Source organism: Nonomuraea sp. MTCD27 (genome assembly GCF_041950495.1).
In the GTDB taxonomy this organism is placed as follows: domain Bacteria; phylum Actinomycetota; class Actinomycetes; order Streptosporangiales; family Streptosporangiaceae; genus Nonomuraea.
The window spans coordinates 453,354-508,141 of record NZ_JBGNUW010000006.1; the positions used below are offsets into that span (position 1 = coordinate 453,354).

At 71.7% G+C, this 54,788-nt stretch carries 57 protein-coding genes (1 of these 57 only partly in view); 32 read left to right on the forward strand and 25 right to left on the reverse strand.

The window, feature by feature from the left end:
- Both ACBJ59_RS20955 and recO read right to left on the reverse strand, forming a co-directional pair.
- On the reverse strand, positions 1-718 hold the 5' portion of the coding sequence (locus ACBJ59_RS20955) for an isoprenyl transferase (RefSeq protein WP_364123567.1). It extends 56 nt beyond the left edge of the window; only the first 718 of its 774 coding nucleotides appear in the window; the start codon lies at positions 716-718; its stop codon lies off the left edge, out of view.
- Positions 715-1,449, reverse strand: a complete 735-nt coding sequence (recO, locus tag ACBJ59_RS20960; RefSeq protein ID WP_375111889.1) for a DNA repair protein RecO — start codon at positions 1,447-1,449, stop codon at positions 715-717. Before recO ends, ACBJ59_RS20955 begins: the two co-directional genes overlap by 4 nt.
- 150 nt (positions 1,450-1,599) lie before the next feature.
- Between recO and ACBJ59_RS20965 the strand changes: the two genes are divergently transcribed.
- The 6 genes from ACBJ59_RS20965 (at position 1,600) to ACBJ59_RS20990 (ending at position 7,867) form a co-directional block, all read left to right on the forward strand.
- Positions 1,600-3,135, forward strand: a complete 1,536-nt coding sequence (locus ACBJ59_RS20965) for a CDP-alcohol phosphatidyltransferase family protein (RefSeq protein WP_375111890.1) — start codon at positions 1,600-1,602, stop codon at positions 3,133-3,135.
- A complete protein-coding gene (locus tag ACBJ59_RS20970; RefSeq protein ID WP_375111891.1) occupies positions 3,132-3,851 on the forward strand; it encodes a DUF5941 domain-containing protein in 720 nt (239 codons plus the stop codon). The genes ACBJ59_RS20965 and ACBJ59_RS20970 overlap by 4 nt, the downstream gene beginning before the upstream one ends.
- Before the next feature lie 121 nt (positions 3,852-3,972).
- Entirely contained in the window at positions 3,973-4,461 is a 489-nt protein-coding gene (locus ACBJ59_RS20975; RefSeq protein WP_375111892.1) for a hypothetical protein, read from the forward strand.
- Positions 4,462-4,551: 90 nt separating this feature from the next.
- A complete protein-coding gene (locus tag ACBJ59_RS20980) occupies positions 4,552-5,604 on the forward strand; it encodes a hypothetical protein (protein ID WP_375111893.1) in 1,053 nt (350 codons plus the stop codon).
- Positions 5,604-6,329, forward strand: a complete 726-nt coding sequence (locus ACBJ59_RS20985) for a hypothetical protein (RefSeq protein ID WP_375111894.1) — start codon at positions 5,604-5,606, stop codon at positions 6,327-6,329. The genes ACBJ59_RS20980 and ACBJ59_RS20985 overlap by 1 nt, the downstream gene beginning before the upstream one ends.
- A 149-nt stretch (positions 6,330-6,478) precedes the next feature.
- Positions 6,479-7,867 carry a glycoside hydrolase family 16 protein gene (locus tag ACBJ59_RS20990; protein ID WP_375111895.1) on the forward strand — a complete coding sequence of 463 codons (1,389 nt, stop codon included), beginning with the start codon at positions 6,479-6,481 and terminating at the stop codon, positions 7,865-7,867.
- A gap of 22 nt (positions 7,868-7,889) precedes the next feature.
- Here the strand turns inward: ACBJ59_RS20990 and ACBJ59_RS20995 are convergent, their stop codons facing one another.
- Positions 7,890-9,095 carry a hypothetical protein gene (locus ACBJ59_RS20995; RefSeq protein WP_375111896.1) on the reverse strand — a complete coding sequence of 402 codons (1,206 nt, stop codon included), beginning with the start codon at positions 9,093-9,095 and terminating at the stop codon, positions 7,890-7,892.
- Positions 9,096-9,186: 91 nt separating this feature from the next.
- Here ACBJ59_RS20995 and ACBJ59_RS21000 point away from each other — a divergent pair, with 91 nt between their 5' ends.
- Complete coding sequence (locus ACBJ59_RS21000) at positions 9,187-10,134, forward strand: isopenicillin N synthase family dioxygenase (RefSeq protein WP_375111897.1); 948 nt, start codon at positions 9,187-9,189, stop codon at positions 10,132-10,134.
- Here ACBJ59_RS21000 and ACBJ59_RS21005 read toward each other — a convergent pair.
- Positions 10,131-12,479, reverse strand: coding sequence for a GH1 family beta-glucosidase (locus tag ACBJ59_RS21005; protein WP_375111898.1), 2,349 nt, complete (start codon positions 12,477-12,479; stop codon positions 10,131-10,133). The genes ACBJ59_RS21000 and ACBJ59_RS21005 overlap by 4 nt on opposite strands.
- A gap of 93 nt (positions 12,480-12,572) precedes the next feature.
- Here ACBJ59_RS21005 and ACBJ59_RS21010 point away from each other — a divergent pair, with 93 nt between their 5' ends.
- The 3 genes from ACBJ59_RS21010 (at position 12,573) to rocD (ending at position 15,198) form a co-directional block, all read left to right on the forward strand.
- Entirely contained in the window at positions 12,573-13,058 is a 486-nt protein-coding gene (locus ACBJ59_RS21010) for an Lrp/AsnC family transcriptional regulator (RefSeq protein WP_375111899.1), read from the forward strand.
- Between the two features lie 126 nt (positions 13,059-13,184).
- Positions 13,185-13,982 (forward strand): dimethylargininase, encoded by a 798-nt coding sequence (gene ddaH / locus ACBJ59_RS21015; protein ID WP_375111900.1) that lies wholly within the window; start codon positions 13,185-13,187, stop codon positions 13,980-13,982.
- A 1-nt stretch (position 13,983) separates the two neighbouring features.
- Complete coding sequence (gene rocD / locus ACBJ59_RS21020; RefSeq protein ID WP_375111901.1) at positions 13,984-15,198, forward strand: ornithine--oxo-acid transaminase; 1,215 nt, start codon at positions 13,984-13,986, stop codon at positions 15,196-15,198.
- A gap of 118 nt (positions 15,199-15,316) precedes the next feature.
- Here rocD and ACBJ59_RS21025 read toward each other — a convergent pair whose 3' ends face one another.
- Complete coding sequence (locus ACBJ59_RS21025; RefSeq protein WP_375111902.1) at positions 15,317-16,033, reverse strand: class I SAM-dependent methyltransferase; 717 nt, start codon at positions 16,031-16,033, stop codon at positions 15,317-15,319.
- 6 nt (positions 16,034-16,039) lie between these two features.
- The gene (locus ACBJ59_RS21030) at positions 16,040-17,587 is read right to left on the reverse strand and encodes an alkaline phosphatase D family protein (RefSeq protein ID WP_375111903.1); all 1,548 of its coding nucleotides are present in this window, start codon (positions 17,585-17,587) and stop codon (positions 16,040-16,042) included.
- Positions 17,588-17,801: 214 nt separating this feature from the next.
- Here ACBJ59_RS21030 and ACBJ59_RS21035 point away from each other — a divergent pair, with 214 nt between their 5' ends.
- Entirely contained in the window at positions 17,802-19,079 is a 1,278-nt protein-coding gene (locus ACBJ59_RS21035; RefSeq protein WP_375111904.1) for a Glu/Leu/Phe/Val dehydrogenase, read from the forward strand.
- Positions 19,080-19,153: 74 nt separating this feature from the next.
- Positions 19,154-19,357: a hypothetical protein gene (locus ACBJ59_RS21040; RefSeq protein ID WP_375111905.1), complete on the forward strand. Its 204-nt coding sequence runs from the start codon at positions 19,154-19,156 to the stop codon at positions 19,355-19,357.
- Positions 19,358-19,409: 52 nt separating this feature from the next.
- Here the strand turns inward: ACBJ59_RS21040 and ACBJ59_RS21045 are convergent, their stop codons facing one another.
- Complete coding sequence (locus ACBJ59_RS21045; RefSeq protein ID WP_364123531.1) at positions 19,410-19,856, reverse strand: MarR family transcriptional regulator; 447 nt, start codon at positions 19,854-19,856, stop codon at positions 19,410-19,412.
- A gap of 48 nt (positions 19,857-19,904) precedes the next feature.
- Here ACBJ59_RS21045 and ACBJ59_RS21050 point away from each other — a divergent pair, with 48 nt between their 5' ends.
- Genes ACBJ59_RS21050 through ACBJ59_RS21065 form a run of 4 tightly spaced genes read left to right on the forward strand, consistent with a single transcriptional unit; the run spans position 19,905 to position 24,287 of the window.
- The gene (locus tag ACBJ59_RS21050; RefSeq protein ID WP_375111906.1) at positions 19,905-20,984 is read left to right on the forward strand and encodes a substrate-binding domain-containing protein; all 1,080 of its coding nucleotides are present in this window, start codon (positions 19,905-19,907) and stop codon (positions 20,982-20,984) included.
- A gap of 52 nt (positions 20,985-21,036) precedes the next feature.
- Positions 21,037-22,404, forward strand: a complete 1,368-nt coding sequence (locus tag ACBJ59_RS21055; protein WP_375111907.1) for an APC family permease — start codon at positions 21,037-21,039, stop codon at positions 22,402-22,404.
- On the forward strand, positions 22,401-23,405 hold the full coding sequence (locus ACBJ59_RS21060) for an acetamidase/formamidase family protein (RefSeq protein ID WP_375111908.1): 1,005 nt from the start codon (positions 22,401-22,403) through the stop codon (positions 23,403-23,405). The genes ACBJ59_RS21055 and ACBJ59_RS21060 overlap by 4 nt, the downstream gene beginning before the upstream one ends.
- Before the next feature lie 57 nt (positions 23,406-23,462).
- Positions 23,463-24,287 carry a trypsin-like serine peptidase gene (locus tag ACBJ59_RS21065; RefSeq protein WP_375111909.1) on the forward strand — a complete coding sequence of 275 codons (825 nt, stop codon included), beginning with the start codon at positions 23,463-23,465 and terminating at the stop codon, positions 24,285-24,287.
- Here ACBJ59_RS21065 and ACBJ59_RS21070 read toward each other — a convergent pair.
- Genes ACBJ59_RS21070 through ACBJ59_RS21080 form a run of 3 tightly spaced genes read right to left on the reverse strand, consistent with a single transcriptional unit; the run spans position 24,271 to position 26,422 of the window.
- Positions 24,271-25,158, reverse strand: a complete 888-nt coding sequence (locus ACBJ59_RS21070; protein ID WP_375111910.1) for a Gfo/Idh/MocA family protein — start codon at positions 25,156-25,158, stop codon at positions 24,271-24,273. The genes ACBJ59_RS21065 and ACBJ59_RS21070 overlap by 17 nt on opposite strands.
- Positions 25,155-26,066 carry an NAD-dependent epimerase/dehydratase family protein gene (locus ACBJ59_RS21075; RefSeq protein WP_375111911.1) on the reverse strand — a complete coding sequence of 304 codons (912 nt, stop codon included), beginning with the start codon at positions 26,064-26,066 and terminating at the stop codon, positions 25,155-25,157. Before ACBJ59_RS21075 ends, ACBJ59_RS21070 begins: the two co-directional genes overlap by 4 nt.
- A 2-nt stretch (positions 26,067-26,068) precedes the next feature.
- Positions 26,069-26,422 (reverse strand): YrdB family protein, encoded by a 354-nt coding sequence (locus ACBJ59_RS21080; RefSeq protein ID WP_375111912.1) that lies wholly within the window; start codon positions 26,420-26,422, stop codon positions 26,069-26,071.
- A gap of 113 nt (positions 26,423-26,535) precedes the next feature.
- On the opposite strand from ACBJ59_RS21080, the gene ACBJ59_RS21085 reads away from it, so the two are divergent.
- Genes ACBJ59_RS21085 through ACBJ59_RS21095 form a run of 3 tightly spaced genes read left to right on the forward strand, consistent with a single transcriptional unit; the run spans position 26,536 to position 28,454 of the window.
- Complete coding sequence (locus ACBJ59_RS21085) at positions 26,536-27,228, forward strand: TetR/AcrR family transcriptional regulator (RefSeq protein WP_375111913.1); 693 nt, start codon at positions 26,536-26,538, stop codon at positions 27,226-27,228.
- 24 nt (positions 27,229-27,252) lie between these two features.
- Positions 27,253-27,576 (forward strand): PadR family transcriptional regulator, encoded by a 324-nt coding sequence (locus ACBJ59_RS21090; RefSeq protein WP_375111914.1) that lies wholly within the window; start codon positions 27,253-27,255, stop codon positions 27,574-27,576.
- Positions 27,573-28,454, forward strand: coding sequence for a hypothetical protein (locus ACBJ59_RS21095; protein ID WP_375111915.1), 882 nt, complete (start codon positions 27,573-27,575; stop codon positions 28,452-28,454). The genes ACBJ59_RS21090 and ACBJ59_RS21095 overlap by 4 nt, the downstream gene beginning before the upstream one ends.
- A 47-nt stretch (positions 28,455-28,501) precedes the next feature.
- On the opposite strand, the gene ACBJ59_RS21100 is transcribed toward ACBJ59_RS21095, so the two are convergent.
- The 5 genes from ACBJ59_RS21100 to ddaH (ACBJ59_RS21120) all read right to left on the reverse strand — a co-directional run bounded on the left by ACBJ59_RS21100 (position 28,502) and on the right by ddaH (ACBJ59_RS21120) (position 36,090).
- A complete protein-coding gene (locus tag ACBJ59_RS21100) occupies positions 28,502-29,098 on the reverse strand; it encodes a TetR/AcrR family transcriptional regulator (RefSeq protein ID WP_375111916.1) in 597 nt (198 codons plus the stop codon).
- A 10-nt stretch (positions 29,099-29,108) separates the two neighbouring features.
- A complete protein-coding gene (locus ACBJ59_RS21105) occupies positions 29,109-31,508 on the reverse strand; it encodes a PEP/pyruvate-binding domain-containing protein (protein ID WP_375111917.1) in 2,400 nt (799 codons plus the stop codon).
- Positions 31,505-32,881 carry an MDR family MFS transporter gene (locus tag ACBJ59_RS21110; protein WP_375111918.1) on the reverse strand — a complete coding sequence of 459 codons (1,377 nt, stop codon included), beginning with the start codon at positions 32,879-32,881 and terminating at the stop codon, positions 31,505-31,507. The genes ACBJ59_RS21105 and ACBJ59_RS21110 overlap by 4 nt, the downstream gene beginning before the upstream one ends.
- 574 nt (positions 32,882-33,455) lie before the next feature.
- Positions 33,456-35,162, reverse strand: a complete 1,707-nt coding sequence (gene leuA / locus ACBJ59_RS21115; protein ID WP_375111919.1) for a 2-isopropylmalate synthase — start codon at positions 35,160-35,162, stop codon at positions 33,456-33,458.
- Between the two features lie 181 nt (positions 35,163-35,343).
- A complete protein-coding gene (gene ddaH / locus ACBJ59_RS21120) occupies positions 35,344-36,090 on the reverse strand; it encodes a dimethylargininase (protein WP_375111920.1) in 747 nt (248 codons plus the stop codon).
- Positions 36,091-36,128: 38 nt separating this feature from the next.
- Between ddaH (ACBJ59_RS21120) and ACBJ59_RS21125 the strand changes: the two genes are divergently transcribed.
- The 5 genes from ACBJ59_RS21125 (at position 36,129) to ACBJ59_RS21145 (ending at position 40,955) form a co-directional block, all read left to right on the forward strand.
- Positions 36,129-36,374: a DUF2630 family protein gene (locus tag ACBJ59_RS21125; RefSeq protein WP_375111921.1), complete on the forward strand. Its 246-nt coding sequence runs from the start codon at positions 36,129-36,131 to the stop codon at positions 36,372-36,374.
- Between the two features lie 54 nt (positions 36,375-36,428).
- Positions 36,429-37,403, forward strand: a complete 975-nt coding sequence (locus ACBJ59_RS21130; RefSeq protein ID WP_375111922.1) for a GNAT family N-acetyltransferase — start codon at positions 36,429-36,431, stop codon at positions 37,401-37,403.
- Between the two features lie 241 nt (positions 37,404-37,644).
- The gene (locus ACBJ59_RS21135; protein ID WP_375111923.1) at positions 37,645-38,958 is read left to right on the forward strand and encodes an MFS transporter; all 1,314 of its coding nucleotides are present in this window, start codon (positions 37,645-37,647) and stop codon (positions 38,956-38,958) included.
- 9 nt (positions 38,959-38,967) lie between these two features.
- Positions 38,968-39,633 carry a response regulator transcription factor gene (locus tag ACBJ59_RS21140; RefSeq protein WP_375111924.1) on the forward strand — a complete coding sequence of 222 codons (666 nt, stop codon included), beginning with the start codon at positions 38,968-38,970 and terminating at the stop codon, positions 39,631-39,633.
- Positions 39,630-40,955, forward strand: coding sequence for an ATP-binding protein (locus tag ACBJ59_RS21145; protein ID WP_375111925.1), 1,326 nt, complete (start codon positions 39,630-39,632; stop codon positions 40,953-40,955). The genes ACBJ59_RS21140 and ACBJ59_RS21145 overlap by 4 nt, the downstream gene beginning before the upstream one ends.
- Here the strand turns inward: ACBJ59_RS21145 and ACBJ59_RS21150 are convergent.
- The gene (locus ACBJ59_RS21150) at positions 40,946-41,851 is read right to left on the reverse strand and encodes a TAXI family TRAP transporter solute-binding subunit (RefSeq protein WP_375111926.1); all 906 of its coding nucleotides are present in this window, start codon (positions 41,849-41,851) and stop codon (positions 40,946-40,948) included. The genes ACBJ59_RS21145 and ACBJ59_RS21150 overlap by 10 nt on opposite strands.
- Before the next feature lie 26 nt (positions 41,852-41,877).
- Between ACBJ59_RS21150 and ACBJ59_RS21155 the strand changes: the two genes are divergently transcribed.
- A complete protein-coding gene (locus ACBJ59_RS21155) occupies positions 41,878-42,600 on the forward strand; it encodes a Mut7-C RNAse domain-containing protein (protein WP_375111927.1) in 723 nt (240 codons plus the stop codon).
- Here the strand turns inward: ACBJ59_RS21155 and urtE are convergent.
- The 5 genes from urtE to urtA are packed head-to-tail and all read right to left on the reverse strand — an operon-like array spanning position 42,597 to position 47,081.
- The gene (gene urtE, locus ACBJ59_RS21160; RefSeq protein WP_375111928.1) at positions 42,597-43,286 is read right to left on the reverse strand and encodes an urea ABC transporter ATP-binding subunit UrtE; all 690 of its coding nucleotides are present in this window, start codon (positions 43,284-43,286) and stop codon (positions 42,597-42,599) included. The genes ACBJ59_RS21155 and urtE overlap by 4 nt on opposite strands.
- Entirely contained in the window at positions 43,264-44,013 is a 750-nt protein-coding gene (gene urtD / locus ACBJ59_RS21165) for an urea ABC transporter ATP-binding protein UrtD (RefSeq protein ID WP_375111929.1), read from the reverse strand. The genes urtE and urtD overlap by 23 nt, the downstream gene beginning before the upstream one ends.
- Positions 43,997-45,028, reverse strand: a complete 1,032-nt coding sequence (urtC, locus tag ACBJ59_RS21170) for an urea ABC transporter permease subunit UrtC (protein WP_375111930.1) — start codon at positions 45,026-45,028, stop codon at positions 43,997-43,999. Before urtC ends, urtD begins: the two co-directional genes overlap by 17 nt.
- Positions 45,025-45,873: an urea ABC transporter permease subunit UrtB gene (urtB, locus tag ACBJ59_RS21175; protein ID WP_375111931.1), complete on the reverse strand. Its 849-nt coding sequence runs from the start codon at positions 45,871-45,873 to the stop codon at positions 45,025-45,027. The genes urtC and urtB overlap by 4 nt, the downstream gene beginning before the upstream one ends.
- Entirely contained in the window at positions 45,873-47,081 is a 1,209-nt protein-coding gene (gene urtA / locus ACBJ59_RS21180; protein WP_375111932.1) for an urea ABC transporter substrate-binding protein, read from the reverse strand. The genes urtB and urtA overlap by 1 nt, the downstream gene beginning before the upstream one ends.
- A gap of 198 nt (positions 47,082-47,279) precedes the next feature.
- On the opposite strand from urtA, the gene ACBJ59_RS21185 reads away from it, so the two are divergent.
- From ACBJ59_RS21185 to ACBJ59_RS21215, 7 genes are read left to right on the forward strand one after another with little or no spacing between them, the layout of a single operon-like run.
- The gene (locus ACBJ59_RS21185; protein WP_364123473.1) at positions 47,280-47,582 is read left to right on the forward strand and encodes an urease subunit gamma; all 303 of its coding nucleotides are present in this window, start codon (positions 47,280-47,282) and stop codon (positions 47,580-47,582) included.
- On the forward strand, positions 47,579-47,890 hold the full coding sequence (locus ACBJ59_RS21190) for an urease subunit beta (protein ID WP_375111933.1): 312 nt from the start codon (positions 47,579-47,581) through the stop codon (positions 47,888-47,890). The genes ACBJ59_RS21185 and ACBJ59_RS21190 overlap by 4 nt, the downstream gene beginning before the upstream one ends.
- Entirely contained in the window at positions 47,883-49,610 is a 1,728-nt protein-coding gene (locus tag ACBJ59_RS21195) for an urease subunit alpha (protein WP_364123469.1), read from the forward strand. The genes ACBJ59_RS21190 and ACBJ59_RS21195 overlap by 8 nt, the downstream gene beginning before the upstream one ends.
- Positions 49,610-50,296 (forward strand): urease accessory protein UreF, encoded by a 687-nt coding sequence (locus ACBJ59_RS21200; protein ID WP_375111934.1) that lies wholly within the window; start codon positions 49,610-49,612, stop codon positions 50,294-50,296. The genes ACBJ59_RS21195 and ACBJ59_RS21200 overlap by 1 nt, the downstream gene beginning before the upstream one ends.
- Positions 50,297-50,310: 14 nt before the next feature.
- Positions 50,311-50,985 carry an urease accessory protein UreG gene (ureG, locus tag ACBJ59_RS21205; RefSeq protein ID WP_375111935.1) on the forward strand — a complete coding sequence of 225 codons (675 nt, stop codon included), beginning with the start codon at positions 50,311-50,313 and terminating at the stop codon, positions 50,983-50,985.
- A gap of 11 nt (positions 50,986-50,996) precedes the next feature.
- The gene (locus ACBJ59_RS21210; RefSeq protein ID WP_375111936.1) at positions 50,997-51,731 is read left to right on the forward strand and encodes an urease accessory protein UreD; all 735 of its coding nucleotides are present in this window, start codon (positions 50,997-50,999) and stop codon (positions 51,729-51,731) included.
- Between the two features lie 53 nt (positions 51,732-51,784).
- A complete protein-coding gene (locus ACBJ59_RS21215; protein ID WP_364123461.1) occupies positions 51,785-52,255 on the forward strand; it encodes a hypothetical protein in 471 nt (156 codons plus the stop codon).
- 6 nt (positions 52,256-52,261) lie between these two features.
- On the opposite strand, the gene era is transcribed toward ACBJ59_RS21215, so the two are convergent.
- The 4 genes from era to ACBJ59_RS21235 are packed head-to-tail and all read right to left on the reverse strand — an operon-like array spanning position 52,262 to position 54,633.
- Positions 52,262-53,170: a GTPase Era gene (era, locus tag ACBJ59_RS21220; RefSeq protein ID WP_375111937.1), complete on the reverse strand. Its 909-nt coding sequence runs from the start codon at positions 53,168-53,170 to the stop codon at positions 52,262-52,264.
- An 18-nt stretch (positions 53,171-53,188) separates the two neighbouring features.
- A complete protein-coding gene (locus ACBJ59_RS21225; protein WP_375111990.1) occupies positions 53,189-53,665 on the reverse strand; it encodes an NUDIX domain-containing protein in 477 nt (158 codons plus the stop codon).
- Between the two features lie 7 nt (positions 53,666-53,672).
- Positions 53,673-53,990, reverse strand: coding sequence for a cytidine deaminase (locus tag ACBJ59_RS21230; protein ID WP_375111938.1), 318 nt, complete (start codon positions 53,988-53,990; stop codon positions 53,673-53,675).
- Positions 53,991-54,000: 10 nt separating this feature from the next.
- Complete coding sequence (locus ACBJ59_RS21235) at positions 54,001-54,633, reverse strand: hypothetical protein (RefSeq protein ID WP_375111939.1); 633 nt, start codon at positions 54,631-54,633, stop codon at positions 54,001-54,003.
- Positions 54,634-54,788 lie beyond the last annotated feature (155 nt).

Sequence of the window (54,788 nt, forward strand, 5' to 3'; positions counted from 1 at the left end):
CGCACGCCTCCCACAGGTCCCGGCGGTCGAAGTCGGGCCACAGCCGGTCGAGGAACACCATCTCGGCGTAGGCGGACTGCCACAGCAGGAAGTTCGAGAAGCGCTGCTCCCCCGACGAGCGCAGGAACAGGTCGACCGGCGGGATCTCCGGCTCGTCCAGGTAGCGGGCGAACACCTTCTCGTTGACCTTGGACGACTTGACCCGCCCGGCCGCGATGTCCGCCGCCAGCCGGACCGCCGCGTCGACGATCTCGGCCTGACCGCCGTAATTGACACAGAATTGCAACGTGAGTTTCCGGTTGGACACCGTCATCTCCTCGGCCGTCTGCAGCTCGGAGATGACGCTCTTCCACAGCCGCCCGGGCCGGCCCGCCCAGCGCACGCGCACGCCCATGGCGTTGAGCTCGTCGCGCCGCCGCCGGATGACGTCGCGGTTGAACCCCATCAGGAAGCGCACCTCGTCAGGCGAGCGCTTCCAGTTCTCCGTCGAGAACGCGTACGCGCTCAGGTAGGGAACGCCCAGCTCGAGAGCGCCCTCGATGACGTCGAACAGCGAGGACTCACCCGCCTTGTGCCCCTCGGTGCGGGGCAGGCCGCGGGCCTTGGCCCAGCGGCCGTTGCCGTCCATGACGATAGCGACGTGCCGCGGCACCAGGTCGCGCGGGATCGGCGGCGGGGTCGCCCCGGACGGGTGCGGGGACGGGGGTCGTACGTTCACGCGGGCTCCCTTTCGACGTGTCGAAGAGAGCGTATTCCGTGTTCGAGGTGCCATTGCAGATAGGCGGCCACCAGGCCGCTGCACTCGCTGCGATGGCGTGACTCCGAGGCGTCAGCGGTGACCCAGTCGCCGCGCAGCAACGCCGTCATGAGCCCGATGGTCTCCCCCGCGGGCACGGCCGAGCCGGCCGGCTTGCACGCCCCGCACACCACGCCCCCGGCGACGATCGCGAACGCCCTGATCGCCGGGGCCTGGCACTTGGCGCACGCCTCCAGCGCGGGGGCGTAGCCGGCCACGGCCAGGGAGCGCAGGAAGTAGGCGTCCAGGACCAGCCGGGCCTCGTGACCCCGGTCGGCGAGCGTGCGCAGCCCGCCCACCAGCAGCAGGAACTGCCGCAGCGCCGGCTCCTTCTCCCCGTGCGTCAGCCGGTCGGCGGTCTCCAGCATCGCGCTGCCCGCGGTGTAGCGGGGATAGTCGGCGGCCAGCGCCTCCCCGTACGGTCTGATCGTCTCCGCCTGGGTGACGACGTCGAGCGTGCGGCCGGTGTGGAGCTGCACGTCGACGTGCGTGAACGGCTCCAGCCTGGCCCCGAAGCGGGAGGTCGTGCGGCGGACGCCCTTCGCCACCGCCCGGACCTTGCCGGTGCGCTTGGCCAGGATGGTGACGATGCGATCTGCCTCACCGAGCTTCTGGGTGCGCAGGACCACGCCTTCGTCACGGTAGAGACTCACTCGCACATCTTACGGCCGTCTCTATACCGACGGACGGGACGTTACGGGCATGCTCTGATGACGCGACTTTGCGTCACTCTCACTAGACTTTGACGTCTGTCCCCGCATTACCCGTTGTTCAACCCCCCGATACCGCCTCGAAAGGGAGTCATGACCCGCGTGGTCCTGCTGGGCGCCTCGCCCGGCCCCGACACCTCTCCGACCGGCCTGAGGCTGGCCGCGCTGCCCGGCAACCCCACCGTGGCCGAACGCCTACGCAGCCAGCTCACCTCGATGGATCCGCGTTTCGCCACGGTCCAGTCAGGCGATGTGGCAGCCGCTCTCCGCGCTCTGGCCGACGTCGCCGAGTCAGCAACGGAGAGCCTGTTCATCATCCCGGAGAACTCGGTCGTCCACGACGAGCTGATCTACCAGATCACCAAGTCCAAGCGCGGTGCGCTGGCGCTCGTCGCGAAAGAGCCACGGCCGGAGGTGACGGAGGAGCAGGAGGACAACGGCCAGGAGGATAACGGCGCCGAGGACCGGATCCCGATCGACGAGGCCGACCCCGAGATCGGCCAGAACCGCGTCGAGGGGCTGCCGGTGCGCGCCCGCGTCGGCAAGTCGCGCGTGGTGTCGGTGGGCACCGCGAGCCACGCCGTGACCCGGCCCAACGCGGTGCTTCTCGGCCCGCTCCACGTGAGCGCGCGCAACGCGCCGGTGCTGGCCCAGACCTGCCGCGAGCTGGCCGACATCGCCGACCGGTTCGGCGCCGACGACGACCTGGTGCAGCTCATCGTGTTCGGCCTGGTGCGCAACGGCGTGTCGGTCGGCATCCGGGGCCGCCGCGACCTGTTCTACCGCCGGGTCACCACCCAGGAGGAGATCAACGAGGCCGGCGCCGAGATGGCCGGCATGGACGAGGACCGCGCCCGGCTCAACAACGCGGTCAAGGGCGCCGACGGCTTCTTCACCACCTTCTTCGTCTCCACCTACTCCCGCTTCATCGCCCGCTGGGCCGCCCGGCGCGGGCTGACGCCCAACCAGGTGACGCTGATCTCGATCGTCCTCGGCGTCGCCGCGGCCGCCTGCTTCGCCACCGGCGACCGCCCCTGGATGGTGCTGGGCGGCGTGCTGATCTACTTCGCCTTCGTCTTCGACTGCGTCGACGGGCAGGTCGCCCGCTACGCCCGCAAGTTCGGCGTGCTGGGGGCGTGGCTGGACGCCACGTTCGACCGGTTCAAGGAATATGTGGTCTTCGCCGGGCTGGCCGTCGGCTGGGTGGTCTCCGGCAACGGCGACGAGATCTGGATCCTGGCGCTGGCCGCGCTGGGCCTGCAGTCCGTTCGTCACCTGCTCGACTTCTCCTTCGGCATCTCCAACCGCCGCAAGCCCCCGTCCTCGCTGCCCACGACCCCGCTGGACGCCCCCGACGACCGGGAGCTGCGCCAGGCTCTCGTGCGCCGCAAGGTGGAGCGCAGCCAGGGCCTTCGCGGCGTGCTCAAGATGTGGACGAAGGCCGGAAAGTACCGCGCTGTCCACTGGGCGCGTAAGATGATCGTCTTCCCCATCGGCGAGCGCTTCGCGGCCATCGCGATCACCGCCGCCCTCTTCGACGCCCGGATCACCTTCCTCACCCTGGTGATCTGGGGCTCCGTCGCCGCCGCCTACACGCTCACCGGACGCCTCATGAGGTCGCTCGTATGATCACCCAACCGCAGGCCATGGCCACCCCCACGCCGGACCCCGACGAGGAACGCCGCCGCATCCAGACCGCCCGCCTCCTCGCCTACCGGGACGACGGCCCTCTCGCCCATGCCCTGGCCGGCAGGATCGGCGCCGGCGTGCCCCCCGTGCCCGCCACGCTCGTGGCCCTGCTCGCCGTGGTCGGCATCTCGGTCGCGGGGCTGCTGAAGCCGGGCCCCATCCTCCTCCTGCCCGTGGCGATCATGCTGCTGCTCGTGCTGCCCACGACGCCGCGCAACCACCTGGGCCGCTTCGACTGGCTCACCCCGCCGCTGCTGCGCGGCGCGGAGTTCTTCACGGTGATCGCGGTCGGTCTGGCGGCGGACGCGCCGAAGTGGCTGCTGTTCGTGCTGGTGTACGTCGTGGGTTACCACACCTACGACACCGTCTACCGGACGCGGCAGAGCATCTGGCCGCCCGCCTGGGTGTTCCACGCGGGCCTCGGGTGGGAGCTGCGGCTCCTGATCATCGGTGCCGGGGCGGCGTTCGGCGTGCTGACGCCGGTGCTGGCGGTGCTGACGGCGTACCTGTTCGTGCTGTTCGCGGTGGAGAGCGTGACGAGCTGGGTGCGCCTGGACAAGGCCTCCGCCCAGGCTGGCGCGGACGCCGAGCAGGACCTGGAGGCCTCCCCCGAGGACGCGCTCGAACAGGCCACCGGCGAGGCCGAGAAGGGGTAGCTCCCTCCCGCTCCCGGGTCATCGCGGCGCCGCACCTCCGTGCGGCGCCGTACGACTTCCTGGAGCTCCTGTTTTCGCAGATCAAGCGGGGTCCAAGTGATCTCCGGCATCGTTGCGAGCCATGTGGAACGATCGGGAGACCCCCGCGAACGATCAGTCCGGGCACCGGCGAGAGCTGGCCTACCGGCAGCCGTCCCCCACCCGTGCGGCACGGGAGCGCCGGCCGGTCCTGGCCGCGATCGGCCTCCTGGTCTTCCTCTCCGGGGTCATCGCCGCCGGCCTGATCATGGTGTACGCCGACAAGCGGACCGAGGTGGTCGGCGTCTCGCGGCTCGTCGAGGCTGGGCGGCCGATCCCCGTCACCGCCATGGAGCGGAGAGAGGTGCTCCCGCCGATCGGCGCGTTCGTCCCGTGGGCCGAGCGCGAGCGCCTCGGCGGGATGGTCACCACGGTCACCCTCCTCCCCGGCACGCTGCTCACCCAGGCCATGACCGCGTCGGCCGCGAGCCGGCGCGGTCCCGGCGGGGTCGCCGGCCCGCCGGTGGTCGGGCTGGACCGCGGGCCCGGCCGACTCCCGGACGGCCGGGGGCTCGTGCCCGACATCAGGTGACATCACCGCCATCGCGGGAACTGACCGCTTAGTCTGGGTGCAGGGTCACTCGGGCCGGGGTGCCGGTCCGGACGGAGCCAGGAGACGCGGATGGCGTTCTTGTCGCGGCTGTTCAGGCGGGACGACCCGCTGGCCGAGCGGGAGGAGGCGCATCGGCAGGGGATGCGGGACGCCCGCCGGCATCCCCTGGGCGAGTTCACGGATCCGCAGTTCCAGCCCGCGTACGTGACGGAGATCCGGGCGCGGGCGCGCGAGGAGATCACGGAGGTCGACCGGCGGCTGGCGGCCACGCGTACGGCACTGCTGGAGCGGGCGCTCGGGGAGCGGGAGGCCATCCTGCGGGAGCTGGGCAGGAGCGACACGCGGCCGGAGCCGCCCGCGTACGCGAACGGGCACACCGCCGCGACGGGCCCGGACGCCTCCGCGGACCCGTTCATCACGATCGCGGAGTCCAGGGCGCGGCGGGCGGAGGCGCGGCGGCGGGCGGTGGTCGAGGAGTCGAACGCCGGCGTGCAGCGGGCCAGGGCCCGCATCGAGCACCTCACCCAGGAGTGGGAGAGCGCGCTGATCGAGCGCGACCACGAGGTGGAGGCCGTGTACGCCCGGGCCGAGCGGCTCATCGCCGCGTACAAGAGCGGGGTGCTGCGCAACCATCCGCGCAAGGAGGAGATCCCGTCCCTGTGGAAGGGTGAGGTCATCGCGATGGACGCCACGTCGGGGTCGGCGGCGGCGGTCTCGGGGCGGGAGGAGATCGGGCGGATCCTGCGGGAAGTGGAGGCCCGGATCGAGGTGTGGCACGCCGAGGTCCTGCCCAGGGAGCTCCCTCCCGACCACCCCCGCCCCCAGCTCTCCCCAGCCCCCGCCCCCGACCCGTCGGCGGACCCGCCCGACCCCCGGCCTGATCCCCCATCCGACCATTCCGCCGACCCCCCGCCCGACCAGGACCGTCCAGCGGGCGGCGGCGCCACAGGGGGCGGCACGACAGGCGACAGTCTGGCGGGGGAAAGCCGGGCGGAGGGAAGCCGGGCGAGGCACAGCCCGACGCCCGGCAGCCCGGCGCCGGGCAGCCAGGAAGGGGACGCCCACGCGGGCGGCGGGCAGGCGCGGGACGGCAGGCGTACCGGCTCCGGGGACGACGTCTGATGGGCCGCTCGCGGACGGCGCGCCGCCGGCTCCCGGCCCTGGCGGCGTTAGTACTGGTCGCGACCCCCCTGACGGCGTGCGGCACCGAGTCGAAGGCGATCTGCGGCGTGATCGTCGACTCCACCAGCTACGCCGACCCCGCCACCTCCAGGAACGACGTCACCTCCAAGCTCCCTTCCTTCGCCCAGGAGTGCGACTGGATCGGCTTCGCGGCGGTCACCGGCAGCTCGGAGAGCAGCGCCTGCCGCCAGGACCCGGTCCCCATCGCCGCCACCCGGGCGGAGAACCCCAACGAGAACCCCGTCGTCGAGGAGCGCGTCAGGGAGCACCGCATCACGGAGGTGCTGCCCAGGGCGGTCCAGCTGTTCGACTGCCCGGGCGAGGGCGAGGGGTCGGACGTGCTCGGTGCCCTGCGCTACCTGGTCAAGCAGCTCAGCGCGCAGCGGCAGCCCGACAAGGCGCACCGGATCATCGTGTTCAGCGACCTGATCAACAACCGGGGCGACCTGAACATCAACCGGCTCGACCTGAACGAGGACGCGCGCCGGCAGAAGGTGAAGGAGCTCCGGGAGGCGCGGCTGCTGCCGGACCTGACCGGGTACGCGGTGGTCGTCCATGGCTTCCTGCGGGAGAAGACGTCCAGCCCGGACCGGTTCCCCCTGCTCGAGGGCTTCTGGCGGGAGGCGTTCGAGGCGGCGGGCGCGACCACGGTGGACCTGCTCTGAGCGACCGTTGAGAGCGCTCTCCCACCTGGGCGATCGCCGGATCACACCCATGTCAAGCGCGTTGTGCGGAATATTGACAGGAAGTCACGGCTGTGTTCACATCTCTGAGAGAGCGCTCTCTCTCACGCCTCCGCACCCCCCATGGAGCGATGATGACAACAGCAAACAGGCTCCGACGACGCCTCGCGGCGGTGTCCGTGGCGCTCGCGGCACTGTGCGGACTGCTCGTCCAGGTGGCCGTCGGCGCCTCGGCCTCCGTCCCGCCCACCCCGTCGGGCTGGTCGCTGGTCTGGTCCGACGACTTCAACGGCGCCGCGAACACCCTCCCCTCGTCGTCCAACTGGATCATCGACACCGGCCACTCGTACCCTGGCGGCCCGGCCAACTGGGGCACCGGCGAGGTCCAGAACTACACCTCCAGCACCTCCAACCTCAGCCTCGACGGCTCCGGCAACCTGCGCATCACGCCCCTGCGCAGCGCGTCCGGCGAGTGGACCTCGGCGCGCATCGAGACCAGGCGGGCCGACTTCAAGCCGGCTGACGGACGCATCCTGCGCATCGAGAGCCGGCTCCAGATGCCGAACGTGACCGGCAGCGCCGCCCTGGGCTACTGGCCGGCGTTCTGGGCGCTCGGGGCTCCGTACCGGGGGAACTACTGGAACTGGCCGGCGATCGGCGAGTTCGACATCATGGAGAACGTCAACGGGATCAACTCCGTGTGGGGCGTGCTGCACTGCGGGGTGAACCCGGGCGGGCCGTGCAACGAGACCACCGGCCTGGGCGCCAGCCGGGCGTGCCCGGGGTCGACGTGCCAGGCGGCCTACCACACCTACCGGTTCGAGTGGGACCGGAGCGTGAGCCCGAACCAGCTGCGGTGGTACGTGGACGGGCAGCAGTTCCACGGCGTCAACCAGTCGCAGTTCGACGCGACGACCTGGGCCAACATGACCGGTCACGCGGGCTACTTCCTGCTGCTCAACGTGGCGATGGGCGGGGCGTTCCCCAACGCGCTGGGCGGCCAGACGCCGACCGCGGCCACCGTGCCGGGGCGGCCGATGACGGTCGACTACGTGGCGGTGTGGCAGAGCGGCTCCGGTCCCGGCCCGACCGATCCTCCCGGCGGCGTCGACGCCCGCTCCACCATCCAGGCCGAGGCGTACCAGGGGCAGTCCGGCACCTTCGTCGAGCCGACCACGGACACCGGCGGCGGCCAGAACGTCGGCGCCATCGCCAACGGCGACTGGCTGCGCTTCGACGGGGTCGACTTCGGCTCGACGGCCGCCACGCAGTTCAGGGCGCGGGTGGCCTCCGGGGCGGCCGCGGGGGTGAGCGGGCTGGTGCAGGTCAGGCTGGACAGCCCCACGGCCACGCCCATCGGTGACTTCGCCCTGGGCAACACGGGCGGCTGGCAGAGCTGGCGTACGGTGCCGGCGAACATCTCGGGGGTGACGGGCACGCACACGGTGTACCTGACCTTCTCCTCCGGTCAGCCCGCCGACTTCGTCAACGTCAACTGGTTCACCTTCGCCACGTCCTGACCGGTGCTCCCCGCACCACCCGTCACGAGCGGGTGGTGCGGCGGCGGAGCACGATGCGTTCGGCCCAGCTAGCCGCCTCCGGGTCCCGCAGGCCCTCCACCACGCCCCCGAGGTAGGCGGTCGCCAGGCTGTCGAACCCGCTGTCGAGCTGCCGAACCCGGCCGGCCCGGCGCCGCTCCACCCCCTGCAGGTACTGGGCGATGCTCTCCGCGTAGCCCGCGTCCCGCTGGTAGGCCGCCTGGGCGGTGGCGGACGTGCGGGCCTCGGCGTCGCGCTTGGCGCGCAGCTCCCAGAGGCGTCGGTCGTTCGGGTTGTGCATGCGGCGGCCGAGGTCGGCGGCGATGAGGGCGGTGGCCACGAGGAGGGCGAGCAGGAGGATCATGGTGGGGAGCTGCCCGACGCCGTCCGAGGTGGGCCCGATCTCCTCCCCGTCCACGATCAGGGGTCGCACCAGGGCGTCGCGGCGCAGGACGGCCACGGCGACGATCAGGCCGAGCCACACGACCGCCACGCCGACCAGCAGCCAGCGGCCCTTGGCCGAGCTCCCGTGCTCCTGCCAGGAGCGGAACGCCCGCCCGTACATGTGCGGCGCCACCAGCATGATCAGCGCGGCGCCCGCGGCGAGGAGCGCGGTCATCGCGACGCTGTCGCCCCAGCTCAGGATGACCTGGTACAGGATGGGCACCTCGACGATCAGCAGGAGCAGCAGCAGGAGGGCGGCGGGCAGCCAGCGGCGCACGACCGGCCAGTGGCCGCCCGAGATGGCGATGGAGCTGGGCCGGCCGTCGCCGGGGCGCCTGCTGGGCTGCTCCAGCTCCGTGACCCGGCGCTGGCTGTCCTCCAGGGCCTTCCTGGCCTCGCCGAACGCGCGCTGCGACTCCGCCAGCCGGATCTTCTGCCCCTCGAACTCGGCCCGCGCCCGCTGGATCTCCTGCTCGGTGCGTTCCTCGATCTTGGCCAGCTCCTCCAGCCGCTCGTCCTCCAGCTCGTGGAAGCGGGGCACGCTGCCGGTCTGGAGGGTGAGCGTGTCGATCTGGCCGTCGGCGGCGTGCGCGCGGCCGAGCTCGCGCTCCTCGCGGCGGCGCTGCGCCCAGTCCGGCAGGCGGTAGAGGTCTCCCTCGTACGCCACCGCGGGCGCGATGCGGGTGACCTGGTCGCCAGGATCGGCGGACTCGACGGCTGTCTGCCGCTTCGAGCGGTTGAGGCGGTTGAGGCTGATGAAGCGCATCGGACCTCCCCGGCGGGGTTCTGCCTTCGATGCTAATTCCCGGGCGTGGAAAGCCATGGTGGTGCGGGCGAATTGGGGAACAATGGTGCGAGTGAGCGAATTGCCGGTGATCGATCTCGCCCCGTTCCTCGACGACTCGGCGGGCCGCGGGAAGCAGGCCGTCGCGGACCGGATCGGGGCGGCCTGCCGGGACAGCGGCTTCTTCTACGTCTCCGGCCACGGCGTGCCGCCCGCGCTCATCGAGCGGCTCGACGCGGCGAGCAGGCGGTTCTTCGCGCTGCCCGAGCACGTCAAGGACGAGATCTCGATGGAGCGGGGCGGCCGGGCCTGGCGAGGGTTCTTCCCGGTCGGCGGCGAGCTGACGTCGGGGCGGCCGGACCTGAAGGAGGGCATCTACTTCGGGGCCGAGGAGCCGCCGGGGCCGCTGCCGCTGCACGGCCCCAACCTGTTCCCGGCCCAGGTGCCCGAGTTGCGGGACGCGGTGCTGGAGTACCTCCGGACGATGACGGGGGTGGGGCAGGCGGTCATGGGCGCGATCGCGCTGAGCCTCGGGCTGGACGAGGACTACTTCCGCTCGGGGTACACGGCTCACCCGACCATCCTTTTCCGGATATTTCATTACCCGCCGGCCCCGCCCGACGACCCCGACACCTGGGGCGTCGGCGAGCACACCGACTACGGGCTGCTCACCCTGCTCCTCCAGGACGCCAACGGCGGGCTGCAGGTGCGCACGCGGCAGGGGTGGGTCGAGGCGCCGCCGCTGGAGGGCACGTTCGTGTGCAACATCGGCGACATGCTCGACAAGCTCACCGGCGGCCGATACCGCTCCACCCCGCACCGCGTACGCAACCGCAGCGGCAACGAGCGCCTCAGCTTCCCGTTCTTCTTCGACCCCGGATGGGACAGCGAGGTCCCGCCCCTCCCCTACGCCCCCGGGCGGCGCTGGGACGGCCAGGTGGACTTCACCGGCACCTACGGCGAGTACCTGCTGTCCAAGGTCTCCAAGGTGTTCCCCCGCCTCTTCGAGCGCCAGGTCTAGGCCGACTCGCGGACCACGAGCCGCGTCGGGAGCACGACCGACGTCGTGTGCCGCCCCTCCAGCCGCGAGAGCAGCAGGCGGGCCAGCGCCAGCGCCTGGTCGGCCACCGGGACGCGGACGGTGGTCAGCCCGGGCGTGGTGGCCGAGGCGGCGTCGATGTCGTCGAAGCCCACCACGGCCAGGTCCTCCGGCACCCGCTTCCCGGCCTCCCGCGCCGCCTGCAGCGCCCCGATCGCGAGCTGGTCGGTGGCCGCGAAGACGGCGTCCAGCGACGGGTCGTCGCCGAGCAGCCGCCGGGTGGCCGCCGCGCCCGACGAGCGCGTCAGCTCGGCCAGGGCCAGGTGCGGCCGCAGGCCCGCGCGCTGGAGCGCCGCACGGTGCCCGGCCAGCCGGTCCTGCACGGTGATCAGGTCCGTGGGGCCGCAGACCATGCCGATGCGGCGGCGCCCGAGGGCGAGCAGGTGCTCGGTGGCCGCCGCCGCGCCGCCGGCGTTGTCCACGTCCACGTACGGCACCAGCGACGCGATCGCCGGCTTGCCCAGCAGCACGATCGGCACCCCGGTACGCGAGAGCCGCTCGGCCAGCGTGTCGGCCCGGTCGGGCGGCAGCAGCACGACCCCGTCAGCCAGGCGGGCCTCCAGGTGCGCGACGATGCGCCGGTGGCTCTCGGCCGTGTCGGCGAGCATGAGCGTGATCTGCTTGCCCGCGCCCTCCAGCAGGCTCGTGACGTACTGGACCACTGCGGCCGTCAGCGCGTCGCCGCCCTGCCGGGGAACGGACAGGACGAGCGCGATCGCGTTCGTGCGGCGGGTGACCAGGCTGCGCGCGGCCAGGTTGGGGACGTAGCCGAGCTCGTTGACGGCCTGCATCACGGCGGCCCTGACCTCGGGGCTCACCGACGACTCGCCGTTGACGACCCGCGAGACCGTGGCCCGGGACACGCCGGAGCGGGCGGCCACGGTCTCCAGGGTGGGCCGCTTGGGGCGCGTCTCGGCGAGGCCGTTGCGGCGGATCACGTCGCGGTACCACAGCGCGCTGTCCTTCAGCCGCCGCCGCTGGGTGGCGAAATCGACGTGGACGAGGCCGAACTTGCGCTGATACCCGTCGGCCCATTCGAGATTGTCGAGCAGCGTCCAGACGAGATATCCGCGCACCCGGGCGCCGTCCTCGACGGCCGCGCGCACCGCCCGCAGGTGCTCCTCGATGAAACTGATGCGCTCGACGTCGTGAATTCCGTCGCCGGTGACCACGTCCACGAAATCGGCGCCGTTCTCGGTGACCATCAGGTCGAGGTCCGGATATTCGCGGGAAACGCGGAGCAGGAGATGGGAGAGGCAACTGGGGACGATGGGCCAGCCCATGGCGGTGACCGCCGTCGGAATGGTGCAGAAGAGAATGCCTTCGCTGCCCGGATGGGCGGGATCGGCGGGCTCGCTCGGCTGCGCCTGGACGACCAGCGGCGTGTAGTAGTTCACGCCGAGCAGGTCGAGGGGCTGGGCGATGGCCTCCAGGTCGCCGTCGTGGACGTGGCCGAGCCCGCCGTGTCGCTCGACGATCGGGAGCAGCTCGGCGGGATAGGCGCCGCGCAGCATCGGCTCCAGGAACTGCCGGTTGACCAGCGCGTCGATCCTGGCCACGGCCTCGGCGTCCTCCTCCGACAGCGTCCGGCCGAAGTCGCTGACCTGGGCGGGTGTCATGACCGGCGAGAGGTTGAGCACCGTGCCGACCTTGGCGGCCCCGGCCGAGCGCAGGGCCTGCACGCCCAGCCCGTGGGCGAGCAGCATGTGGTGGGCGCTCCGGAAGGCCTCGGCGGCCGACTTGCGGCCCGGGGCGTGGATGCCGGAGCCGTACCCGAGGAACGCCGCCACCCACGGCTCGTTCAGCGTGAACCACGTGTCCACCCGGTCGCCGAGCCGCTCGTGCACGGCCGCGGCGTAATCGGCGAAAAGGTAGGCGGTGTCGCGGGCCGGCCAGCCGCCGAGATCCTCGACCGCCTGCGGCAGATCCCAGTGGTAAAGGGTGGTGTACGCGGTGATTCCCGCGGCTCCCAACTCGTCGAGCAACCGGTCGTAGAAGTCGAGCCCGGCCGCGTTGGGCTTGCCGCGCCCGTCCGGGAGAATCCGCGCCCAGCTCACCGAGAACCGGTAGGCGGCCATTCCCAGATCTTTCATCAGCCGCACGTCTTCGGGATAACGGTGGTAATGGTCGCACGCCTCCGCCCGGTCGGCGGAAAAGGTGTCCCAGATGGAGGGCCGGCGACCGTCGGCGGCCGTGGCCCCCTCGATCTGGAAAGCGGAGGTCGACACGCCCCACACGAAGCCTTCGGGGAAGCTCGCGGTGCTCATGGTTACGGATACCTTCCGGTCACTGTTCAACGCGCCCAGTCTCCCGCGCGCCGCTCGTCGCGCGCCAGCCTGGCCAGGCGGTATACAGAGCGCGTGGAACTGGACCGGCTCGATCGTGACATCATCGCGGCGCTCGTCGACGACGCCCGCCAGACCTACGCCGAGATCGGCCACCAGGTGGGGCTGAGCGCGTCGGCGGTCAAGCGGCGGGTGGACCGGCTGCGCGAGAGCGGGGCGATCACCGGTTTCAGCGCCCGGGTGGCGCCGCAGGCGCTCGGCTGGACGACCGAGGCGTACGTGGAGCTGTTCTGCCAGGGCAAGACCAAGCCGTCGGACATCGCGCTGGCCGTGGCCAAGTTCCCGGAGGTGGTGGCGGCGGCCACGATCACCGGCGAGGCGGACGCGCTGCTGCACATCAGGGCCACGGACGTACGCCATGTGGAGCGGGTGATCGAGCGCATCGCGGCGCAGTCGTTCGTGGTGCGGACCAAGAGCTCGATCGTGCTGTCGAGGCTGGTGGACACCCCTCCCGGTGCGGCCGTCCCGGAATCGCGCAACGGATCGCCTGCCCCCGGCTGAGAGACGCAACAGATTCGCGCGAACACGCAATGTCAACCCCTTGGCCTGCATAAACATACATTCTTAGGCTGTCTCCAGCCCCTTCAATGGGGATTTCCCCTGCTAAAGGACTCGATGGAGCGCTGCATGCCCAAACACTTCCTCATGTGCCGTCCGGACTACTTCACGGTCGAGTACGCGATCAACCCGTGGATGCATCCCGAGGCGGGCGCCGACCGCGACGTGGCGGTCCGGCAGTGGGAGGGCCTCAAGTCGGCGTACGAGGAGCTCGGGCACAAGGTGAGCCTGATCGACCCGATCGACGGGCTGCCCGACATGGTCTTCGCCGCGAACGGCGCCCTGGTCGTGGGCGGCCGCGTCTACGGTGCCCGGTTCACCTACCCCCAGCGCGGCGCCGAGGGTCCCGCCTACCTGCGCTGGTTCGCCGAGCGCGGCTACCCGACGGCCGAGCCGGCCCACGTCAACGAGGGTGAGGGCGACTTCCTCACGCTCGACGAGGTCATCCTGGCCGGCACCGGCTTCCGCACGGACGTGGTGGCCCACCAGGAGGCGCAGGAATACCTGGGCCGCCCGGTGATCTCGCTGAAGCTGGTCGACCCGCGCTTCTACCACCTGGACACGGCGCTGTTCCCGCTCGACGGGCACAACGTCGCCTACTACCCCGACGCCTTCTCGCCGGGCAGCCTCGCGGTGCTGCGCCGCATGTTCCCCGACGCGGTGGTCGCGACCGCCGAGGACGCCGAGGTGCTCGGCCTCAACGCGGTCAGCGACGGCACGAACGTGGTCATCAACGCCGAAGCGTCCAACCTCCAGTTGGAACTCAAGCGCCGAGGGTACGAGGTGATCCCGGTCGACCTCTCGGAGCTGCGTAAGGCGGGTGGGGGCCCCAAGTGCTGCACACTGGAGATCAGGGGGGAGAACTGACATGACCACCAGCGCAGAGCTGATCGAAGTGAGCGAGCGCCGCGGCGCCCACAACTACCATCCACTGCCCGTCGTGATCCATGAGGCGCACGGCGCCTGGGTCACCGACGTCGAGGGCAAGCGGTATCTGGACTGCCTGTCCGGCTACTCCTCGCTCAACTTCGGCCACGGCAACCCGAAGATCATCGAGGCCGCGAAGGAGCAGCTCGAGCGGCTCACGCTGACCAGCCGGGCCTTCTACCACGACCAGTTCGCGCAGTTCTGCACCGGGCTCGGCGACCTCACGGGCAAGGACATGGTCCTGCCCATGAACACCGGCGCCGAGGCCGTGGAGACCGCCATCAAGGTGGCGCGCAAGTGGGGCTACGAGGTCAAGGGCGTCGAGCCGGACCAGGCCAACATCATCGTGATGGAGGGCAACTTCCACGGGCGCACCACCACGATCGTCAGTTTCTCCACCGACCCGGAGGCGCACGACAACTTCGGCCCGTACACGCCCGGCTTCCGGCTCGTCCCGTACGGCTCCGCCGACGCGATCAGGCAGGCCGTGGACGCCAACACGGTCGCCGTGCTGGTCGAGCCGATCCAGGGCGAGGCCGGGGTGCTGGTGCCGCCGGACGGCTTCCTGAGCGACGTGCGCGCGCTGTGCACGGCCGAGGGCATCCTGATGATCGCCGACGAGATCCAGTCGGGGCTGGGGCGCACGGGGCAGACGTTCGCGTGCGACCACGAGGGCGTGGTGCCCGACATCTACGTCATGGGGAAGGCGCTCGGCGGCGGGGTCGTACCGGTCTCGGCGATCGCCGCGAACCGGGACGTGCTCGGGATCATCCACCCGGGCCAGCACGGCTCCACGTTCGGCGGCAACCCGCTGGCCTGCGCGGTGGCGAACGCGGTCATCGAGATCCTGAACACCGGCGAGTTCCAGGCCAGGGCCGCCAAGCTGGGCGAGGTGCTGCACACGCGGCTGCGCGAGCTGATCGGCAAGGGCGTGCTCGAGGTGCGCGGGCGCGGGCTGTGGGCGGGCGTGGACATCGACCCCGACCTGGCCAGCGGGCGCGAGATCTCGAAGGCGCTGATGAAGCGGGGGGTGCTGGCCAAGGACACGCACGGGTCCACGATCCGGCTGGCGCCGCCCATCGTCGTCTCCGAGGACGACCTGCTCTGGGCGATCGACCAGCTCGTCGACGCCATCTACGAGTTCAGGAACCGCTAGGCACAGCCTGTCCGGCTCCGCGAGGAAGGGCCCGGCCACCGTACGTGGCCGTGCCCTGTCCAGGGGAACGCTCCTCCGGTTCACGGGGTCACGCGCCGATGCGGCGCACGGTCACCGCCTAAGCGGTCACCCGCCAGACCTGCATGCCCTCCGGGGCGTCCTCGGCCGCGAACCCGGCCTCCTTCAGCTCGCTCACCAGCACCTCCGTCGCGGGCCAGTGGCTGGTGCCGGTGACCTCGTCCTCGCTGATCACCACGCCGCGCTGCCTGATCCGGTAGACGAACCGCGAGGTGACGCTCTCGCCCGCGACGTCGAGCACCTGCCCGGCGATCTCGTACGTGTGCCTGCCCACCTGGTACGAGCCCATGACCGCCGGCTCACCCGGCACGCGCGCGCCCCGGTCGCGCCAGTTGAACACCAGCCGCCCGCCCGGTTCGAGCTGCCTGGCCAGCACCCGCCACAGCTCGGCCCGCTCGGCGGCGGGGAAGCTCTGCAGCACCGAGATCATCACGACGGCCTCGACCGGCTCGTCCACCTCCACGTCCAGGGCCCCGCACGGCAGCACGGTCACGCGGCGCACCGCGTCCGGGTCGTGGGCCAGGCGCGAGACCAGCACCGAGCGCATGCCGAGCGACGGCTCCAGGGCGTAGATCTCGGCGGGGGTCACGCGGGCGATGAGCTCGGTGATGAGGCCGGTGCCGGCGCCGATCTCGATGACGCTCCGCCGGACGTCCGCCAGCAGCGGGGGCAGCAGCTCGCGGATCTCGGGCACGTGGCCGTCCTCGTGCCAGAGGTCGTAGAAGGGCACGGCGACGGCGTAGTTGTCCTCGTACATGGGACTTCAGCGTAGATGCGTGGAGTCGATCGGTTTGACCACCTCGCCGGTGGAGCCGTACCAGGTGACCTGGTCGGGCAGGGTGAGCGTGGCCAGCGCGTTCTGGAACCAGGGGCCCTTGGTGACGCGCCACCGGAACGGCGGGCGCGGGATGCCCGCCAGCCGCGCCAGCAGGGTGCCGACCAGGGTGGCGATCGAGAACTGGGTGAACACGTTGGCCCAGCGCAGCATCCGGCTGAGCGGGTTGCGGACCGGCGAGCAGACGACCTGGAAGACCGGCCCGCCGTCGGCCTTGGCCAGGTAGGAGTAGTGGACGTCGCCCGACAGGATCAGCACGGGCTTGCCCAGCCCGATCAGCAGCCGGGCCAGGTCGTCGAACGAGCGCCGGAACGCCGCCCAGTGCTCCAGGTCGATGGCCTGCCGGAACTTCTCCGACCACCGCCGCACCAGCGGGCCCCACTTGCCGTCGCACAGGGCCTCGTTCCAGTTCTGTACGCCGTGCACGCCCTCGGGCAGCAGGAACGGGATCGACGAGCCGATGATCAGCTGCTCGGCCGGCCGCCGCGCCTGCTCCTCCAGCCAGGCCCACTCCCCGGGGTCGAGCATGCGGCGGTCGCCGGGGGTGAGCTGCCTGGCGCACCTGGTGTCCACCATGATCAGGCGGGCGGGCCCGAGGTCGCGGGCGTAGCTCCAGCGGTTGCTGCTCGGCTCGGCGTCGGCCCGCTCGGCGAACGCGTCGAGCGCCGCGCCGCCGTCACCGGCCATCAGCTTGGCCAGCACCGGGTCCTCGGCCCGCTCGGCCGGCGAGAGGTTGCCGAGGTGCTGGTAGATCCAGTAAGCCCCCAGCCCGGACATCACCCGGTGGGGCCACCACGGCACCTTGGCCATCTCCTCGCGCCAGGGCTGCGAGGTGTTCCAGTCGTCGCGCAGGTCGTGGTCGTCGAAGATCATCGCGCTCGGCACGGTGGACAGCAGCCAGCGGATCTCGGTCTCGGTCCACGCCTGGCGGTAGAGCTCGGCGTACTCCTCGAAGTCGGCGATCTCCCCCTGCGGCTCCGTGGTCCTGCGGGCGCGGATGTAGGCCAGCATCTCCGGCGAGGGGTTGTCGGCGTAGACCTGGTCGCCGAGGAGCAGCAGCAGGTCGGGCCACTCCTCCTCGTCCGCCTGCGCGAGGTGCTCGCCGTAGGCGCGCAGGACGTCGTCGCCGTGGCTGCGTACGTGCGCGGCGTCGTGCGGCACGCTGGTGCGGCACGACCCGAACGCCAGCCGACGCGCCCCTCCGGCGGGCAGCAGCCGGATCCGGCTCGGCGGGCGACCCGCCAGGGGCCATACCTGCTCCCCGTCGAGCTTCACCGAGTACGAGGCGATATCCTGGGACAACTCAACGAGATCCACGATCGCGTAGTGGTGACCGTGCACGGTGAAGGTGGGCGACCGATAAGTCCTGCCGTCCGCCTCGACGGCGACCGTGCCGGGTTCGGCGGTCTCCACCCAGATCGAGGCGCTGACGGAGTCGACATAGCGCAACAGCGGTCCCACCACGAGTGCGGGCATTCGACCCCCGATTCGACGTTCCGGCATACTCTCGCCCGCAAGCCTGCCAGAGTGGCACGGTCCACAGCATCCGATCACCGGCTTGGATTTCTACCAACAACTAGGCAAGGTCAAACGCCCCGCTCTAGGATGATCGTGACAACAACGCCCAAATGGGGAAGGCAATGGCGCTTTTTCCGCAAATAGGGCGTACATAACAGGAGGAATTCCTTCCATGAGCATCATGGTGCCGTCAAAGACGCCGGCCCTGATCACCCCGGGCCGTCAGGCCCTCGATTCCGCTCTCCAGCAGCTCGACCAGGCCGCCGAGCATCTCGGGCTCGAAGACGGGCTCCGCACGATGCTGGCCACGCCCCGCCGCTCGCTGACCGTCTCGGTCCCGGTGCGGCGCGAGGACGGCCGCCTGGACGTCGTCCAGGGCTTCCGCGTCCAGCACAACGTCTCGCGCGGCCCCGCCAAGGGCGGGCTCCGGTTTCATCCCGGCACCGACATCCACGAGGTCACCGCGCTCGCGATGTGGATGACGTGGAAGTGTGCGCTGGTCGGCATCCCGTACGGCGGCGCCAAGGGCGGCGTGGCCGTGGACCCGGCCGGGCTCACCACCCGCGAGCTGGAGCGGATGACCCGCCGCTACGTCAACGAGATCCTGCCGCTGATCGGCCCGGAGAAGGACATCCCGGCGCCCGACGTCGGCACCGACGAGCAGACCATGGCCTGGATCATGGACACCTACAGCGTCAACGCCGGCTACTCGGTGCCCGGTGTGGTCACCGGCAAGCCGACGACGCTGGGCGGCTCGCTCGGACGCGCGGGCGCGACCTCGCGCGGCGTGCAGATCGCGGCCCTGGCCGCGCTCGGCCGCTCGCCGGAGGGCGTGACCGTGGCCGTGCAGGGCTTCGGCAAGGTGGGCGGGCCGGCCGCGCAGTTCCTGTACGACGCGGGGTGCACGGTGGTGGCGGTGTCCGACGCCACCGGCGCCGTTCACTCCGCGCGAGGTCTGGACATCGCCCGGCTGCGCGCGTGGGTCGCCGAGACCGGCGGCGTGCGCGGCTTCCGGGAGGCCGACGCGCTGGCCCACGAGGACCTGTTCGAGCTGGACGTGGACATCCTGGTCCCGGCCGCGCTCGAGGGCGCGATCACGGAGGCCAACGCGCCCAGGATCCGCGCCCGCCTGGTCGTCGAGGGCGCCAACGGCCCCACCACGCCCGAGGCCGACGAGATCCTCGCCGCCAACGGCACCACGGTCGTGCCCGACATCCTGGCCAACGCGGGCGGGGTGATCGTGTCCTACCTGGAGTGGGTGCAGAACATGCAGGCCTACTCGTGGAGCTCCGGCGAGGTCGAGCTGAAGCTGCGCGACCTCATGCTGGGCGCGTTCTCCGAGGTCACGTCGCTGGCCGCCGAGCGCGGCCTGACGCTTCGGCAGGCGGCGCACGTCATCGGCGTGGGCCGGGTGGCCGAGGCGCACCAGATGCGCGGCCTCTACCCGTGAGCGCGACTTAAGTAGCACGGGGCCCGCCCAAGGTTCGATGCCGGGGCGGGCCTCGCGTTGGGACCCTGAACGGCATGAGAGGTTTCATCAACGTCGTCGCCGTGATCGCGATCATTCAGGGGTTGGGCGGGTTCATCGGGCGGGTGTGGTTCGACCGCGAATGGGGGTTCCTGCACCGGCTGGTGGAGTTGCCCCTGCCCGGTTATCTGGGCGTGGCGGTGGCCGGGGTGGTGGCGCTGGTCTGGACGGACGTGGCCAAGAAGCGCGAGCAGGGCTGAGCGCCGGCCGCCCGGCCGCCGAGCTCAGGGCCTGAGCCCGACCACGCCTAGCTCAGGCCCTGAGCTCGGCGTAGTCGAGCGCCTCCACCAGGCTCTCCAGGTCGCGCATGAGCTGATCGGTCCGCTCCCGCCCGAACGCCAGCGCGATCACCCCCTGCTGCTCGGCCACGGCCCCGTCCACCCGCGCGAGCAGCTCGGCCCCGCGCTCGGAGACGAACACCGCCACCCGCCGCCGATCCCCCGTCGACGGCCCCCGATAGACCAGCGCCCGGTCGATGAGCCGGTCGACGGCCTTGGTCAGCGTCGGGTGCGGCATCAGCACGGCCTCGGCGAGCTCTCCCATCGACTCGCCCCGGCCGTCGGCCAGCGCCCGCATGATGCGCCACTGCTCGACCGTGACGTCCTCGCCGGAGAGCACCGCCGCCAGCCCCCGGTTGACGCTGCGCTCCGCACGGCTCAGCAGATAGGCGAGTGAGGACCCGAGCCCAGAGGTGGTCATGGAGGAGGTCCTTTCGTCGGGGTGCTAGAAGGGAGGATACTCGTCGGCGTGGCGGCGACCGTCGATCCTCTCGAAGCGCGGCTCCTCCCCTCTGACTCGATCAGGATCGGCCTGGTCGTGCCCGTGTCCGGGGTGCTCGGCCTGATGGGCCCGTGTGCGATCAACTGCGCCGTGCTGGCCGCCGAGGAGATCAACGACCGGGGCGGCCTGCTGGGGCGGCAGGTCGAGCTGGTGCTCGTCGACGGCGGGCGGCCCGCGCAGGTGGTGGGGGCCGAGGTGGGCGGGCTGGTCCGGTCGGGCACGGTGGCGGCCGTGGCCGGGGCCCACGCGAGCGACGTGCGCGTGGCGGTGGTGGCCGCGATCGCGGGGCGGGTGCCGTTCGTGTACGCGCCGCCGTACGAGGGCGGGGGCCGCGCGCCGGGGGTCTACTTCCTCGGCGAGACCCCGGAGCGGCAGCTCGCGCCGGGCATCGAGTGGCTGATCGGCACGCGGCGGGCGCGCCGGTGGTACCTGCTGGGCAACGACTACATCTGGCCGCGCCTGGTGCACGCCAGCGCCCGCACGCGGTTGCGCGCGGCGGGCGCGACCGTGGTGGGCGAGCGGTTCGTCCGGTACGGCGCGGCGGTGAACTGGCTGGACCGGGTGGCCGACGCCAGGCCCGACGCGATCCTGCTGACGCTGATCGGCAGCGACCTGATCGCCTTCAACCGGGCGTACGCGGCCTCCGGGCTCGGGGCGGCCCGGCTGTGCGGGGCGCTGGAGGAGCACGGCCTGCTGGGCATCGGCGGCGACACCACCGGCGAGCTCTACTCGTCCATGGGCTACTTCCGTGGCCTGCCCACCTCGGCCGGCCTCGACTTCGCCGAGCGCTACGCCGCCCGGTTCGGCGCGGACGCCCCCATGCTCAACGCCCACGGACACGGCTGCTACGAGGCGGTCACGATGCTGGCCGCCCTGTGCGCGCGGGCCGGCTCGCTGGCGGTGCCCGCGCTGGACGCGGTCGCCGACGGCACCCGGATCACCAGCGCGCGCGGAACGCTCACGCTGCTCGATCGGCAGGTACGGCATCCCGTCCACCTCGGCAGGGCCGATGGCCTGGATTTCTTCCTACAGAAACCTTTTCAGTAGAAAGCTTTGGCTCTAAGGTGCGAATCGCCCCCCAAGCAGCTAGGAGCCGTCCATGAGCACAGTCGAGCAGTTCGGCTACCGCCAGGAACTCAAGCGTTCCCTGGGCTTCGCCGACCTGATGATCTATGGCCTGATCTTCATGGTGCCGATCGCACCCTTCGGCATCTTCGGTTCTGTCTTCTCCATCTCGCACGGGATGGTGGCGCTGGCCTACGTCATCGGGCTGGTGGCGATGGCGTTCACGGCGCTGTCGTACGCCCACATGGCCCGGGCATTCCCGATGGCCGGCTCGGTCTACACCTACGCCGGGCGCGGCATCGCGGCCCCCGTCGGGTTCATGGCCGGCTGGGCGATCCTGCTGGACTACATCCTCGTGCCCTCGCTGCTCTACCTGATCGCCAGCATGGCCATGAACACCTTCGTGCCGGTGATCCCCGTGTGGGCGTGGCTGGTGGCGTTCGTCCTGCTCAACACGGTCATCAACTACCTGGGCATCCAGATGACGGCCAGGATCACCCGGATCATGCTGGTGGCCGAGCTGGCGGTGCTGACGATCTTCCTCGTGGTCGGCGGCGTCGCCCTGGCCCAGGGCAAGGCGCAGACCGGCGCGCTGACCCCGCTCTTCGACTCCTCCTCCTTCACCTTCAGCGTGGCGTTCGCCGCCGCGTCGGTGGCCGTGCTGTCGTTCCTCGGCTTCGACGGCATCTCCACGCTGGCCGAGGAGAACCGCGAGGACGCCCGCCGCCTCGGCCGCTCCATGGTGGCCGCGCTGGCGGTGGCGGCCGTGCTGTTCGTGGTCCAGACGTGGGTGGCGGCGCTGCTCACCCCGAACCGGGCACAGCTGATCACGCAGGGCGACCTCAAGGGCAACGCCTTCTACGACACCGCCACGTTCGCCGGCGGGCCGTGGCTGGGGGTGCTCACCGCCGTGGCCACCGCCATCGCCTGGGGCTTCGCCAACTCGCTGGTCGCGCAGGCGGCCACCTCGCGCCTGCTGTTCGCGATGGGCCGCGACCGGCAGCTCCCGGGTTTCCTGGCCAAGGTGGACCCCAAGCACCGGGTGCCGGTCAACGCCACGCTGGTGGTGGCCGCCATCTCGCTGGTCGTGGGCATCTTCATGAGCACGAGGGAGAACGGCGCCACCGAGCTGGCCTCGCTGGTCAACTTCGGCGCGATGACCGCCTTCCTGCTGCTGCACATCGCCGTGGTCGTCCACTACACGGTCAGGCAGCGCAGCCGCAACTACTGGGCGCACCTGGTCGCGCCCGTGGTCGGCTTCGGCGTCCTGGTGGCCGTCGTGATCAACCAGAACGTCGCCGCCCAGTGGGTCGGCGGCGTCTGGCTGGCCGCCGGCCTGGTCGTCCTCGGCGTCTCGTATCTGCTGGGCCGCAGGCCCGTCCTACCGTCGGAGGTCAAGTGAACGTCGTCTCCTACCATCCCTCGCCGGAAGAGCTGAGCTACACCTTCGGGGGTCGCCCGGCCGTCGGCAAGGTACGGCCGGGCACGATCATGGAGCTGTACACCGAGGACTGCTTCGGCGGCCGGGTCCGTACGGTGGACGACCTGCCGTCGCAGGTGTGCGAGTTCCCCTATCTCAACCCGGTGACCGGCCCCTTCCACGTGGCGGGCGCCGAGCCCGGCGACACGCTGGCGCTGCACTTCGTCAAGATCACGCCGGCCCGGGACTGGGCGGTGTCCACCACGTTCCCCCACTTCGGCGCGCTGACCGGGACGCACACCACGGCCATGCTCCAGCCGCCGCTGGAGGAGCGGGTCTGGCGCTACGACATCGACCTGGAGCGGAACGTGGCCGTCTATCACGCCCGCAACAGCGACTTCAGCGTGGAGCTGCCGCTGGACCCGATGCACGGCACGGTCGGCGTCGCCCCCGGCGCGAACGAGGCCCGCATGACGATCACCCCCGACGCGCACGGCGGCAACATGGACACCCCGGAGCTGCGCGCGGGCGTCACCGTCTACCTGGGCGTCAACGTCGAGGGCGGGATGTTCTCGATCGGCGACGGACACGGGCTGCAGGGACACGGCGAGGTGTGCGGCACGGCGGTCGAGTCGGCCATGAACACCGTGGTCGCGGTCGAGCTGATCAAGGGTGTGGCCACGCCGTGGCCGCGGCTGGAGGACGACCTGCACCTGATGTCCACGGGGTCGGCCAGGCCGCTGGAGGACGCGTACCGGATCAGCCAGCACGACCTGGTCACCTGGACCTCGGAGCTGACCGGGCTGGACACGCTCGACGCCTACCAGCTCGTCAGCCAGGCCGGGCAGGCGCCGGTCGGGAACGTGTGCGACACCAACTACACCATGGTCGCCAAGCTGCCCAAGGCGTACGTGGCTCGGGCGCCGGTCTACGAGTCCGCGCACGCTCGCCTGCGCGCGCTGGGTTCCGCGTACACAAGTTAGGGTAAACATTGATGTCGCAGGTCAGAGCACTGATCATCTTCGTCCTAGAGTGGGAAGGTGCTCAGGTTGGTGCTGTCTCTGGTCCTGCTCGATCCAGCCGCCGTCACCGAGGTGTCCCAACGAAACGTCCCCGTTCCCCGCGTGCTCACCCCTGAGGGCGACCGCCTGGGCTACGCGCCGGTCCCGCGCCCCTACACGGGGGCGCGGCGGCTGGCGGGGGTGCTGCTCGGCCACGATCCGGTCGCGAAGACGGACGTGCTGTGCGGGGGCACGGTGATCGGCTCCCGCAGCCGCAGCCTGGTGCTGACGGCGGCGCACTGCCTGTACCACGACGGGCGGCTGCTCAAGCACCTGGCCTTCCTGCCCGGGTACGACCGCGGCCGGCCGCGGCTGGGGGTCTGGCCGGTCGTGCGGACGTGGGTGCCGGCCCGGTGGCGCACGCGGCCGTACTCGCCGGACCTGCTGCCGTACGACGTGGGCCTGGTCGGCGTCGTCCGCCGCAAGCGCCCGCTGGAGGACGTGACCGGGCGGGGCCTGTCACCCATGCCCACCTCCCGGGGCACCGAGCTGCGCGGGCTGGAGCTGCTCGGCTACCCGGTGGGCAAGGGCTATCCGGGCACCACGATGTACCGGTGCCTGGGCGACACGGTCGAGGGCATCTCGCAGGGGCCGGGGCTGATGGTCACGCGCAACTGCCACGCCGCCGCCGGCGGCAGCGGCGGCCCCGCGTTGTACGGCGGCTCGGTGGCGGGCGTCGTGTCCTCCTCCAGCCCGCTGAGCGACGCGAAGGGCTACACCGTGCTGACCCGGCTGGGGCGCCGGCCGTTCGAGCGGATGTTCGCCAGGGCCGACCGCGCGATGCGGCTCACTCCGTCGTCCTGACGATCTCCTCGCAGAGGGCGTGGGTGGCCAGCGCGTCACCGGCGTCGATCCGGCGGCCCTCGCGCACGGCGGCGAGGAACTCCAGGCAGATCTGCTCGATGCCGCGCTGCCTGGCCACCGGCACCCAGTCGGGCCGCCTGGCGAGCGTCTCGCCGCCCCGGTAGTCGATGACGTCGCCGAGGTTGACCACCCGGCGCTTGACGCCGTCGCCCATGGCCTCGCAACTCTCCTCGCCGGCGCCGCTCATCCGGTTCATGACGCCGATGGCGGTGAACCCGTCGCCCGACAGCTCCAGGACGATGTGCTCGATCAGGCCGTCCTTGACGCGGGTCCTGATGGACGTGCCGGTGACCTGGCCCGGGGCGAGGAACCTCAAGGTGTCCGCCACGTGGATGAAGTCATCGAATATCGCCCGTCGGGGGGTGTCGGGGTGGTTGTCGCGGTTCTTCTCCATGAGGATCAGGTGCCGGGGATGGGCGGCCAGCCCGGCGTACCCGGGGGCGTGGCGGCGGTTGAAGCCCACCATCAGGGACCTGTCCCCGGCCCTGGCCAGGCGTACGAGGTGCTCGGACTCGGCCAGGGTGTAGGCGATCGGCTTGTCGACGTAGACGTGGATCCCGGCGTCGAGCAGCTGCTCGACGATCTCCGGGTGGGCCTCGGTGGCGGCGTGCACGAACGCCGCCTCGACCCCGGCCTTGATCACCTCGTCCACGCTGGTGGACCGGGCGGCGATGCGGTAGGCGTCGCCGAGCCGGTCCAGCCGGGTCTCGTTGCGGGTGCAGAGGTGCAGGTCAAGGGCGGGCTGGGCGGCGAGCACGGGAAGGTAGGCCTTCTCCGCGATGTCGCCCAGGCCGATCAGCGCTGTCTTCACCCGTCGAGCGTAGCCTTGAGCGCCTGGGCGATCGGGGTAGGCGCGACGCCGAACGTGCTCTGGAACGCCGAGGAGTCGAGCACGTAGGGCGCGACGAACTGGTAGCGGATGTGCCGCATCTCGCCGATCATCGGCGAGAACAGCCCGGCCGCCCGGACCACCGGCCACGGCAGCTGCGTCATCCGGGGCGCGGGCCGGCCGAGCAGCGCGGCCAGGCGCTCCCCGAGCTGCCGGAAGGTCAGCGGCTCGGCGGTGGGCACGTGCCAGGGCCGCCCCCAGGCCCGCTCGTCGCTCCCGGCGACGACCAGCGCGTCGGCCACGTCGGGCAGGTACGTCCAGCTGTGCGGCATGTCCGCCGGCCAGACCAGCTGGATGGTCTTGCCCGCCCTGAGCGGCACGAGGAAGCGGTCGCCCATGTAGGACTGGTCGGTGGCGCCGGGGCCGAAGTAGTCGGAGCCGCGCACCTCGGTGGCCCTGATCCGGCCGGCCCGGTGCGCGGCCAGCGCGTCGGCCCACATCCTGGCCCGGACCTGGGCCTTGGGGCTGGTGGAGGCGAGCGGCAGGTCCTCGGTCATCGGGACCGACACGGGGCCGTACGGGTAGAGGTTGCCGAGCATCACGTACACGGCGCCGGTGGCCTCGGCGGCGCCCAGGAACGACGCGGCCATCGGCGGCCAGTCGGTGAGCCAGCGGTGGTATTTCGGGTTGACGCAGTTGTACAGGACGTCGGCCCCCTTGGTGACCTCGGTCAGCCGGGCCCGGTCCGCGACGTCGGCGGCCACCTTGACCGCACCCGCCGGGCCGCTGCCCGACCGGGTCACGACGACGACCTCGTGTCCCTGGGCCATGAGCTTGGCGGCCAGATGCGTACCGACCTGGCCGGAACCCACGACGACGTGCTTACCCATGATCAGACCTCTTTCCAGACGATGCGGAGAACCGCGTTGAGAACGAAGAGCGCGGAGAAGACGGCGGCGGAGGTGACCAGCCCGGAGGCGTAGAGCGCGAGGGCGCCGCCGCCGAACCAGAGGATCTCCAGCGCGGCCCGCGCCAGGCCGGTCAGCGGGTAGGTGGCGTTCGCGCCGCCCCCCGCCCCGAACAGCGCCCAGGCGGCCACGAACAGCGCCGGGCCGCCGAGCCCCGCCAGCAGCTTGACGATCCAGTGGGGGCTGACCGTGAAGCCCCAGTAGGCCACGGAGGCCAGCACGCCCAGCTCGAGCAGGAACATCAGCAGGGCGTTGGCGTTCTTGGCGAGGGCGAGCATTCCGGGCCTCCGTGAGTGGTGTTCGCTTACGAGAGCAATGCTCTCTCAAAAGAGCGCCAATCGTCAAGAGCAGTGCTCTCGATTTTTGGCACCGCTCTGATAATCTGCTTCACATGACAGCCAGCCGAACCGCCAGAGAACGCGTCAGGGCCGAGCTCACCAAGGAAATCACCGACATCGCGCGACGCCAGCTCGCCACCGAAGGGGCCGGCGGCCTGTCGCTGCGGGCCGTGGCGCGCGAGATGGGCATGGTCTCCTCGGCCATCTACCGCTACTTCCCGAGCCGCGACGACCTGCTCACCACGCTGATCATCGACGGCTACAACGCGCTCGGCGAGGCCGTCGAGCGGGCCGAGGCCACGTGCCCGCGCGAGGCCCACCGGCAGCGATGGCTGACGGCCTGCCACGCCGTGCGCGACTGGGCGGTGGCCCACCCCCACGAATACGCGCTGATCTACGGCTCCCCCGTGCCCGGCTACCAGGCGCCGCAGGACACGATCGCGGCCCGCGTACGCGACGTCACCGTGCTGGGCCGCATCGTCGCCGACGCCTGGCGGGCGGGCGCGCTGCGGACCCCGGAGACCGACGCCCCGCCCGAGCTCGGGCCCGACTCCGCCAACTTCCGCGCGCTCATGCCCGAGGTGCCCGACAGCGTGATCTGGCTGGCCCTCACGGCGTGGACCACGTTGTACGGGTGGGTCAACTTCGAGGTGTTCGGCCAGTTCAACAATGCGATCGACGACCGGGGCACGGCGTTCGGGCATGCCATGGGGCTGATGGGCGACACGATGGGGCTTGCTCAGTAAGACTTACTAAGTTTTACTGAATACATGGCACGCAGGACACAGGAGCTCGGCCGCTTCACGGACGTGGCGCTGCTGGTGCTCATCAGCCTCGCGGAAGGGCAGAAGCACGGCTACCGGATGATCGGCGACATCGAGGAGTTCTCGGGGACGTCGCTGGAGCCGGGCACGCTCTACGGGGCGCTGATGCGGCTGGAGGAGCGCGGCTGGATCGAGCCGGTGGGGTCCGCGGAGCGGCGCAAGCCGTACCGGATCACCGAGGGCGGGCGGGAGGCGCTGCGCGAGCAGCTCGCCACGCTCCGCCGCGTCGAGCAGGCGGGGATCACACGCGTGTCTTGGGGGCAGGCATGATGAGGACGCTGGCGAAGGTCGTGCTGGGCTGCTACCCGAAGGTGTGGCGGCAGCGCTACGGCGAGGAGGTCGCCGACCTGGTCGCCGCGCGGCCGGTACGCGCGCGCACGGTGCTCGACCTGGCCGGCGGCGCCGCCGACGCGTGGCTGCACCGGCGGCACATCCCCGGGGGCAAGCCCATCAGGATCCCGCTCCCGCTGCTGCTGCCCGTCGCCGGCTACGGGCTGCTCAATCTGTGGAATCCCGGCGTGCGCGACATGACCAGCATCAACGGCGTCTGGGCCCAGGCGGCGAGCCTGGGGCCGATCGCCGAGCAGCTGGCCAACGCGGCGACGTCACTGTTCATCGCGGCGGCCGCGATGGGCGCGCTCTCGGTGATGCCGCTGCTGCTCACCTCGTTGGCCGCCTCGTGGCGGCCGTCGGCCGGTGCCGTCACCCGGGGCAGGGCGCGTGGGGTGGTCGCGACCGCTCCGCTCCTCGCGCTCCCGATCTGGGGGTTCTGCTCCATGTACTACAGCATGGCCTTCGACGGCGGCGGGTTCCCCGTCGGGCCGCTGGGTCACGCGATGCTCGGCGGCTTCATGGGGCCGATCGTGCTGGCGCTGGTGCTGCCGCTGCCCTCGATCGCGGCCAAGGCGCCCGCCCTCGTGCCCGACGTGCGGGCGAGCGGCAACACGCTCGCGGTGGCGGCCATCCTGAACGCGATCGGCTGGCTGGCCATCGCGGTCCTGCTGGCCATGGGCCTGACCCAGGCGTCGCCGCGGTTCCTGATCGCCATGGCGGCCAGCGTGCTGGTCAGCATCGGGATGACCGCGCTGGTCGCGAGAAGCGCGCTCCGGCAGGGCCGCGCCACCGTGGGCGAGCTCAGCCTCGCCTGACCACCCCGTCGACCAGGCTTGTCCGGCCCGCGGTGGGGCGGGGGCGGTCAGCTTCGGGCCGGTTTGAGCAGGGGCACGAGCACCTCGTCCACGATCTCGACCACGAGCCGGTCGGGGATGGGCGGCCCCTCGAAGAGGAAGTGGTGGCGCAGCAGGGCGTGCCCGGCGTCGAGCCGGCGGGGGGTGACGTCCGCCGGATCCACCTCCCCGCGCTCGACGGCCCGGCGGACGACCTCCTCCATCAGCTTCCTGCTGACACCCTGCGAGTTCCGCCGCATGCTGCCGAGCGGCGACTCGCCCCTGAGCGCCTCCCCGAGCAGCCCGCGCATCGCCTCTCCGGCCGGGCCGGACAGCGCCTGCGCCGTGCGGGTGAGCATCGCCACCAGGTCGTCGCGGAGGTTGCCCATGTCGGGCGAGCTCTCCGGCGTGGGCAGCGACTGGTAGACCGCCTGCATCACCAGCTCGATGCGGGTGGGCCAGCGCCGGTAGAGCGAGGCCTTGCTGGCCTTGGCCCGCTCGGCGACGCGCTCCATGGTCAGCCCGGCATAGCCGACCTCGGCCAGCTCGTCGAGCGTGGCCTGGTAGATGGCGGCGCTGAGCGCCTCGCCCCGGCGCCGTGGCTGCTTGCGGTGGTCGGTGACCATGGTGGCAATTTTAGGGAGCGCCGGTGACCGCGCCGTCGTGGGCGGTGACCGCCTGCCCGGTCACCCTGCCGGTGTCGCCGTTGACGGTGACCACCTGCCCGTCCGCCAGCACCGACGTCGCCGTGCCGGTGCCCATGACGGCCGGGATGCCGTACTCCCTGGCCACGATCGCCGCGTGCGAGGCCGTGCCCCCGGTGTCCACGACCACGGCCGCCGCCTGCTGGAACAGCGGCGTCCACGACGGGTTCGTGTACGGGCAGACGAGCACGTCGCCGGCGGCGAGCCGGCCGAACTCGGCGGGGGTCCTGATCACCTTCACCGGCCCGGTCGCGCTGCCCCCGCCGGCCGGCGCCCCCGTGACCAGCGCGTCCCCCGGATCGGAGGCCGGGAAGACCGCGGCGGGGTCGAGCAGCCGCACCCCGGCCAGCTCCTCCCGCTTGGCCGCCCGCGCCCTGACCGTCTCGCGCAGCCGCTCGGCCGCCTCCCCTCGCAGGGCGGCCACGTCCGCGATCGCCTCCAGCTCCTCCAGCCGCAGGTGGAAGACGTCCTCCGGCTGACCGAGCACGCCCGCCGCGCGCAGCCGGCGGCCCATCTCCAGCAGCGACCTACGCAGGACGGGCTGCGGCATCATGAAGTAGAAGTGGCTGTCCTCGCGGAAGGCGACGCCCGCGCGGGCCGCCGCCACCCAGCGCGCGACCCTGGCTCGGCGGCGCTTCGAGCGCAGGAGGGGGTGGGCGAGCAGGCGTTCGAGCGCGTCGTCGGGCTCCTTCTGCGGGGGCGGCCCGGCGGCCAGCACCCTGACCAGGTCGAGGACGACCTCGGGGGCGTCGCCCCAGGTGGGCACGGTGACGAGGAGGGGGCTCGCGGTCTCGCGGTGGCCGTACTCCGCCAGGAACGCCGCCAGCGCGTCCGCGAACTCGGCGGGCGGCGGGTCGGTGTCCAGGGCTCCCGTGCGCCTGGCCACCTCGGCCAGGTGTTCCAGCGCCCGGTTGGTGTCCGTGGTACGGGTACGCGCCCCGTGCAGCAGGTCGCCGAACAGCGCCCGCCGCCCGAGCAGCCTGGTCGTCACCAGCAGCCGCAGCATCGCCAGCCCGAAGCCCGGCAGGTAGTCCACCCGCAGGTCGGCCACGGGCGTCACCAGGGCGAGCGCCTGCCTGGGCACGCGCCGCAGCTCGGCCCACGACATCGCGCCCAGGTCGCGGGCGCCCAGCTCCTCGATCGCCGCCAGGTAGTCGCGGAAACGCGGGTCTCGCGTCCACCGGGCGGGGTCGTACCGTCTGGCCTTGGCCAGCAGCCGGAACGGCGTCGCGAGCACCTTCACCGTGGGGTGCGGGGCGGGCGGCAGGAGCTGGTAGACGACGCCGTCCTCCTCGCGCAGGAAATCCTCGAACGCGCGCCGCACGCCGAAGGTGCCCAGGACCTTGCCCATCAGCCCGGCCGGGCCGTACGGGACCCACGTGGACATGTCGATCGGATACGGCCGCTCGGGCAGGTATTCCAGCAGGACCGTGGCCAGGCGGCGCTGCACCGGGTTGAGCCTGCCCACCGGGGGCGGCGGCAGCGCGGTCATCGGGCGGGCCTGCAGCAGGTGGACGCGGCCGCCCGCGTACGCCCACTCGATGTCCTGCGGGCGGCCGAAGTGCGCGGCCACCTCGCGGCCCAGCCGGCCCAGCTCGGCCAGGACCGCGTCGGGCAGCCGCTCGGCGCCCTCGTCCGTGCCGCTCTCGCGGGTGACGCCGCCGCCCGCCGTGCCGCGAATGACCACCTCGCGGCGGCCGGGCGTGAAGTCGGCCTTCCCCGACGGGTGCAGCACGTAGTGGTCCGGCGTGACCAGGCCGGACACGACGGCCTCGCCCAGGCCGCTGCTGGCGTCGATCACGATCCGGGTCCGGTCGCCGCTGACCGGGTTCGCGGTGAACATGACGCCCGCCACGTCCGCCTCGACCATGCTCTGCACGACCACCGCGATCCGTACCTCGGAGTCGTCGATGCCCAGCTTGGCGCGGTAGGCGACGGCGCGGTCGGTGAAGAGCGAGGCCCAGCAGCGGCGTACGGCGTCGAGCAGCGCCGCCTCGCCGACGACGTTGAGGTAGGTGTCCTGCTGCCCGGCGAACGCGGCGCCGGGCAGGTCCTCGGCGGTGGCGCTCGACCGTACGGCCACCGGGCCGCCGCCGAGCGCGGCGTAGGCGTCGACGATCGCCTGCCGCAGGTCGTCGGGCAGCTCGACCCGCTCGAAGGCGGCCCGGGTGTTGCGGCCCTGGGCGACCAGCTCGTACGCGTGCGTGGTGACGACGAACCCACCGGGGACCGGGAAGGAGTTCCTGACGAGCTCGCCCAGGTTGGCGCCCTTGCCGCCGGCCATGGCCAGGTCACCCCGGCCGAAGGCGTTCAGGGGTGCGACGAGTTTCACTGTCTCTCCTCGACGTATGAGGTGGTACGGAGTGGCCGCGCGGGCAGCGCCAGCGCGAGGACGAACGCCACGGCGAGCAGCGGCGCCATGGCGGCGAACACGGGCGGCACGGCCTCGGCGAACGCCTGGCGGACGCCTGGCGGCAGGTTCGACGGCGAGGTGCTGGAGATGCCCGACCGCAGCGTGATCAGGGCGCCCACGAGCGCGACCCCGGCCGAGGCCCCGACCTGGCGCAGGAACGTCACCGACGAGGTGGCGGTGCCCAGGTCGGCGTACTCCACGGCGTTCTGGGCGGCCAGCACCATCACCTGCATGACGAGCCCGACCCCCAGCCCGGTCAGCGACATGGCGAGAACGAGCCCGGCCGTCGAGCCCGCGGTCAGCCCGATCAGCCCGAGCCCCACCGCCGCCAGGGCCGTGCCCGCGACGGGGTAGGGCTTGTACGTGCCGGTCCGGGTGATGAGCCGCCCCGACACGACGGTGGTCAGCAGCACCCCGCCCATCAGCGCGGTCACCAGCAGCCCGGCCTGCGTGGCGCTGGTGCCGTGGGCGATCTGCACGTACGCCGGCATGTACGTGACCGTCCCGAACAGCGCGAAGCCGATGACCAGGCTGATCAGCACGGGGACCGCGAACGCCCGGTCCCTGAACAGCCGCAACGGCAGGATCGGGTCCTTGGCGTACCGCGCGCTGACCAGCCACGCCGCCACCCCTGCCGCCGCCAGCGCCAGGTAGGCGGGATTCCTGGTCTGCCCCACCATGACCACGCCCACCACGGCGACGGCCAGCGTGACGGCCCCCGCGACGTCGAGCGGCGCCCGCGACTGTGGCCGCGGCAGCTTGAGCGTGAGACTCAGCACGACCAGCGCCAGCAGTCCGAGCGGCGGGTAGATGGCGAAGATCCACCGCCAGCTCAGCCGGTCGATGAAGAACCCGCCGACCAGCGGCCCGCCCACGGCGGCCACGACGTACGCCGCCCCGATGAACCCGAGGTAGCGCCCCCGGTCCCTGGGACTCACGATCTCCCCGATGATCGCCTGTGCCCCGATCATCAGCCCGCCACCGCCCAGCCCCTGGATCGCGCGGAAGGCGATGAACTGCGGCATCGACGTGGCCAGCGCGCACAGCACGGCGCCGGTCACGAAGACGACGATGGCGACCTGCATGGTGGGCTTGCGTCCGTACCGGTCGCCGAGCTTGCCGTAGACGGGCATGACGACGGTGGCGGCGACGAAGTAGGCGGTGACGACGGCGGGCATCTGCTCCAGCCCTCCGAGCCCACCGGCGACGGCGGGGAGCGCGGGGGCCATGATCGTCTGGTCGAGCGCGCCCAGCAACATCGCCAGTATCAGACCCGACAGCACGAAGCCCATGGCACCGCTCCTTAGAGAACGAACCGTTCTCTAAGGAGCATAGGATTCATTCCATAGAAACGCAACGTTCACTAACACGAAGAAGAGGCACAACGACCCTCGCCGCACTCGGGCACGGCCTTGCGGAGGAGGGGGCGCGAGAGGCGACTGCTTGGCGGGATCCCCCGCTCAGGCGGCACACCGGCCCGCGCTGCGCCCACACGGGTGTGGTGCGCAAGGCCGGAGGCAACGGAAGGGCGCAACCTCCCGTACGCCCGCCCAGGAGAGCCGCCACCACACCCGCCCCGCCCTGACACGGCCCCTCAGGGGGAGGCGGGTGGGAGGCAGGGAGGACACAAGGCGCGCGAGCGGCCAGGACCTGCGAGGGAGCGAGGCGGAAGGGCAAGGCGCTGCAAGGGCCTGGAAGCGTGAGAGGGCGCGAGGAGCGCGATGCCCGCCGCGGGAGTCGCGGGCGGGCGGCGTGTGCGAACAGCGGGGACCCCGCTCCCCACGCCCTCGGCGAAGGTCCTTGGAAGGGGAGCGGGAGGCCCGTGATCAGACAGTGCGGGTGGAGGAGCAGGGACCGCTCACACCATCAGCGGGAAGCGCGGTTGACCGCGGAGATGATGGCCTTCAGGGAGGCCGTCGTGGTGTTGGCGTCGACGCCCACACCCCACAGCACCTTCCCGCCGATCTCGCACTCCAGGTAGGAGGCGGCCTTGGCATCGCTGCCGGCGCTCATCGCGTGCTCCACGTAGTCGAGGACCCGCGCCTGGATGCCGACCCCCGCGATGGCGTCGATGAACGCCGAGATGGGGCCGTTCCCGGTGCCCGCGATCTCGCGGATCTCACCGTCGACGCGTACGTCGGCGCTGATGCGGTCCTTGTCGTCCACCGTGGACTCGTGGCGGTGGGCCATGAGGCTCAGGCGGCCCCAGCGGTTGGCCGGGTTGGGCAGGTATTCGTCGCGGAAGATCTCGAACATGGCGGCCGGGCTGATCTCGCCGCCCTGCTCGTCGGTGCGGGCCTGGACGACCTTGGAGAACTCGATCTGCAGCCGGCGCGGCAGGTCGAGCTGGTGGTCGGCCTTCATGATGTAGGAGACCCCGCCCTTGCCCGACTGGCTGTTGACTCGGATGACGGCCTCGTAGGTGCGGCCGATGTCCTTCGGGTCGATGGGCAGGTAGGGGACGGCCCAGGTGAACTCGTCGACCGGCACGCCGGCGGTGGCCGCGTCGCGCTCGAGGTGCTCGAAGCCCTTCTTGATGGCGTCCTGGTGGGAGCCGGAGAAGGCGGTGTAGACCAGCTCGCCACCCCACGGGTGGCGCGGGTGCACGGGCAGCTGGTTGCAGTATTCGGTGACGCGGCGGATCTCGTCGATGTCACTGAAGTCGATCTCGGGGTCGACGCCCTGGGAGAACAGGTTCATCCCCAGCGTGACCAGGCACACGTTGCCGGTGCGCTCGCCGTTGCCGAACAGGCAGCCCTCGATGCGGTCGGCGCCGGCCATGTAGCCCAGCTCGGCGGCGGCCACGGCGCTGCCGCGGTCGTTGTGCGGGTGCAGCGACAGGACGATCGAGTCGCGGTGCTTGAGGTTGCGGTGCATCCACTCGATCTGGTCGGCGTAGATGTTGGGGGTGGCCATCTCGACCGTGGCCGGCAGGTTGATGATGACCTTGCGGTCGGGGGTGGGCTGCCACACCTCGTTGACCGCGTCGCACACCTCGACCGCGTATTCCAGCTCGGTGCCGGTGAACGACTCCGGCGAATACTGGAAGTAGACGTCCACGTCGGTGGCGTCGGCGAGCTTCTTGACCAGCTTGGCGCCCTCGACCGCGATGGCGGTGATGCCCTCTTTCTCCTGGCCGAACACGACGCGGCGCTGGAGGGTGGAGGTCGAGTTGTACAGGTGCACGATGGCCTGCTTGGCGCCCTCGATCGACTCGAAGGTGCGCTCGATCAGCTCCGGCCTGGCCTGCGTCAGCACCTGGATGGCCACGTCGTCGGGGATGCGGCCCTCTTCGATGATCTGCCGGATGAAATCGAAGTCGGTCTGCGAGGCGGCCGGGAAGCCCACCTCGATCTCCTTGTAGCCCATGCGTACCAGCAGCTCGAACATCTGGAGCTTGCGGTGGGAGTCCATCGGGTCGATCAGGGCCTGGTTGCCGTCGCGCAGGTCCACCGCGCACCAGCGGGGCGCCTTGGTGATGACCTGATCGGGCCAGGTGCGGTCGGTCAGCCGGATGGGTTCGAACGGCTGGTAACGATGGATCGGCATGCGGCTGGGCTGCTGGGCGGTCATGGCTGATGCTCCTCGTCGGTCTGCGGAAGAAAGCGGCCGACGCGCATGGCTCGCTCCGCGGCGAGGGAGCCGGCCTTAGAGGCCCCCGCCGCGGCAGCTAAGAAGGAGCCCGCGCAGCATGCCATGAACGCTACCAGACACCTCGGGATGCACCGCCCCGGATCTCAGATCCTGAGAAACATCAGTCCGCGATCAGGACGCTGAGACAGGTCACGCAACCCTCGAGCCGCTCGTACTCAGAAATATCCACCTTTGTCACGATAAATCCATGCTTTTCGAGCATGGCGGCGGTCTGCGGCGCCGACGCGGCCAGCAGGACGCGGTCGCCGCCCAGCGGCACCACGTGCGCCCCCGACTCCTCCTCCGGCACCAGCAGGCCGGGCAGGTCCACGCGGCGCGGGTCCCCGATGAGCGTCCCGTCGGGCAGCGCCGTCACCGCCGACTTCAGGTGCAGCACCCCGCTCATGTCCACGGGCACGACCCGGCGCTCGGGGAGCAGGGCGGTCAGCTGCGTGATGCCCTCGGCGCTGGTACGGGCGGACCTGCCCACGTATACGGTGGGGCCGGTCTGCAGCACGTCGCCGCCGTCCAGCGTGCCGGGCGGCGCGATCCTGACCGACCTCATGCCCAGCTCGCGTACGACCTCCGCCACCGACTCCACCTCGGGCCGCCGCTCCGGCGCGCCCGGCCTGGTCAGCACCGCCAGCCGCCTCGACACCACCACCGTGTCCTCGACGAACGGCCCGTCGGGCAGGTCGTCGGCGGGCGGCACGTACACGGGCCGCCACCCGGCGCCGGCCAGCGCCCGCACGTAGGCGTCGTGCTGTGCGGCGGCCCGTTCGCAGTCCACCGGCTCCCGCTCGATGTGGGTGACGATGCCCTCGGCGAGCCGCGGGCCGGGCTTCCTTACCAGCGCGATACCAGACATAGGGCGTGTTCTATCACGCAAGCATTAGAGTCTTGGGCATGCGGGACGACGAGATTCTCACCAGGATCAGTGCCCTGGTCACCGAGGAGCACGAGCTGCGCGACAGGCTCTCCGCCGGCCAGGTCACCTCCGACCAGGAGCACGAGCGCATCAAGGAGCTGGAGACGGCCCTCGACCAGTGCTGGGATCTGCTCAGGCAGCGCCGCGCCAGGCGCAGCGCGGGCGCTGACCCCGACGGCGCCGCCGCCCGCCCCGTCGGCGAGGTGGAGAACTACCGCCAGTGAGCGTGCCGTAAATTCGCTGGCAGGCGCCGGCCCGCGTACGTTTTGCTGGGGCGTATGCGCATCCAGCCGATCGATCTCGATCACCCGGGCGACCTCATCGAGGGCCTGTACGACGCGTTCGTGACCGGTAGCGCCGACGACCCGGGGCCCATGCTCTCCCTCCCCTGGTTCTCCTACCTGGTCAGGTCGGGCGGTCCGGGCGAGCGGTCCGAGGCGTGGGTGACGACGGAGGGCGGGAAGGTGGCCGGCGGCTACGCGCTGACCCTCCCCCAGCACGACAACACGCACATGGGCTGGCTGTTCCCCCTCGTGGTGCGGCCCGAGCGGCGCGGCGGGGGCCTGGGCTCGGCGCTGTTCGCGCACGCCCTCGACCGGATGCGCGCCCATGGCCGGACGCTGCTCCTGACCGAGACGCCCGCCACCGGCGTGGGCATCCGCTTCGCCACCGCGCGCGGGATGTCGGTCGCGCTCAAGGAGGCCCGCCGCACGCTCGACCTGCGTACGGCGGACTGGGCGGCGCTGGAGCGGATGCGGCCGGAGGTGGCCGGCTACCACCTGGAGCGCTGGGTCGGCCCGGCGGGCCCCGAGCTGCTGCCCGACCTGTCCACGCTGATGGGCGGCATGAACGACGCCCCGCGCGACGCGGACGTCGAGGACATGAACTTCTCCGTCGACCGCCTGCGCATCCGCGAGGAGTCCATCCCGGTCACCGGCCGCACCTGCTACACGGTGATCGCCCGGCGCACGTCCGACGGCGCCCCCGCCGGCTACACGCGCATCCTGCTCGACGCGGAGCGCTCCGACGGCTGGGGCCACCAGGCGGACACGACCGTGCTGCGCGAGCACCGGGGTCACCGCCTGGGGCTGCTCCTCAAGGTCGACAACCTGCTCTGGCTGCGGGAGCGGGAGCCCCACCTCGACCGGATCATCACCTGGAACGCCACGTCCAACGCCCACATGCTCGCCATCAACGAGGCCATGGGCTTCGAGCTCTTCGACGAGTGGAGCGAGTTGCGGCTGGAGGTGTAGTCGCCCCAGGCCATGACCTCGGCCCGTACACCCTGCTCGAAAGGCCGGGCGAGGGCGGCATGGGGGTCGGCGCTCGAACGCGCGCAGAATGCCAAGCCGCCGTTGCGTCGAGGTTAAGCACGCGTAAGAACCTCATGTTAAGCGGACGTTAGATCTGACCCCTGCTCCCTTGTCCGAACATCCTTCTGGCGTAAGGCTCTGACCAGCCACTACTCCCCCCAAGAGCCCCCGGAGGTGCTTCGTGAGCAAGGCACGCGTGCCATGGAAGGCCGTGATCGGCGGTTCCGTCGGCAACCTGGTCGAGTGGTACGACTGGTTTGTCTACAGCAGTTTCGCCGTCTATTTCGCCGCCGCCTTCTTCCCCGAGGGCAATGACACGGCGAAGCTGCTCAACACCGCCGCCATCTTCGCCGTCGGCTTCTTCATGCGCCCCCTCGGCGGCTGGCTGCTCGGCCGCTACGCCGACAGGAAGGGCCGCAAGGCGGCGCTCACGCTCACCGTCACGCTGATGTCGGCCAGCGCCCTGCTGATCGCGATCGCGCCCACGTACGAGGCGGTCGGCTACTTCGGCGCCCTGGTGCTGGTCGTGGCGCGCCTGCTGCAGGGCCTGTCGGTCGGCGGCGAGTACGCGGCCAGCGCCACCTACCTCACCGAGGCCACCCCGCGCGGCCGCCGCGGCTTCGCCTCCAGCTTCCAGTACGTCTCCATGACCGCCGGCCAGCTCGTCGGCCTCGGCCTGCAGATCATCCTGCAGAACACGATGTCCACGGAGGCCCTGAACTCCTACGGCTGGCGCATCCCGTTCGTGGTCGGCGCGGCGGCCGCGGCCGTCGTGTTCTACCTGCGCCGCAGCCTGCTGGAGACGGAGGCGTACGACGAGGAGGAGCGCGAGGACACGAGCGCCGGCCGCGGCACGATCGCGCAGCTGCTCACCCACAAGAGGGAGGCGCTGCTGGTCATCGCGCTGACGATGGGCGGCACGGTCGCGTACTACACCTACACCACCTACCTCACCAAATACCTGTCGAACACCGCCGGCCTGGCCAAGGAGACGGCCACGCTGGTGAGCTTCTGCGCGCTGTTCATCTTCATGTGCCTGCAGCCGCTGGCGGGGGCGCTGTCGGACCGGATCGGGCGGCGGCCGTTGCTGATCACGTTCGGGATCGGGTCGATGATCGGGACGGTGCCGCTCATGACCGCGCTCGGCGGCGTCAGCGGGTTCGGCGGCGGGCTGGTGCTCTCGCTCGCCGGGTTGCTCATCATCACCGGCTACACCTCGATCAACGCCGTGGTGAAGGCCGAGCTCTTCCCCACGAACGTGCGCGCCCTCGGCGTGGCGCTCCCCTACGCGATCGCGAACGCCCTGTTCGGCGGCACCGCCGAGTATGTGGCGCTGTGGTTCAAGGACAGCGGTATCGAATCCGGCTTCTTCTGGTACGTCTCCTGCTGCGCCGCGGTGTCCCTCGTCGTCTACCTCACCATGCGCGAGACCAGGGACGCGGCGCTCTCGCGGGCCGAGCGGGCCACGGCGGAATCGGTGCCCGCCCGCGTCTAACCTGGCGACATGCGGGTTCTCCTGGTCGAGGACGACGATCGGCTCGCCTCAGCGCTCACCACGGCCCTCGCCCGGCACGGCCACCAGGTCACCCGGGCGGGGCTGGCCGTCGACGCCCTCCGGCTGGCGGGGGGCGTCGACTTCGTCCTGCTGGACCTGGGCCTGCCCGACATGGACGGGCTCGACGTGCTGCGCCGCCTGCGCCGGGTGTCGGCGGTGCCGCTGATCGTGGTCACCGCCCGTACCGAGGAGCGCGAGGTGCTCCGCGGCCTGCGGTCGGGGGCCGACGACTACCTGGTCAAGCCGTTCCGCACGGTCGAGCTGATGGCCCGCATGGAGGCGGTGGTGCGGCGCGGCACCCGGCCGCGCCCGCCGCGCGACGACGTGGTGAGCGTCGGCGACGTGCGCATCGACCTGGAGTCCAGGCAGGTCACCGTCGCCGGGGAGGCGGTGACGCTGACGCGGCGGGAGTTCGACCTGCTGGCGCTGCTGGCGCGCGAGCCGGGCGTGGTGCGCGGCAGGGAGGAGATCCTCGACGAGGTCTGGGGCGACCCGCTGCTGTCGGCGTCCCGGTCGCTGGACGTGCACGTGGCCAACCTGCGCTCGAAGACCGGCCGTCCCGGGCTGGTGGAGACGCTGCGCGGGACCGGCTACCGGCTGGGCTCGACGGCGTGAACTCCCGGCTGGTGGTCACGTTCACGACGCTGATCGTGTTCCTGGTCGCGGCGCTGGCGGTGCCGCTGGGCCTGGCCTACGCCTCCCACCGTACGAACCGGCTGCTCCTCGACCGCCGCGCCGACGCCACCCGCTTCGCGGAGCTGGCCGACCATGCCGCGCGGGAGGGGGACCGGTCCGGGCTGCTGGCGGAGATCACGCGCTACGCCGACCTGTACGGCGCCGCCGTACGCGTGCGCGACCGCGACGGCTCCCTCCTCCTCACCGCCGGCCGCTTCGAGGCCGACGACCGCGACGCGCTGCGCCTGGCGCTGTCCGGCCGCACGACGGAGGACCTGCCCACGATCAGTCCGTTCGGACCGGCCACGGTGCTGCTCGCCGAGCCGGCCGGCCGGGACGCGCAGCTGTCCGGCGTGGTGCTGCTCCAGGCCCCGGCGGACCGCGCCCGGGTGGACGTGACGCTGGTGTGGGCGGCGCTGGCGCTGGGCGCGCTGGTCACGCTGGCCTACGCGGTGCTGGTGGCCAGACGGCTGGCCCGCTGGATCCTGCGGCCGGTCACCGAGCTCGACCGCACCACGCAGGCCATCGCGCAGGGCCGGATGGACGCGCGGGCGCATCCCGGCGTGGGCCCCTCGGAGCTGCGGCGGCTGGAGGTGCGCTTCAACGCGATGGCGGACGCGGTCGCGGGCGCGATGGAGCGGCAGCGGGCGTTCGTGGCCGACGCCTCCCACGAGCTGCGCACCCCGCTCACGGTGCTCGGGCTGCGGATGGAGAACCTGGAGCCGCACCTGCGCGTCGAGGGCACGGCCGAGTACGAGGAGGCGATGGCGGAGCTGGACCGGCTGGCGCTGCTGGTGGAGGACCTGCTGGCGCTCGCCAGGGTGGAGGCGGGCGCGGGGGTCGAGGGCAAGGAGATCGAGCTGGGGCCGCGGCTGGCGGCGTGGCGGGAGGTGTACGGGGCGAAGAGGGTGCGACTGGTGACCGACATTTCCGAAATGTCGGTCGTTCCCGAGGTAGCGGCCAGGATCGCCGACATAGCCCTCGACAACGCCCAGAAATTCGTGCCCCCGGGCGGCACGGTGACCGTCACGCTGGCCGACCGGCTGCTGCGGGTGGCCGACGACGGGCCGGGGCTGGGCGAGGAGGAGCGCGCGGAGGCACTGGGCCGCTTCTGGCGATCCGGCGCCCACGCGAACGTCCCGGGCAGCGGCCTGGGCCTGGCCATCGCCGCCGAACTGGCCAGATCATGCGGCGCCACGCTGCGCCTGCTCCCCGCCGAACCGCACGGGCTCGTGGTGGAGCTCCGGCTGCCTCAGCCGTAGGCGGTGCGGTAGTAGCGGGCCGCGCCCGCGTGCAGCGGCACGACACCGGTGCCGATGGCGTAACGCTCGTCCAGCCGCCCGCCGGGGGCCGACGGGGCCTGGAGGCGGTCACGGGCGCGGAAGAGCGTCTCGGTGATCGTGTACGCCAGGTCGGCCGGGAGCGAGGTCCGGCACATCAGGTAGCTGGGGGTGCCGATGGTCGGCACGGGCCTGGTGCCCCCGTAGGTGCCGGTGGGCACGGACGCGTCCTCGTACAAGGGGCCGAACACCCGCCGCAGCACCGGCACCAGCGGCTCCAGCGGCACGAGGCGGATGCCGCCGGCCTCGGCCAGCGCGGGCGTGGGCACGCCGCCCGACCAGAAGAACGCCTCGATCCGGCCGCTCCGCAGCGCCGCGACGGAGGCGTCCAGCTCCAGCCGGGCGATCTCGGGCGGCCGCTCCAGCCCGGCCGCGGCCAGCACGCGGGTGGCGGTCACCGCCGTGCCCGACCCCTCCACGCCGATGGACACGGCCCGCCCGGCCAGCTGTCGCACGGTGGCGATCTCGGAGCCGGCGGCGACGACCAGGTGCACGTAGTTCATGTACATCCGGGCCAGGGCGGAGACGGGCTGGTGGCGTACGCGTATCGCGTCGTCGGCGCTGTCGGCCAGCGCGAACCCCGCGTCCGCGCGCCCGTCGGCCATCATCGTGAGGTTCTGCACGCTGGCCGCGGTCCGCAGCACCCGCACCCTCAGCCCGCCACGCCGCAACTCCTCCGCCAGCCGGTCCCCGAACTGCCCGTACGGCCCGCCCGCCAGCCCCGTCGCCAGCCGCAGCTCCGGGAGCCCGCCGTCGCCCGCCGAGCACCCGCCCGCCAGCACGGCGAGCCCGAGGAAGGAGCGGCGCGATATGGACATGAATTAACGCTATCCGGTGGCACAGAATGGACAGCGTGACGACCGCACGCCTGCGCATCTCCCCAGAGCTGAGGATGTTCCTGCCCGTGAGCCGCCGCCAGGAGTGGCAGGAGGTGACCCCGGACGGCACCTCCACGCTCGGCCACCACGTCGAGTCGATCGGCGTCCCGCTGACGGAGGTCGGCCCCATGGTGGTGAACGGGCGGGGCGTGGCCCCGGCGTACCAGCTCGTGCCCGGCGACGTGGTCGAGGTGCACCCGGTCCCCCGGCCCCAGCAGCTGCCGGAGGAGCCGCGTTTCCTGCTCGACGTGCACCTGGGCACGCTGGCGCGGCGGCTGCGCCTGCTGGGCATCGACGCGGCCTACCACAACGACATGGACGACCCGGCGCTGGTGGTGCAGGCCAACGAGGAGCGGCGGGTGCTGCTCACCCAGGACCGCGGCCTGCTGCGCCGCCGAGCGCTGTGGCTGGGCGCGTACGTCCGCGGCTCTGCCCCCGCCGACCAGCTCCGCGACCTGCTCGAACGCTTCGCCCCGCCGCTGCGCCCGTGGACGCGCTGCACGGCCTGCAACGGCGAGCTGGCGCCCGTTCCGAAGGACGAGGTCGAGCCCCTGCTGGAGGCCGGCACCCGGCGCCACTACGACGCCTACGGCCGCTGCGCGACCTGCGGCCAGGTCTACTGGCACGGCGCGCACAGCGACCACCTGGAGGAGATCGTCCGGACGGCCCGCGCCTGGACGACCGCCTAGACGGCCAGCAGGCGGCGGACGTCCTCGCGGTGCAGTTCCTCGGCCGTCCCCGTGCGTACGACGTGCCCGCCGTCGAGGATGACGAAGGTGTCCGCCAGCCGCAGCGCGATATCCAGATACTGCTCCACCAGCAGCACGGCCAGCCCGGAGGCGTGCAGCCGCTCGATGGCCGCCTCGATCTCCAGGATGATCGACGGCTGGATGCCCTCGGTCGGCTCGTCGAGGATGAGCATCCTCGGCCTGGTCACCAGCGCGCGGGCCATGGCGAGCTGCTGCTGCTGGCCGCCCGACAGGTGCCCGGCGCTCCGCTTGAGCAGCGGCCTGAGCGCGGGGAAGACGTCCAGGGCCTCGTCGATGGCCGACCTGGGCTGCTTGGCGGCCTCCACGGTCACCAGCAGGTTGCCCATGACGGAGAGCTGGGGGAAGCACTGGTGGCCCTGGGGGACGTACCCCATGCCGAGGCGGACCCGCTCGTGCGGCTTGAGCCTGGTGACGTCGCGGCCGTCGAACGTCACCGTGCCCGCCGTGGGGGGCAGCACCCCCATGATCGTGTTGAGCAGCGTGGTCTTGCCGACCCCGTTGCGCCCCATGACGCACGCGAGTTGCCCGGGCTCGACCTCGAGCGAGACCCCGAACAGCACGCGGGCCCTCCCGTACCCCGACTCAAGGCCGGTTACCGACAGCATCGCTGGCCCTCCTCCCCAGATAGACCTCCTGCACGCGCGGGTCGGCGCTGACCTGGTCCACCGACCCCTCGACGAGCACCTTGCCCTCGTGCAGCACGGTCACCTTCGAGGCGTGCCGCCGCAGGAACTCCATGTCGTGCTCCACCACGATCACCGTGTGGTCGTCGGCGATCTGGGTGAGCAGCTCGCCCGTGCGCTCGCGTTCGTCCTTGGACATGCCGGCCACCGGCTCGTCCAGGAGCAGCAGTCTGGGCCGCTGCGCCAGCAGCATCCCGATCTCCAGCCACTGGCGCTGGCCGTGCGAGAGAACACCCGCTGAACGCTCGGCGAGCTCTTCGAGCCCGGTCCTGGCCAGGGCCTCCTCGACGGCCTCCGAGACGCCCCTGCGCCGCCTGGCCAGCGACCACAGCGGCTTGCGGAAGCTGGCGGCCAGGTCCAGGTTCTCGAGGACGGTGAGCGCCTCGAACACCACCGACGTCTGGAAGGTGCGCCCGATGCCGAGCCGGACGATCTGGTGCTCCTTCCGGCCGACCAAGGAGTGCTCGCCGAACCGCACGCTGCCCGCGGCCGGCCTGGTCAGGCCGGTGATGACGTCGATGAGCGTGGTCTTGCCGGCGCCGTTGGGCCCGATGAGGAAGCGGAGCTCGCCCTCGGGCACGGTCAGGTCCACGCCGTCGAGCGCGCGGAAGCCGTCGAACACCACTTGTACGTCACGTAGTTCGAGCACGCCGCAACCTCCCCAGGATGCCGGCGATCCCCTTCGGGGCCAGCGTCATGACCAGGATGAACAGGGCCCCCTGCAGGTAGAGCCAGCCGTCGGCGAACTGCTCGCTGAACGCCGTCTTGGCGTACCCCATGGCCACGGCCCCCAGCACGGCCCCGGCCAGCACGTGCCGCCCGCCCACGGCCACCGCGACGACGAGCTCCAGCGAGGGCACGACGCCGAGCAGCGCGGGCGAGATGATGCCGACGACCGGCACGAACAGGGCTCCGGCCAGCCCGGCCATGCCCGCCGAGGCGGCGAAGGTGACGGTCTTGACCAGGGCCGGGTCGTAGCCGAGGAAGCGCACCCGGTCCTCCCCGTCGCGCACGGCGACGAGCAGGCGGCCGTACCGGCTGTTCACGAGCAGCCGGGTGGCCAGGTAGAGCACCCCGAGCACGCTCGCCACCACCACGTAGAGCCCGCGCTGCGTGGAGTCCTCGGCGAGGTCCTGCCCGAACAGCTCGAAGAAGTTGGTCATGCCGTTGGTGCCGCCGGTCAGCCCCTGCTGGCCGACGAGCAGGATGACCATGGCGGCGGCCAGCGCCTGGGTGAGGATCGCGAAGTACGCCCCCCGCACCCGCTGCCGGAACACCAGCGTGCCCAGGATCAGCGCGAGCGCCACGGGCCCGAGCACCGCCATGCCGAGCGCGAAGACCGGGTTCGCGAACGGCACCCACAGGGCGGGCAGCTCCTCCACCCCGCTCCACACCATGAAGTCGGGCAGCCCGCCCCCGTCGGCGTATCCGGCCTCGGTGAGCTTGAGGTACATGGCCATGGCGTAGCCGCCGAGCCCGAAGAACACGCCCTGGCCGAGCGCGAGCATGCCGCCCTGCCCCCAGGCCAGCCCGATCCCGAGCGCGACGATCGCGTAGCACAGGTACTTGGCCAGCAGCCCCAGCCGGAACGGCTCCAGCAGCAGCGGCGCGGCCACCAGCGCGATCACGGCGATGGTCGCGAAGGGCAGATGTCGCTTGATCATGTGAGCACCCTCGACCTCAGCACGAACATGCCCTGCGGCCGTATCTGCAGGAAGGCGATGATCACGGCGAACACGATCACCTTGGCCAGCGACGCGTCCGACCAGAACTCGGCGTAGGAGTTCAGCAGGCCGAGGCCGATGGCCGCGAGCACCGCCCCGCGCAGCTGCCCGAGCCCGCCGGCCACGACGACCAGGAACGCGTCCACGATGTAGTACGTCCCGAGCGCGGGCCCGACGGGCCCGATGAGCGTCAGGGCCACCCCGGCCACGCCCGCCAGCCCCGACCCGATGAAGAACGTCAGCATGTCCACCCGGCCGGTGTCGATCCCGCTGGTGGCGGCGAGCTGCCGGTTCTGCACCACGGCCTGGGTCCGGCGGCCGAGCCCGGTACGCGTGAGGTAGACCCAGACCGCCACCACGCCGGCCACCGCGAGCCCCATGATGAACATCCGGTTGTAGGGCAGGATGCCCACCCCTCCCGACAGCCAGGAGGGGGCGGTCACCTGCACGTTCGGGGCGCCGAACAGGTCGCGGGCGAGCTGCTGCAGCACCAGGCTGACGCCCCAGGTGAGCAGCAGCGTGTCCAGCGGCCGGCCGTAGAAGTGCCTGATCGCGGCGCGCTCCAGGACGAGTCCCATGACCCCGGCGACCAGGAACGCCACCGGCAGCGCCAGCACCAGGTCCCGCACCAGGAACGCGGTGTAGGCACCCGCCATGATGAACTCGCCGTGCGCCATGTTGATCACGCCCATCTGCCCGAACGTGAACGTCAGGCCGAGCGCGATGAGCAGCAGCACCGCCCCGATCGACAGCCCGATGGGGAGCTGGTTGACAAAGGCCGACATCACTGCCCCGCGGACAGGCTGCTCGCCCAGGGGTAGCCCTTGAGGTACGGGTCCGGCTTGATCGGTTTGCCGGAGTCCCAGACCTGCTTGATCAGGCCGTCCGGCTGGATGATGCCGATGCGGGCGGTCTTGTACATGTGCTGGTTCTCACCGTCGATGGTGACCAGGCCCTCGGGGCGTTCGAGCGCGATGCCCGGCGCCGCCTTCTTGACCGCCTCGACCTCGGTCGTGCCCGCCTTCTTGACCGCCTCGGCCCACAGGTAGACGGCGTTGTAGCCGGCCTCCATGGGGTCGCTGGTGACCTTGTTCTGCCCGTACTTGGCCTTGTACGCCTTGACGAAGGCCTCGTTGGCCGGCGTCTCGGTGGTCTGGTAGTAGTTCCAGGCGACGGGGTGGCCCACGATGTTGTCCACGCCGATGCCGGTGACCTCCTCCTCGGCGATGCTCACCGACAGGACGGGCATGCTCTCGGCCGTGGCTCCCGCGCTCTTGAGCTGCTTGAAGAAGGCGACGTTGCTGTCGCCGTTCAGGGTGTTGAAGACGGCGTCCGGCTTGGCCTGGACGACCTTGTTGACCAGCGTGGAGTATTCGGTGTGGCCCAGCGGCGTGTACTCCTCGCCGAGGATCTCCATCCCGTTCGCCGCCGCGTACGCCTTGATGATCTTGTTCGCGGTCCGCGGGAAGACGTAGTCGCTGCCGACCAGGAACACCTTCTTCTTGCCCTGCTCCTTCAGGTAGTCCAGGCCGGGGATGATCTGCTGGTTGGTGGTGGCGCCGGTGTAGAAGATGTACGGCGAGCTCTCCAGCCCCTCGTACTGCACCGGATACCACAGCAGCGCCTTGTACCGTTCGAAGACCGGCAGCATCGCCTTCCTGCTGGCCGAGGTCCACCCGCCGAAGACGGTGGCGACCTTGTCCTGCCGGATGAGCTTGGTGGCCTTCTCCGCGAACGTGGGCCAGTCGGACGCGCCGTCCTCCACGACGGGGACGAGCTTCTTGCCGAGCACGCCGCCGGCCTTGTTGATCTCGTCGATCGCGAGCAGCTCGGCGTCGCGCACGGTGACCTCGCTGATGGCCATCGTGCCGCTGAGGGAGTGCAGGAGGCCGACCTTGATCTCGTTGGACTCGGCGGCGGGTTCGGCGCCGGATCCGCAGGCCGCGAGGGCTAAGACGAGGAGCGCGGAGACAATCGGGCTGGAGATGCGCACAGCCGTTCCTTCCTGCCGACCAGTTCTGCGAGAAAGGTGACTCCGCGACATTTCGCTGGAAGATCCCGTACGTTAATTGGCGATTGCCAAACGTTCACAAATGCACAAAACCCGTCATGTCGTTATTCACCAAGTGGCGAAACCAACACGACATCCCCCGGCAACAGCGAGGAAACGGCCGGTTCCTATGGTCCGGCCATGCGGCTTACCTCACACGAGCAGGAGCGGCTGCTCATCCACGTCGCCGCCGGGGTGGCACGAGAGCGCCAGTCCCGGGGCCTTCGGCTCAACCACCCCGAGGCTACCGCCATCATCGCGTCGTTCCTCATGGAGGGCGCCAGGGACGGTCGCACGGTGGCCGACCTGATGGAGGCCGGGCGCTCGGTGCTCGGCCGGGCCGACGTCATGGAGGGCGTACCGGAGATGCTGGACAGCGTGCAGATCGAGGCCACCTTCCCCGACGGCACGAAGCTGGTCACCGTGCACAGGCCGATCCCGTGATCCCCGGCGAATACGTGCACCCCGAGGGGTCGATCGCGCTCAACCCCGGGCGCGAGCGGGTGACGGTGCGCGTGGTCAACACCGCCGACCGGCCGGTGCAGGTGGGCTCGCACTACCACTTCGCCGCGGCCAACCCGGGGCTGGAGTTCGACCGGAAGGCGGCCTGGGGGATGCGGCTCGACGTGCCCGCCGGCACGGCCGTCAGGTTCGAGCCGGGCGTCGAGCGCGACGTGACGCTGGTGCCGCTGGCCGGCCACCGGGTGGTGCCGGGCCTGCGGCCCGAGTGGGCGGGGCCGCTCGATGACTGACGGAGCTCGCATCTCGCGCGCCCGCTACGCGGCGCTCTACGGGCCTACGACCGGCGACCGGATCCGCCTGGCCGACACCGACCTGTTCGTGGAGGTCACCGAGGACCTGTCCATGGGCCCGGCCGGGCCCGGCGACGAGGCCGTCTTCGGCGGCGGCAAGGTCATCCGCGAGTCCATGGGCCAGGCCAGGACCACCCGGGCCGAGGGCGCGGCCGACCTGGTCATCACCGGCGCGGTGATCCTCGACCATTGGGGCGTGGTGAAGGCCGACGTCGGCATCCGCGACGGCCGCATCTTCGCCATCGGCAAGGCGGGCAACCCCGACACGATGGACGGCGTGGACCTGGTCATCGGGCCGTCCACGGAGGTGCTCGCGGGCAACGGCAAGATCCTCACCGCCGGGGCCGTCGACTCGCACGTGCACCTGATCTGCCCGCAGCTCCTCGACGAGGCGATCGGGTCCGGTGTCACCACGATCGTCGGGGGCGGCACCGGGCCGGTCGAGGGCACCAAGGCCACCACCGTCACCGGGACCTGGTATCTGGCCCGGATGCTGGAGTCGCTCGACTCCTACCCGCTGAACTTCGCGCTGCTCGGCAAGGGCAACACCGTGAGCACCGACGGCCTGCTCGAACAGCTCAGGGCCGGGGCCTCCGGCTTCAAGCTGCACGAGGACTGGGGCACCACGCCGGCCGCCATCGACGCCTGCCTGAGCGTGGCCGACGCCTCCGGCGTGCAGGTCACCATCCACACCGACACGCTGAACGAGGCCGGCTTCGTCGAGTCGACGCTCAAGGCCATCGGCGACCGGATGATCCACGCGTACCACACCGAAGGGGCGGGCGGCGGGCACGCCCCCGACATCATCCGCGTGGCGGCCTACCCCAACGTGCTCCCCTCCTCCACCAATCCCACCAGGCCGCACACCGTCAACACGCTCGACGAGCACCTCGACATGCTGATGGTCTGCCACCACCTCAACCCGTCGATCCCCGAGGACCTGGCCTTCGCCGAGTCGCGCATCCGGCCGACGACGATGGCCGCCGAGGACGTGCTGCACGACATGGGGGCGATCTCGATGATCGGCTCCGACTCGCAGGCCATGGGCCGGATCGGCGAGACGATCATCCGTACGTGGCAGACCGCGCACGTGATGAAGGCCCGCCGCGGCTCGCTCGGCGATGTGGCGGCGGGCCCGGCCGACAACCTCCGCGCCCGCCGCTACATCGCCAAATACACGATCTGCCCGGCCATCGCCCACGGCCTGGACGCCGAGGTGGGCTCCGTCGAGCGCGGCAAGCTCGCCGACCTCGTCCTGTGGGACCCGGCCTTCTTCGGGGTCAAGCCCGACCTGGTGCTCAAGGGCGGCGTGGTGGCCTGGGCCCAGATGGGCGACGCCAACGCCTCGATCCCGACGCCGCAGCCGGTGCTGCCCCGGCCCATGTTCGGCGCCTCGCCGGTCACGGCGGCGGCCACCTCGCTGCACTTCGTCTCGCCCCTCGCCCTCGAGGCGGGGATCGCGGACCGGCTGGCGGTCCGGCGTCGCCTGGCGCCGGTCGAGGACGTACGGCGGAGGGGGAAGTCGTCGATGCCGCTCAACGACGCGCTGCCGCGGATCGAGGTGTCGCCCGACACGTTCGAGGTCCGGGTCGACGGCACCCTCATCGAACCGGCCCCCGCCACCACCCTGCCCATGGCCCAGCGGTACTTCCTGTTCTGATGCATCCCGCCCTGCTGCTCCTCACCGACTCCCGCCTCCCGGCCGGCGGGCACGCCCACTCGGGCGGCACGGAACGCGCCATCGTCTCGGGGGCGGTGCACGACGTGCCGTCCCTGGCGTCGTTCCTGCGCGGCCGACTGCACACCGCGGGCGCGGTCACCGCGGCCCTGACGGCGGCGGCCTGCGCCGAGGCCGCTCAGAACGCCACGCCCGCCGGCTGGACGGCGCTGGACGCCGAGGTGGACGCCAGGACCGCCGCCCCCGCGCAGCGGGACGCCTCCCGCACGCAGGGCAGGCTGCTGCTCCGGGTCGCCCGCCGGGTGTGGCCCTCGCCGGTGCTGCACGAGCTGGCCCGGGCCACGCCGAGCCCTCATCATCCGATCGCCCTCGGCGCCGCCGCACACGCCGCCGGGGCCACGCCGGAGGAGGCCGCGCTCGCGGCGGCGTACCACGCGGTCAGCGGGCCGGCCACGGCGGCGGTCCGGCTCCTGGGCCTCGACCCGGTGGCCGTGCACGCCCTGTTGGCCGGTCTCAGCTCCGACCTCACCGCCGTCGCCGCGCAGTCCTGCCTGGCCCTGACCACTCCGGGTCCCCGCTGGGAGACCCTGCCCGCGTACTCAGCCCCCGCGCTGGACCTTCTCGCCGAGCAACACGCCCAGGCCGAGGTCCGGCTCTTCGTCTCCTGAGGAAGGAACCCTGCATGGGAGCCAATCACGACGACCACCACCACACCCCCGACGGCCGCGGCCGGGCGCTGCGCCTGGGCGTGGGCGGCCCGGTGGGCAGCGGCAAGACGGCCCTGGTGGCCGCCCTGTGCCGGGCCCTGGGCCCGACGCTGTCCCTGGGCGTGGTGACGAACGACATCTACACCACCGAGGACGCCGACTTCCTGCGCCGGGCGGGCGTGCTCGACCAGGAGCGCATCCTGGCCGTCGAGACCGGCTGCTGCCCCCACACCGCCATCCGCGACGACATCGCCGCGAACCTCGACGCCGTGGAGACCCTGGAATACCGCTTCGGCCCGCTGGACCTGGTGATCGTGGAGAGCGGCGGCGACAACCTCACGGCCACGTTCAGCCGGGGGCTGGCCGACCGGCAGATCTTCGTCCTGGACGTGTCCGGCGGCGACAAGGTGCCGCGCAAGGGCGGGCCCGGCGTGACGACGGCCGACCTGCTGGTCGTCAACAAGACCGACCTGGCCCCGATGGTGGGCGCCGACCTGGGCGTGATGGCGCGCGACGCGGCGGCCGTACGCGGTGAGCGGCCGGTGCTGTTCACCTCGATCCGGCAGGACCCCACCGCCGCCACGGTCGCCACGTGGGTCTCCGAACAGGTGCACGCCTGGTCCCACAGCCACGCGGCCCCCGTCTCGTAATGCCCCGCGCCATGAGCGCGAGCGCCGCCGTGGCGACCGCGCGGGGGGACGACGGCCGCACCGTGGTCAGCCGCCTGGCCTCGGCGCCGCCACTGACGCTGCGCCAGACGGGCCCGTCCACCGTGCACCTGGTCTCCACCGCGGCGGGCCCGCTCGGCGGCGACCGGCTGGCCCTGGACCTGTACGTCGCGCCCCGCACCACCCTGGAGCTGAGCTCGGTCGCGGCCACGCTGGTCCTGCCCGGCGAGGGCGAGTCCGAGCTGCTGGTCACCGCCCGCGTGGGCGCGGGCGCCACGCTGCGCTTCGCCCCGGAGCCGACGGTGCTCGCCGCCGGCAGCCGGCACCGCCTCCTGGTACGCCTCGCGCTGGAGGCGGACGCGAGCGTGCTCTGGCGCGAGGAGATCGTCTTCGGCCGCCACGGCGAGGCGCCGGGCCGCTGTCACGCCCGCTTCGACGCCACCCGCGACGGCCTGCCGCTGCTCAGGCAGGAGTTCACGGTCGGCGACCCGGACCTCGACCCCTCCCCCGCCGTGTACGGCTCCGCCCGCTGCGTCGGCACCACGTTCCTGACGGCCGCCGCGAAGGAGGCGGCCGTGGCCGAGGGCGTCGCGGTGCTCCCGCTGGCCGGCCCCGGCACGCTGGTGTCCGCCCTGGCGGACGACGCGGTGCGGTTGCGCTCCAGGCTGGAGTGGGGCGAGCGCACGGCTGTGGCGGACGAGCCGCCGGACCCGGCCGCGCCCTGGTGACGACTCCGTTGCGTACGGTGGTGAGCAGCGCGAGCCGGGCTTACAGTGATCGTGTGGCCGACGACCTCAAGCCCACGCCCGCCCGCCCGAGAGTCCGCCGCGGTTACCCGCTGGCCGTGATGGCCGCCGGAGCGCTCCTGGTGTTCTGCGCGGTCCTGCCCTGGGCCGGCCTGCAGGCCACGAGCAGCCTCATCGGCGGCGGGGTGGCCAGCGACGTGCGCGGCATCGACGACACCTTCGGCGTCTACACCCTGCTGGCCGGGCTGGTGGCGCTGGGCTGCGGCCTGGTGGGCACGCTCGCCCACCCGAGGCTCGCCGCGCTGGCCGTCGTGCCCGGCGGCGTGGCCCTGCTGGTGCTGGTGCTGTTCGTGACCGACGGCAGCGGCCTGCAGGACCGGATCTCCATCGACCTCGGCGAGCTGCTGTCGATCGAGCCGGTGATCAGGTTCGGCTGGTTCGGCGCGCTGGGCTGCGCGGTGGCGGTGGTCCTGCTGTCGCTCCTGGCGCTCTTCCGCCGCCCGTGACGCGGATCAGTCGTAGAAGCCCAGCCGGCGCAGCTGCTTGGGATCGCGCTGCCAGTCCTTGGCCACGCTGATGCGCAGGTCAAGATAGACCCGCGTGCCCATCAGCGCCTCGATCTGCTTGCGGGCCTTGGTGCCCACGTCGCGCAGCCGCTCACCCTTGTGCCCGATGACGATGGCCTTCTGCGAGGGCCGCTCCACGAACAGGTGGGCGTAGATGTCCAGCAGGTCGTCGCGCCCCTCGCGAGGCACCATCTCGTCGACGACCACGGCGATCGAGTGGGGCAGCTCGTCGCGTACGCCCTCCAGCGCCGCCTCCCTGATCAGCTCACCCACCAGCACCTGCTCGGGCTCGTCGGTGAGCCGGCCGCCCTCGTAGAGAGGCGGCGACTCCGGCAGGTGCTCGATCAGCACGTCCGCCAGCACGTCGAGCTGCTCGCCCGACTGCGCCGACACCGGCACGATCGCGGCGAACTCCGCCACCTGCGACACCGCCACCAGCTGCTCGGCGATCTGATCCCGGCTCGCCAGGTCGGTCTTGGTCACCACCGCGATCACGGGCGTCTTCTTCACCGCCGACAGCTTGTCGGCGATGAACCGGTCACCCTTGCCGATGGGCTCGTTGGCCGGCACGCAGAAGCCGATCGCGTCCACCTCGGTCAGCGTGGACAGCACCAGGCTGTCGAGCCGCTCGCCGAGCAGCGTGCGCGGACGGTGCAGGCCCGGCGTGTCGACGATGATGAGCTGGGCGTCGGGACGGTGCACGATGCCCCTGATGACACGCCTGGTCGTCTGCGGCTTGGACGAGGTGATCGCCACTTTCGTGCCGACCAGGGCGTTCATCAGCGTGGACTTGCCGACGTTCGGCCTCCCCACGAAGCAGGCGAATCCGGCGCGATGGTTGTCTGGCGAAGTCACGTACTGCATTCTGTCCCATCAGCGGGCGTGTTCACGCCACCAGGCGAACGCCTGGGGCGCCACGCCGGGCGTCCACGGGGTCGTGTCGTAGCCGGACAGCTCCTGCTCCGACAACCACCGGAAGTCGTTGATCTCCACGCCGTCGGGCTCGGGCCCGGCCGAGCCGGGGGCCAGCGCGCAGGCGTAGGCCGCGATCACGTAGCCGACCTGGTGACCGTTGGGGTAGACGGTGCGGAACTCGGGGCCGCCGTAGACCCCGATCAGGCCCCGTACCTCGACCTCGATGCCGAGCTCCTCGCGCAGCTCCCTGACCACCGCCGCCTCGGGCCGCTCGTCCGGGTCCACGCCGCCGCCGGGCGCCGCCCAGAGCCCGACGTCACCGTGCCGGGCCAGCAGCAGCCGGCCGGCCTCGTCGAACACGAACCCGGACACCGACGGCAGCATGAGCAGCTCGGACCCGACGATCTCCCGCAGTCTCGCCAGGAACGGCGACATCGGCACGTCAGCCCCGCAGCGTTCCGTCGGGACCGGCCACGAGCAGCGACTTGACGCCCAGCTCGGCGGCCACCGCCTCGTCGGCGGGGCTCGGCGCCCCCTCGCTCACCAGCGCCACGGCCTCCAGGGACCGCGCGCCGCTGGAGATCGCCATGGCCACCGCCACCTGCACCGCCGACAGGGTGAGCGCGCTCAGCGCCACGTTCGTCGCCGAGTAGGTGCGGCCGGTCTCATCCCGCACGGCCGCGCCTTCCGCCGAGCCGTTGCGCGCCCGGGCGGCCCGGGCCAGCGTGATGATCTTGCTGTCTTCAGGATCGAGAGTCACGAGCTCTAGGTTAGGCGCTGACCATGGAAATGGCCGCCTCGACCACCTCGTCGGTACGAGCGGCGTCCACGTCGTTCATGCCCGTGTGCACGACGGACACCAGCGTGTCCCCCACGCGCGACAGCACGACGTCCATCGCGTACGGGTAACCGTGCAGCCGCCCGCGCAGCCGCGCGCCCACGGACTCGTCCCCCGCGTTCCGCACCTGGAGCTCCTGCAGCCGCAGGTAGGTGCCGCTGGAGGTGCGTACGACGCGGCACGACCCCATCGCCCTGGCCAGGTCGTCGAGGTGCCCCGCGGCCTGCTCGTTCGCGTACCGGGCCAGTCCCACCCCGGCCTGCTCCCCCAGCCCGTCGCCGTGGTAGCTGACGGCCGCCTGCGCGGTCAGCGCCTGCCCCGGCGCCCGCCCTCCGGCCGGCTCCAGCAGCGCCCGGCAGTTCCGGTCCGCCTGCCCGAACGGCATCCGCCACGCCTGCTCCGGCCTGGCCGTGAAGCCGTCCGGCAGGCGCGGATCCTTGCTGAGCACCTCGCGCAACTGTGCCATGGCCTGCGCGTCGAGGAAGCTCTCCGCTCCCCCGCCGCCGCATCCCGCCAGGACGCCGGCCAGCAACGCGCAGGCTATGATCCCCGGTTTGCGTTTCATGATCCCCCCTGTGATCGCAGCCTGCCCCACAGACGAATGCGGCAATCCACCGGAGTGTCCACCAATACGCAAAAAGGGTGCTCCCGCCCGGTTTCCGGACGAGAACACCCTTTACGCCGAGCAGCGTCACAGCCGGCTAGCAGCCGAGACGCTGT

What these genes read in the sequence shown, in the direction of transcription:
- ACBJ59_RS21040 (WP_375111905.1), top strand. Translation starts at nt 19,154, where the DNA reads ATGAGAGGTTTCATCAACGTCGTCGCCGTGATCGCGATCATTCAGGGG.
- ACBJ59_RS21035 (WP_375111904.1), top strand. Translation starts at nt 17,802, where the DNA reads ATGAGCATCATGGTGCCGTCAAAGACGCCGGCCCTGATCACCCCGGGC.
- ACBJ59_RS21030 (WP_375111903.1), bottom strand. Translation starts at nt 17,587, where the DNA reads ATGCCCGCACTCGTGGTGGGACCGCTGTTGCGCTATGTCGACTCCGTC.
- ACBJ59_RS21095 (WP_375111915.1), top strand. Translation starts at nt 27,573, where the DNA reads ATGATGAGGACGCTGGCGAAGGTCGTGCTGGGCTGCTACCCGAAGGTG.
- urtE (WP_375111928.1), bottom strand. Translation starts at nt 43,286, where the DNA reads ATGCTGTCGGTAACCGGCCTTGAGTCGGGGTACGGGAGGGCCCGCGTG.
- ACBJ59_RS21075 (WP_375111911.1), bottom strand. Translation starts at nt 26,066, where the DNA reads ATGGGTAAGCACGTCGTCGTGGGTTCCGGCCAGGTCGGTACGCATCTG.
- ACBJ59_RS21045 (WP_364123531.1), bottom strand. Translation starts at nt 19,856, where the DNA reads ATGACCACCTCTGGGCTCGGGTCCTCACTCGCCTATCTGCTGAGCCGT.
- ACBJ59_RS21025 (WP_375111902.1), bottom strand. Translation starts at nt 16,033, where the DNA reads ATGTACGAGGACAACTACGCCGTCGCCGTGCCCTTCTACGACCTCTGG.
- rocD (WP_375111901.1), top strand. Translation starts at nt 13,984, where the DNA reads ATGACCACCAGCGCAGAGCTGATCGAAGTGAGCGAGCGCCGCGGCGCC.
- ACBJ59_RS21200 (WP_375111934.1), top strand. Translation starts at nt 49,610, where the DNA reads ATGCATCCCGCCCTGCTGCTCCTCACCGACTCCCGCCTCCCGGCCGGC.
- ACBJ59_RS20990 (WP_375111895.1), top strand. Translation starts at nt 6,479, where the DNA reads ATGATGACAACAGCAAACAGGCTCCGACGACGCCTCGCGGCGGTGTCC.
- urtB (WP_375111931.1), bottom strand. Translation starts at nt 45,873, where the DNA reads ATGTCGGCCTTTGTCAACCAGCTCCCCATCGGGCTGTCGATCGGGGCG.
- ACBJ59_RS20985 (WP_375111894.1), top strand. Translation starts at nt 5,604, where the DNA reads ATGGGCCGCTCGCGGACGGCGCGCCGCCGGCTCCCGGCCCTGGCGGCG.
- leuA (WP_375111919.1), bottom strand. Translation starts at nt 35,162, where the DNA reads ATGACCGCCCAGCAGCCCAGCCGCATGCCGATCCATCGTTACCAGCCG.
- ACBJ59_RS21090 (WP_375111914.1), top strand. Translation starts at nt 27,253, where the DNA reads ATGGCACGCAGGACACAGGAGCTCGGCCGCTTCACGGACGTGGCGCTG.
- ACBJ59_RS20975 (WP_375111892.1), top strand. Translation starts at nt 3,973, where the DNA reads ATGTGGAACGATCGGGAGACCCCCGCGAACGATCAGTCCGGGCACCGG.
- urtC (WP_375111930.1), bottom strand. Translation starts at nt 45,028, where the DNA reads ATGATCAAGCGACATCTGCCCTTCGCGACCATCGCCGTGATCGCGCTG.
- ddaH (WP_375111920.1), bottom strand. Translation starts at nt 36,090, where the DNA reads ATGTCTGGTATCGCGCTGGTAAGGAAGCCCGGCCCGCGGCTCGCCGAG.
- ACBJ59_RS20980 (WP_375111893.1), top strand. Translation starts at nt 4,552, where the DNA reads ATGGCGTTCTTGTCGCGGCTGTTCAGGCGGGACGACCCGCTGGCCGAG.
- ACBJ59_RS21210 (WP_375111936.1), top strand. Translation starts at nt 50,997, where the DNA reads ATGAGCGCGAGCGCCGCCGTGGCGACCGCGCGGGGGGACGACGGCCGC.
- ACBJ59_RS20970 (WP_375111891.1), top strand. Translation starts at nt 3,132, where the DNA reads ATGATCACCCAACCGCAGGCCATGGCCACCCCCACGCCGGACCCCGAC.
- ACBJ59_RS21195 (WP_364123469.1), top strand. Translation starts at nt 47,883, where the DNA reads ATGACTGACGGAGCTCGCATCTCGCGCGCCCGCTACGCGGCGCTCTAC.
- ACBJ59_RS21005 (WP_375111898.1), bottom strand. Translation starts at nt 12,479, where the DNA reads ATGAGCACCGCGAGCTTCCCCGAAGGCTTCGTGTGGGGCGTGTCGACC.
- ACBJ59_RS20965 (WP_375111890.1), top strand. Translation starts at nt 1,600, where the DNA reads ATGACCCGCGTGGTCCTGCTGGGCGCCTCGCCCGGCCCCGACACCTCT.
- ACBJ59_RS21150 (WP_375111926.1), bottom strand. Translation starts at nt 41,851, where the DNA reads ATGTCCATATCGCGCCGCTCCTTCCTCGGGCTCGCCGTGCTGGCGGGC.
- ACBJ59_RS21140 (WP_375111924.1), top strand. Translation starts at nt 38,968, where the DNA reads ATGCGGGTTCTCCTGGTCGAGGACGACGATCGGCTCGCCTCAGCGCTC.
- ACBJ59_RS21155 (WP_375111927.1), top strand. Translation starts at nt 41,878, where the DNA reads ATGGACAGCGTGACGACCGCACGCCTGCGCATCTCCCCAGAGCTGAGG.
- ureG (WP_375111935.1), top strand. Translation starts at nt 50,311, where the DNA reads ATGGGAGCCAATCACGACGACCACCACCACACCCCCGACGGCCGCGGC.
- ACBJ59_RS21110 (WP_375111918.1), bottom strand. Translation starts at nt 32,881, where the DNA reads ATGGGCTTCGTGCTGTCGGGTCTGATACTGGCGATGTTGCTGGGCGCG.
- ACBJ59_RS21130 (WP_375111922.1), top strand. Translation starts at nt 36,429, where the DNA reads ATGCGCATCCAGCCGATCGATCTCGATCACCCGGGCGACCTCATCGAG.
- ACBJ59_RS21085 (WP_375111913.1), top strand. Translation starts at nt 26,536, where the DNA reads ATGACAGCCAGCCGAACCGCCAGAGAACGCGTCAGGGCCGAGCTCACC.
- ACBJ59_RS21185 (WP_364123473.1), top strand. Translation starts at nt 47,280, where the DNA reads ATGCGGCTTACCTCACACGAGCAGGAGCGGCTGCTCATCCACGTCGCC.
- ACBJ59_RS21055 (WP_375111907.1), top strand. Translation starts at nt 21,037, where the DNA reads ATGAGCACAGTCGAGCAGTTCGGCTACCGCCAGGAACTCAAGCGTTCC.
- ACBJ59_RS20995 (WP_375111896.1), bottom strand. Translation starts at nt 9,095, where the DNA reads ATGCGCTTCATCAGCCTCAACCGCCTCAACCGCTCGAAGCGGCAGACA.
- ACBJ59_RS21235 (WP_375111939.1), bottom strand. Translation starts at nt 54,633, where the DNA reads ATGAAACGCAAACCGGGGATCATAGCCTGCGCGTTGCTGGCCGGCGTC.
- ACBJ59_RS21225 (WP_375111990.1), bottom strand. Translation starts at nt 53,665, where the DNA reads ATGTCGCCGTTCCTGGCGAGACTGCGGGAGATCGTCGGGTCCGAGCTG.
- ddaH (WP_375111900.1), top strand. Translation starts at nt 13,185, where the DNA reads ATGCCCAAACACTTCCTCATGTGCCGTCCGGACTACTTCACGGTCGAG.
- ACBJ59_RS21080 (WP_375111912.1), bottom strand. Translation starts at nt 26,422, where the DNA reads ATGCTCGCCCTCGCCAAGAACGCCAACGCCCTGCTGATGTTCCTGCTC.
- ACBJ59_RS21125 (WP_375111921.1), top strand. Translation starts at nt 36,129, where the DNA reads ATGCGGGACGACGAGATTCTCACCAGGATCAGTGCCCTGGTCACCGAG.
- ACBJ59_RS21100 (WP_375111916.1), bottom strand. Translation starts at nt 29,098, where the DNA reads ATGGTCACCGACCACCGCAAGCAGCCACGGCGCCGGGGCGAGGCGCTC.